Here is a 57,310-nt window from a genome sequence, read left to right on the forward strand (position 1 = left end):
CCGCGTGCGGCGGTGCCAATAGAGGATGACGACGCGGGTGACCGTCACGGCCGTGAACATCGTCGTCAGGACGCCGATCGAGAGCGTGATGGCGAACCCCTTGATGGGGCCCGTACCGAACTCGAAGAGCACGAGGCTGGCGATCAGATGCGTGACGTTGGCATCGATGACGGCGCGCATCGCCTTGTCGAAACCCGCCTGGATCGAGCTGACGGGTCCCCTGCCGTGCTTCATCTCCTCGCGAATACGCTCGAAGATGAGGACGTTGGAATCGACCGCCATACCGATCGTCAGGACGATACCGGCGATGCCCGGCAGCGTCAGCGTCGAGCCCAGGAGCGAGAGACCGGCCAGGATCAAGATGATGTTCACGACCAGCGCCAAATTGGCGAAGACGCCAAAGAGCCCGTAATAGATCATCATGAAAATCACGACGGCGACCACCGCCACACCGCTGGCGATGGCACCGGCACGGATCGAATCGGCACCAAGCTCTGCGCCGACCGAGCGCTCCTCGACGACGGTAAGCGGTGCCGGCAGAGCGCCGGCACGCAGCAGCACCGCCAGTTCGTTGGCGCTTTCGACGGTAAAGCTGCCCGAGATGACGCCCGCCCCGCCCGTGATCGGCTCGCGGATGCGCGGGGCGGAGATCACCTTGTCGTCGAGAACGATCGCAAAGAACTTGCCCACATTGTCCTGGGTGACCTGGGCGAACTTGCGCGAGCCGATGCTGTCCAGGCGGAAGGAGACGACGGCCTCATTGTTCTGGAAGGTCGGCTGCGCGTCGGTGAGATTGTCACCCTGCAACTCCGCGCGACGATTGAGCACATATTGCTGCGGGCCAGGACTGCCCGGCACTCCTGGCAGGACGAAGTCACCCGGCGGGGGTTGAGAAGGATCGGCGTTCATGTCGACCATGTGGAACGACAGGCGTGCCGTCTGGCCGAGCAACCGCTTGATGTTGGCCGGATCCTTTTCACCCGGCACCTGCACCAGGATGCGGTCAGCGCCTTGACGCTGGATCGTCGGCTCGCGCGTACCGAGCTCGTCGATACGCCGGCGGACGACCTCGAGCGACTGGGTCACGGCCGAGCTCACCCGTGCCGTCACGGCGGCGTCGTTCAGCTTCAAGGTAACCCGGTTACCATCGCCGGTGATGTCGAGCTCGGTCGTGCCGACACCGACGAACGCACTGCCGCCCACCGTCTGATTGATGCTCTTTAGCCGCTCAAGCGCTGCCTGGAGCTGGCCTGCATCAGTCAGCGTGGCAACGACCGACTGCCCCTGCAGGCCTATGCCGCTATAGCCGATCCGCGCCTCTCGCAGCTGGCTGCGCGTCTCGTTGGAGAGCGTGTCCAGGCGATCCTTGACGACGGCCGCGGTATCGACCTGGAGCAGCATGTAGGAGCCGCCCTGGAGATCGAGGCCCAGGGTGATACGCTGCTTGGGCACCCAGCCGGGAAGCGCGTCCAACGTCTTCTCGGGGATCAGGTTCGGCACGATGAGCACGATGCCGAACACGACCGCGGCCCAGACGAGTATGACCTTCCAGGTCGGGTTGCGCATCGTCGATTACTTCTTGAAGAGCCGTCCGAACAGGCCGCCAGCTGTCTTCTGGCCGGTCTTGGCGGCATTGTCGTTGCTGGTATTGGCGGGCACCGGCTTGTTGACGATGTCGGATATGGTGGCCCGGGCGACTTTGACGACGACTCCCTGCGCGATCTCCACCATGATTGTCTTTTCGTCCTCGACTCGCGTGACCTTGCCAATGATCCCGCCCGAGGTAAGGACCTGATCGCCCTTCTTCAGGTTGTCGATCAGTTGTCGCTGCTGCTTGGCCTTCGCCTGCTGCGGCCGGATCAGGAGGAAGTAGAAGACCACGAAGATCAGGACGAGCGGCAGAATGGAGACGAACATGTCGCCGCCAGGCGCGGCAGCGGCCTGCGCATAGGCCGGTGAAATCAGCATGATGCCCTCTGGAACGAGACTGCGTTCAACGCAAGCTGGGGCGCGAGCGGGTGCCCGGCCAGTTGGCCGTGGACTATACCGGCCAAGACTTGCATTGCAACAAGCGCCGACTCCAAGGGTGGCGTCGACGAAGGCCAACAGGTATGCGGGGGCCAGCTTCTAACCATCTTTTACCGATGTGACGGCCATGACCCTCGACAGATCGGATCTCGCTCCCCTTCTCACGCGTATCGCCCAGGCCCTGGAGCGCCTGGCTCCGCCACCGCCGCCGCCCTTGCGGCTGGAAGGCGCGGATGCCTTTGTCTGGGAAGCGAAGGAAGGTCGTCTGCGCCCCGTGCCGGCAGTGGCCAGGGTGGAGCTGGAACTGCTGCGCGGCATCGATCGTGTCGCCGATATTCTGCTCGACAATACGCGCCGCTTTGCCAACGGGCTTCCCGCCAACAACGCGCTCCTCTGGGGCTCGCGCGGCATGGGAAAGAGCTCGCTCGTCAAGGCTGCGCACGCCAAGGTCAATACCGAGCGACCGGGCAGCCTGCTCCTGATCGAAATCCACCGGGAGGACCTCGAAAGCCTGCCCCGGCTCCTACACGAGCTCGGCCAGAGCGGCCGGCGCTGTCTGCTCTTTTGCGACGATCTCTCCTTCGACGAGAGCGAGACGTCCTATAAGTCGCTAAAAGCCGTCCTTGAGGGCGGCCTCGAGGGTCGTCCAGCCAACGTCCTGTTCTACGCGACCTCTAACCGCCGCCACCTGATGCCGCGCAAGATGATCGACAATGAACGCGCCGATGGGATCAATCCCGGCGAAGCGGTAGAGGAGAAGGTATCGCTCTCCGATCGCTTCGGTCTCTGGCTGGGCTTTCATCCCTGCAACCAGGACACCTATCTGGCCATGATCGAGGGCTATGCCGCGCATCATGGTCTAGCCGGTACGGCCGAGGAGCGGCGGCGCGAGGCCTTGGAGTGGGCGCAGACGCGCGGCAACCGCTCGGGTCGCGTCGCCTGGCAGTTCGTTCAGGACCTGGCCGGACGCCAGGGCAAAGCGCTGGCCTAGCGCCGCAGACCGGCTAAGTCTCTCTCGATGCGGACCGCTCAAGCCTTTCTGCCAGCGAGGTCGCGCATCCGCGCGTGGCTCCGCCTGCGGCGGCCACGCGGGCTCGACGTCGTCAACACGTTGATCGCCGGCCTCATCGGGGCCGGGATCGGCAGTGTGGTCCTGCTGTTGAGCAGGCTCGCACGGCTGAGCCAGAAGTTGCTCCTCGGCATCGTCTTCCATAACCGCGATGCACTCGACGTCACGCTCGAACTCATGCGTTTCGCCCCGGGATTCCTTGTGGGCGCCTTGGCCTGCGGCGTTGGCTTCTGGCTCGCCTCGCGTTTCGCGCGCGACGTCGTCGACGTCATCGAGGCCAATGCGCTTCATGGTGGCAACATTCCCTTTCGCTCCAGCCTGGCCTTCGCGCTTTTGAGCGCCCTCGCCGTTGGCACTGGCGCCTCGGTTGGCCAAGAGGGCGGCAGCACCCAACTGGCCGGTGCGCTTGCCAGCTGGGTTGCCAATTTGATCAAACTCGACCGGCGCACCCGCCGTGTCTTCGTCGCCGCCGGTGCCGCGGCGGCGATCACCGCCCTCTTCGACGCGCCGATCGCCGGCACGCTCTATGCCCTGGAACTCGTGTTGGGCGGCTATGCAGTGCGTGCGGCACCGATCGTCGGCGCCGCTGCCGCCGGCAGCGCTCTGGCCACCGGCCTGCTGGGGGGCGAAAATCAGCCCTTCGCGGCGATGCCGGCCAGCGTCGGGCCGATCAACTTCATAGCGGCCCTGCCGCTCGGCCTGCTGGCGGCCATAGCCGGCATTGCCATGATGCAGGCAACGCCCCTGGTCGAAAACAGCCTTCGCCGTCTGCGCATTCCCGCCTGGCTGCGCCCGCTGGCGATCTCTGCTTTGCTCATCCCGCTACTCTTCATGGTGCCTGCCGCAGCCGGCAGCGGGCATCGCACGCTGACGTTTCTATTAAACGTGGACCTTCCGGTCTCGGTCGTCCTTGGCCTCTTCCTGGCCAAGAGCATCGCCACCGCGCTCAGCCTAGGGGCTGGATTCAAGGGCGGTATGTTCAGCGCCTCACTCTTCGTCGGCGGCTGCCTCGGCGGCCTCTTTGCACATCTGGCTCCGCATCTCCTGCCGAGCGCCACAGCGCCCGACGGCGTCGCCATGGTGGTGATCGGCATGGCGGCGATGGCGGCCTCGGTCATTGGCGCGCCCTTCGCCATCGTGGCCCTCGCGATCGAAACGACGGGCAATCTCGATCTAGCACCCATGGCGATCATAGGAGTCGCCATAGCCTCGACCGTGACCACCATGTTCTTCGGCTATAATTTCGCCACTTGGCGCTTTCACCTGCGTGGTCTCTCGGTGCGCGGCCCCTACGATGTCGGTCGCCTCGCCGCCCATCACGTGCAGGATATCGTCGATGGCTCGATCACCAGACTTCATGTCGACGCCGATTTGGCGGCGATGACGGAAGCGACCGGTCGCCCGTCAGGGTTGATTGCGGTCCTCGATCGGCAGGGCCGACCCTTGAACCTCATCCATCGCCAGGCACTTCGCATGGCTCTCGAGGCAGCACCCGAGCGACTCGAGGCAACCGGCCTCCTGGCGGGCGAGCCGCCGCCCAGCATCGAGACGACGGCACCACTGAACGCCTTCGTTCGCATGCTGGACCGGACCAATTCCCATCTGGCGATGGTTGTCGATCCGCTCAGCGGGAGCTTCATCGGTCTCGCCCGCGAGGAGGATGCACTCAAGCGCCTCCTCGCCACCATGGAGGCGATCCGCCAGGACGATCTCGGCCCGGCGCCCGCCGCACGTCCCGAGAGAGCGTGACGCGCTTATCTGGCAGCCAGCGTCGTCGGCGAGGGCTGCACGGCCTCGGCGGCCTTGATCTCAGCGGCCTTGTCCAAAAGCTCGGAAAAGGCCTTCTTGGCCTTGCCCATCTGCTTGACCTGCCGGGCCGCCTCGAGATTATGCGTATCCTTGCCGACGACGATCAGGCCCACCATGCCCATGCCATAATGGGGCTCGCATTTATAGCCGTAGATGCCGGGCTTATCGACGACCACGCTGATCTCCTGACTGAGCCTGCCTTTCCATTCGGCGGCCCCCTCGGGCAGCATGCCCTTCATCGACACCGAATCATGCCCCTGGTCCGCTGCGACGAACTTGATGGTGTCGCCAGGGGCCGCCTCGACGAAATTGGGCTCGAAGACCATGTAACCACCGTCGGCGCCTTTGTTCAGCATCTTAATTTCGATCTCGGCCGCCTGCAACGGTGAACCCACGCCCAACATAATGCCGGCCGCGAAAAGCGCATTGCGAATATTGATCATCTAGTACCGTCCATCTTGCCGGCCGGCAATCCAAGTTATCTTAGGAAATACGTCGATATCCAGCGCCGTTTCTTAAGAATTGGATTGTTCTAAGTTAAGCCGGTTCTTATTGTTGACGGCATGACTTAAAGTATTCTTTCGCCATCGGCCACCTGACGATTGGCCGCAGGCAATCCCCTGAAGAGCGTGGGATAGAAAAGACCTCAGCGGCTGGCGATCTGGTCCGGGGGGCGATCGGTCAGTTGCGTCGTGGGATCCAACGCCTTGCGGCCGGCGCGAAGTTCGAAATGCAATTGCGGACTGGTGACCGCCCCCGTAGCACCCGACCGGGCGATGATCTGGCCTCGTTTCACGGATTGGCCGATCGAGACAAGCAAGGTCTCGTTATGGGCGTAGGCTGTCGTAAAGCCACTCGCGTGCTGGATCAGCAACATATTGCCGAAGCCGGCGATGCTGTCGCCGGCAAAGACGACGATGCCATTTTCCGCGGCGACTACCGGCGTTCCTTCCGGTACACCGATATTGATGCCGTCATTGCGCTGCCCGTTTGCCTTCGGCCCGAAGGTCTGCACGATCTTGCCGTTCGCCGGCCACATGAACCCCTCGCCCGAAAGCGGCGGCGGCTTGGTGACGGCCGCCTTGCGCAGGGCTTTGGAGTCAGCCGGCGCCACGGGAACGGGTGTTGGCGCCGCTGCCGTCCTGGTCCTGCCGGTCAAGCGCACGGGAGCAGCCTCGGCACTGGCTACCTGTTCGGACTGCAACCGCGTGAATGCCGGCCGCGAGGCTGGCGGCAACGGGTTCACTGCTGGCGCCGTCGCGGTACTGGCGGTCGTCCTAGGAGTGCTCATCGGCGCAGGACGGCTCGCCGGCTTGAAAGCCGCGGGCACCGCACGCGAGACCGCGGGCCGGGCGGCCACCATGCCGCCAGCACGCCCCGGGATCCGCAACGCCTGCCCAACCAGAATCCGGTCGGGATCGCTCAAAGCGTTGACGGCGATCAATCGTTCGGGCGCTACCCCATGGGCAGCCGCAATCGTTCCGATCGTATCGCCGGCACGGACGAGATAGAGATCGGATGAACCGGCGCCCCCACCGGCGGCAGACCAAGTGCGCGGCTCGTAGGTCGTGCAACCGACTAACAGTGCCAGGAGTTGCACTACCAGGATGAGCCTAGCGGGCTTACCGACCAGCCGGCCGGCCTGCGGCGACGTCGCGTGCCTGGTTCTCATCGCGCTTTCGATGCCTGCCGGTGTGCCATCAGCATAAATTATGACCAGATGGCTTAAGGCTTCAAGGTAAAGAGCGGCAAATCAAGGGTTTTTACGCGTTGTGCGGCGTGGGTGTTGCACACACGCGTCGCCATCGACGCATGCCACTAGCCGCGTAGCGCCTTTTCGACGACCTGCAGGCTCGGATAATGCGTCATGTTGAGGTGGATCGGGGTCACGGAAATCCAGCCTTCATTGACAGCGGCAATGTCAGTACCGTCCCGCCAGGCATCGTCCTCCCGCTGCAAGCCGATCCAGACATAGGGTACGCCGCGCGGGTCCAGCCGCTCGATCAATTCATCGCCGAGCTTGCGCTTGCCCTGCTCCGCGACCTTGACGCCCTTGACCTCACTGGCGGCGCAGTCGGGAAAATTGATGTTAATGAGCACATCGTCAGGCCAGGGCATTGCCGTCAGCCTGGAAATCAGATCTGGGGCGTGTGCCAATGCCAGCGACCAGTCGATCTCCTCCTGCCGGCGCCAGACCTGGCTGAAAGCGATGGCCCTGGTCTTGAAAAGCGTGGCCTCCATGGCAGCTGCGATGGTGCCGGAATAGGTAACGTCCTCACCGATATTGCTGCCGTGATTAACGCCCGAGAGGACGAGATCGACCGGCTTGCCCGGGATGAGATGCTGGAGGCCCAGAAGCACGCAGTCGGTGGGTGTACCGTCGACCGAGAAGCGCTGCTCGCCACGATGCCGATAGCGGAGCGGCCGGCGCAGCGTCAGCGAATGCGCGGCACCGCTATTGTTGAGATCGGGTGCAATCGTCCAGACATCGTCGCTGATGCGGTGCGCGATCTCCTCAAGCGCCTCGATGCCGGGTGCCTCGATGCCGTCATCGTTAGTGACAAGAATGCGTGGATCAGGCATGGGGCACCAGCCGATCGAAGCCCGTATAGGGTCTGAGCGCGTCGGGAATGGTCACGGAACCGTCCGCCTCCTGGTAATTTTCGACAATGGCGACGAGGGTACGGCCGACGGCTAGGCCCGAACCGTTTAGCGTATGCACGAAGCGCGTCTGCTTGCTCGACGCTTGGCGATAACGCGCATTCATCCTGCGCGCCTGGAAATCGCCGCAATTGGAGCAGGAGGAAATCTCGCGATAGCTGTTCTGCCCCGGCAGCCAGACCTCAATGTCATAGGTCTTGCGTGAGGCAAAGCCGGTATCGCCGCCGCAAAGAAGGACGACGCGGTAGGCCAGCCCCAACTTCTTGAGGATCGATTCGGCACTGGCCAGCATACGCTCATGCTCCTCCGCCGATTGCTCCGGCGTCGTGATGCTGACCAGTTCGACCTTGGGGAACTGGTGCACGCGGAACATGCCGCGCGTGTCCTTGCCGGCCGCCCCCGCCTCCGAGCGAAAGCAGGGCGTCAGGCTCGTGAAGCGCAGCGGCAGGAGCGCCTCATCGACGATCTCCTCGCGGACGAGATTGGTAAGCGGCACCTCCGCTGTGGGAATGAGCCAAGGGCCAGCCGTCGTCCTGAACAGGTCCTCGGCGAATTTCGGCAACTGGGCCGTGCCGAAGAGCGCCTCGTCGCGGACGAGGAATGGAACGGAGGTTTCGCTATAGCCGTTTTCAGTGGTCTGCACGTCCAGCATGAGTTGGCCAATGGCGCGCTCAAGCCGTGCCATTTGGCCGCGCAGGACGGCAAAGCGCGCCCCGGAGAGCTTGGCGCCGGCCGCCATGTCGAGGCCCAGCGACTGGCCCAGATCGGCATGGTGGGCGGCCTTGTTGACTAAGAGCGGACTACCCTCACGTCTGAGCTCGACATTGTAGCTATCATCCGGTCCGTCCGGCACCTCATCCATGAGGATGTTGGGATAGGAGGCCAGAGCCTCGTCCAGCCTGGCCTGGGCCTGACGCTGTTCCTCTTCGCCGAGGCGCAGCCCGTCCTTGAGGGAGGCGACTTCCGCCATGAGTGCGCCAGCATCCGCACCCGTCCGCTTCAACTCGCCGATTTCCTTGGAGAGCCGGTTGCGACGCTGCTGCTCGTCCTGCAGGCGGGTCTCGACCTGCCGTCGTTCCTGATCGAGTGCCAGCAGCAACGCGGCCGCCGGCCCCTGCCCCCGACGTGCGAGGGCACGGTCGAAGGCATCGGGGTTCTCGCGCAGCCATTTGAGATCGAACACGGGCTGAAGATCTTTCGTACAGGCGTGGCCAAAAAGCGGGAGCCCTTTTAAAGGGCGCCCCGCCTTGTCGATCAAAACCTCTTCAAGCTCAATCCTTGTAGAGGTCGTCGTCCTTGGGCTCGCCGCCCAGGGCCTCGCCGAGTTCACGCGCGGCCGTCGCCAAGTCACGCTCGCGCTTCTTTTCGAAGCGAGCGACCAGGAGGATCGAAATTTCGTAGAGGAGAAGCAGCGGGATCGCCATGCCACACTGACTGATGACGTCAGGCGGCGTCAGGACGGCGGCGGCGATGAAGACGCCGACCACCGCATAGCGTCGGTTCCGCCTGAGGCCAGCGGCCGTAATGATGCCGACACGGCCCAGTAAGGTCAGTGCCACCGGCAACTCGAAGGCGATGCCGAAGCCGAAGATCAGCTTCATCACCAGATCGAGATATTCGCTAACCCTGGCCTCGAGCTGGATCGGCAGTGAGCCATCGACACCCGCCGTCTCGAAGCTGACGAAAAAATGCCAGGCCATCGGAAAGACGAAATAATAGACAAAGGCGCCGCCCATGAAGAAGAGGATGGGCGTGGCGATCAGGAAAGGTAGGAAGGCCTGCTTTTCGTGCCGGTAGAGGCCGGGCGCAATGAACATCCAGATCTGGATGGCGATGAAAGGAAAGGTAATGAAGGCGCCAGCGAAAAAGGCCACCTTCAGGTAAGTGAAAAAGGCTTCCGTGAGGCCCGTATAGATCATGCGCCGACCGGTTTGGCCCTCGTAGACCACCGCCAGGGGATGCACGAGGAACGCATAGATCTTGTCGGAGAACAGATAGCAGACGACGAAGCCGATCGCGAGGGCGCCCACGGCGTACATCAGTCGATTGCGCAGCTCGAGCAGATGCTCGATCAGCGGCATTTCGCGATCGTCAATGTCCTTGATGATGTTCATCCTGGCTCAGCTCGGCTTCTTGTCTTCGACATGATGCGGGAGCGACACACTCTCCCGCTCAGTGCTGGCCATGATGGTATCCTCCGGTTCCGGCGAGGTTTTGTCCGGTGCCGCCGGCTGATATCGGGGGGCATCGATGGTGGGATCCTTGTCGCTCGCCACGGTTTCGGGCGGCGGCGAACCCGGCAGATGCTCGGGCGGCCCGGCCTCGATCGCCTTCGATGCCTCAGCCTTGGGAGCACCCTCGACCGGCTTGGCCGGTCCCTCCTTGAGGTCGAAAGCCCGCTTGAGCTCGCCGTCCGGATCAACCATGTCGCGGATCGTGTTCTTCAGATTGCTCGGCCTTGCCTTATCGAGCGACTGACGGATCTCGTCCAGTTCGGCCTCCCGCACCATGTCATCGAATGAGCGCTGGAAATCGCGGGCGATGCTGCGCGCCTTGCCCGTCCACTTGCCAACTTCACGAATCACCTTGGGCAGATCCTTGGGGCCGATGACGATGAGCGCCACGACCATGATCACCAGGATTTCCGACCAGGACATATCGAGCATGGATCAGGGCCTCCTTCAGGCCCGGTACCGAAGGTCGTCGCGCACGCGCATCGACCCATTCAGGACGAAAGACCAGGGTTAGACCTCATGTGAAGCAAGAGATGCAAGACCGCCAGACCGACCAACCGCCTTTTGACAAAAATCCCCTGAATCCGCAATGTCACGGCTCTTGCACCTGAGCCTCACGCGGAGGGCTCGGCGGGCGGATTGAACAGCCCCGCGCCCTCCAGTTCCTCGAGCCTTGGCAGGTCCGAGAGCGACTGAAGGTCGAAATGATCGAGAAAGCCCGGCGTCGTCACCCAGGTGACCGGCCGGCCAGGCGCATCGCGTCGCCCTTTGGGCGTCACCCAGCCCGTGTCGACCAGCAGATCCAGCGTGCCGGCGCTTATCGCCACGCCCCTGATCGCCTCGATCTCAGCGCGGGTGACCGGCTGGCGATAGGCGATGATCGAGAGCGTCTCCATGGCGGCCTTGGAAAGCCGCCGCTTCGGCCGTAGGACGCGGGTGAGATGAGGGGCAAGCTCGGGAGCGGTGCGAAAGGCCCAGCGCCCTTCCCGTCCCTCCAGTCTGATTCCGCGACCGACATAATCCGCCCGCAGGCTATGGAGCAGGGTCAAGGCATCGCCCAGGGCGCCCAGTTGAGCTTGAATTTCACGCTCGCTCAGAGGCTCTGGGCTGGCAAACAACAGGGCTTCGACGATCGCCTTGGCGTCGACCTTCGCCGGCTCGCCGGCTGCTTCGGTCTCCACCAGGTGAATGGCGCTCATGGTCGACGGCGCACCAGGATCGGCCCGAAAGCCTGCTGCTGCAAAAGCTCGATCTCGCCCGAGCGGGCCAGTTCGAGCGAAGCCACCAGACTGGTGGCCACCGCCGCCCGCCGTTCCACCGCCGAGGCCAGCTCGGGCGGCAGGAAGGAGCGTAATTCACGCCAATCGCTGCCGGTCAGGAGCTGAGACAGCCGGGCCAGCGCGACGTCGACGGTCATGAAACGGTGGCGCGGCAGGCGGATCCTCGCGACCTCCTGGCGCTTGGCAGTGACCCCATAGGCTCGAAGCAACGCACCGAGCTCAGCCACGAAGACGGGAACGGTCTCCTTCGGCAGCGGCTCCTCCGCCCCGCGCGCGAACCGTGCCGTTCCCAGTGCTGCCCGCTCCTCCAGCCAGAGTGCAGCGTGGCGGATGGCCTCCAGCGCGCGCAGACGGGCCGCCAATGCCTCGGCCATCGTCGCGGCATCGGGATCGGCGTTGGCATCACGAGGCAAGAGCAGTTGCGATTTCAAGTAGGCCAGCCAGGCTGCCATCACGAGATATTCAGCGGCAATTTCGAGCTGCTTGGCCCGGGCTGCCTTCAGGTAATCCAGATATTGATCGGCCAGGGCCACGAGCGAGATCTTCTTCAGATCGAGCTTTTGCGCCCGTGCCAGTTCAAGGAGGAGGTCGAGCGGTCCTTCGAACTCGTCGAGCGCCACTACGAAAGCGCTGACATCGCTCTTGGCCGCCTCGCTCTGGCCCAAGGCTACCATCCAGCGATCCGAAAGATCAGGCTCGATACATAGTCGACGACCGGCAAAAGAACGCTCGCGAGCGGATTGAAGCTGCTGCCCATCTGGCTCGCCAGAAAGGGGATGATGAAGACGAGGCCGATGACGATCGGCAGGCCATAGCGCTCGAGCTGGGCATAGCGCCAAGCATAGACAGGGGGCAGCACACCCACCACGACCCTACCGCCGTCTAGGGGCGGGATCGGAATCATATTGAAGCAGGCAAGGACAACGTTGATCAGGACAGCGTTGGCAAGGTTGCTGGCCACCCAGGCAGCCAGCGTTCCTGGCAGCAGGAACGCCGGATGCAGAAGGATGGCAGCTGCCAGGGCCATGAGGACGTTGATCCCGGGCCCGGCCAGCGCCACCCATATCATGTCGCGCTTGGGCTGCCGAAGACGGCCGAAATTGACCGGCACGGGCTTGGCCCAGCCGAAAGCCACTGTCCCGCCCGAGAGCAAAAGCAACAGGCCCGGCAGGATGAGCGTGCCAAAGGGATCGACGTGGCGGATCGGGTTGAACGTCACCCGCCCCAGTTGCCGCGCCGTGTCGTCGCCGAATTTCTCCGCCATCCAGCCATGCGCTGCCTCATGCAGCGTGATTGCCGTCACCATCGGCAAGAGCCAGACGGAAAGTGCCTGGCCGATCTGCGTTAGCGTCATCATCGCTTGTTCGACCGCTTTCTCGGCTGCCCTAAGCCGTTCATGCAGCGATCGCCAGAAGGGCCTGAAGACGCTCGAAGTCTGCCTCGAGCATTGTGCTCGGCGCTAAAGCGACACTGGGAGCCGGAACCGCTTGTCGCCAGAGGGCAGCACGAGCACTGGGCATGAAGGGAGCCTCGTTCAATATCCGCGTCGATTCCGACAGTCGCCCATGGCAATAGAGGGCAAGGTCGCACCCTGCGGCGACAGCCAGGGAGGCTCGCTCCTCGAGCGACCCGGATAGCGCCTCCATGCTCAGATCGTCGCTGATCAGGATGCCGGCAAAGCCGATCTCGCCCCGGATGATCTCGCTGATGATCGCGGGGGATTGCGTCGCCGGCCGATCGGCGTCCAAGGCCTTGAAGAGCAGATGCGCCGTCATCGCCAGCTTGGCGTCGTGGCACATCTTGAACGGCACGAAATCATGCTCTCGCAATGCTGCCAGGGACGCGGTGACGACCGGCAGCTCCATATGGCTGTCGCTCTCCGCCCGACCATGGCCCGGCAGATGCTTAATGACCGCCGCAACACCAGACGAGCTCAGACCGGTCATCAAGGCCCGGCCAAGCTCGCCGACCAGCACTGGGTCACTGGCGAAGGCGCGATCGCCGATCGCCTTGGTCGTCGTGGGGCCGGAGACATCCAGGACAGGGGCGCAGTCGACCGTGATGCCCGCCATGGAAAGGTCGCCGCCGATCAGGGCGCCTGCAAGGCGTGCTGCCTCCAGGCCAGCCTGCCTGTCGACCGACGCCAGTCGACCGATCGTCCCCATAGCCGGGAGCGGACGCCAGCGGGGCGGACGAAGGCGCATGACCCTGCCGCCTTCCTGATCGATCAGGATCGGCAGATCCGTGTCGCCCGCAGCGATGCGCACGGCGTCGCAGAGTTCGCGCAATTGGCGTGGATCCACGCAATTGCGGCCAAACAGGATCACGCCTGCCGGCTGTCCACGGCCCAAAAGATCATGCTCTTCGGCCAGCAGCCTGGGACCGGCCAATGAGACGACGACCGCCCGCATCGGCCGCGGATTCGCAGGCGATGCCAAGGCTGTCAACGGGTCGCACCAACGACGAAGCAGTCAGAACCGGCGGCGCGCAGGATCTGGCATGTCTGGGCCGCCTCATCTCGCGCTGCAAATGCGCCCGCCTGCACGCGCACGACGTGGGCCGTGCCGATCTGGGCCTCGACATAGTTGACCGGCAATGTCGCGACCGCTGGATTGCGCTGGCGAATGATGCGCCAGGCATCCTCAGCCGCCTGACGACTGCCTACGGCCGCCAGTTGGACACGCCAAGCACCTCCCGCCGGAAGCGGTGCCGGTGCCGGTGCCGAAGGCGCGGGCAAGGCAGCAACCTGCGTCGACGGCGAGGCGGTAGCGGGCGTTGGGGTCCGGCCATTGGATGGAAAGAGGCTGCGCGGTGCGCTGGCACCACCGACCGTCGCCTGCGATGATGGACGGACGGTAAGCGAAGGCGTCGGCGGCGGTGTCGTGGCTTGCGAGGGCGCCGCGGATGCCGTTCCCGAGGACCCGGCGGGAGCCGGTTGCTGCCGCGGGGAGACCGGCATCGCAGAGGTGGTTGTCGCGGGATTGGTGCGCGACGCGCTGATATCGGCGCGCGATGGCGCTGGCGATGCGGGCGTGCTCGCCTGCTGGCTTCCAACTGCGGCGGGCTGCGGCGCAGCGCTCGCGGGTGCAGCCGGGACGGGACCGAGTGGCGGCGGCTCGAGGAGGGCCAGGTCAACCTGGCTGTCGGCCCGCTCGCGCAGCCCGGGATCCGCTTGATCGAGACTCATGGGTGCGGGCCCTCCACGCGGCATGATCTTCTCCACCCGGGCATCGTCGCCACGACCGGAGAAGACCCCCATGACGTTGGAGCCTTCGCTCGCGAGGTCGGCGCCGCCACCCGCATCTGGCGGCTCTTTGTAGGGTTTGTCAGGGGCGCGCACGAGCGGCACCTCGCCGGAGAAGCCCAATGTTTGACGATAGCCCAGATAGACGACGGTGCCGAACAGACCGAACACCAGCGCGGCCAAGACGCCCACGATGATCGTCTTGCGTCCGATGAGCGGCCGCGATCGGTCCTCGGCCATGATGTGACGCACGCCGCTGGCCGTACCTTGCTCGAGGCCGCGCAGGCCTGGATTGCCTGTGAGCTCACTTTGCGCAGCGCCGACCGGCTCGACGGAGCGGCTGCGAGGATCGCGGCCATAGGGCGCAGCACCGGCAGGGCTCCCCATCTCGCGCGGGCCCGTCTCGCCCTCGCCCAGGCGTCCTGGCGCGGCTTGCCCCCTTGCCGCATCTGCCCGGCGCTGTGCGCCCCGGGCGAAGATATTCTGTCGCAAAGCCGGGGATGGTGTCGCGGGACCGGAGAGGCCTGGACGACGCGGGGCGTCGTCGAGCGCTCTGTCCTGGCGAGCAATGTCGCCGGCACCGGGCGGACGCATGTTGGCGGCATGACGCGGGCGAAAGCCGCCGACACCAGGGGCCGGTCCGTCCACGCCCTGAGAGGGCCGGCCGGACGCCTGTCGGAAGCCATCGGCGTGGGAACCTTGATCAGACGGACGACTCTCTTGGCTTGAGGACTCCTCATCCTGCCGACCTGCTTCCCGCCGATAGCGGGCAAAGGCGGGCGGCTTGTTTCTGTTCTCCTCCATCTCGGCCCTCATGCAAGGTCCCGTCGTCCCGCGTGGCAGCGACGACAACGAGACCACATCCTCAACTCCACGCGGCGGCGACCGCTCGGCATCTGCTCCTAGGCGACCTTAGCACAATTCTCGGCCAGGGCATCTTTCGCGGTAGTAGTCGGCCCTACGGCTACCCGGCTGCAGGCTCAGTGCATCTCCTCGACCGGCTCGACGCCAATCAGCTTAAGCCCCGCCGCCAGCACGGTCTGAACAGCAGCCAGCATCGCCAGTCGCGCGGCGGTAAGACCGGCATCCTCCGCCACGATAAAACGCAGTTCCTGCCGTTCCTTGCCCGTCGTCCAAAGAGCATGGAACTGGCCGGCAAGCTCGTGCAGGAAGAAAGCGATGCGATGGGGCTCCCTCGCCTCCGCTGCCTGCGTCACGATCCGCGGAAAGCCCGCCGCCTGTCGGATAAGGGCCAATTCCAGCGGATCACTCAAGCGGTCGAGATCGGCAGCCATGAGGGCGGGCGGCCCGGTCTCGATCCCCTCGCCCGCCGCGTTACGGAAGACGGAGCTGATGCGCGCATGGGCATATTGGACGTAGAAGACGGGATTGTCCTTGGACTGCTCCTTGACCTTGACGAGGTCGAACTCCAGAGCGGCGTCGTTCTTGCGGGTCAGCATGATGAAACGAAAAACGTCCTTGCCGACCTCGTCGACGACATCCTTCAAAGTGACGATACGACCCGCGCGCTTCGACATCTTGAGCGGCTGACCGCCGTCCATCAGCTTGACGAGCTGACAGAGCATCACGTCCAGGCGGGCCTCCTCCTTGGACAAGGCCCGCACACCCGCCTGCATCCGCTTGACGTACCCGCCATGATCGGCCCCTAGGACATCGATCATGGCGTTGAAGCCACGCTCGTACTTGTCGAAGTGATAGGCAAGGTCAGCGGCGAAATAGGTCCAGGCGCCATTCGAGCGCTTGAGCGGGCGGTCGATATCGTCGCCATAGGCAGTGGCGCGGAAAAGCAGTTGCGGCGTTGGCTCCCAGTCCTCGATGGGCTTGCCCTTGGGGGCCGGCAGCACGCCCTCATAGATCAGCCCCTGCTCATCGAGCCTGGCCAGCGCCGCGTCGACCTCGCCACCGCTGCGCAGGCGCCGCTCGGAACTGAACACGTCGTGATGGATGCCCAGAGCCGCGAGATCCCCCTTGATGCGCCGCATCATGGCCTGCACGGCTTCCTGGCCGAAAGCCTCGAGCCATTCTTCTTCTGGCGCCATCACCCAACGATCGCCATCGCGCCTGGCAATGGCCTCGGCGACGGGCACGAGTTCGGCCAGCGGGTAGTAGCCGGCGGGCAACGGGCCGACATCCATGCCCAATGCCTCGCGGTAGCGATGGTGGATCGTGCGCGCCAGGGTGTCGATCTGCGCACCGCCATCGTTGATGTAATATTCGCGCGTGACCTCGTAGCCGACATGCTGAAGGAGGCTGCTCAAGGCATCGCCAAAGACGGCGCCGCGCGCATGGCCGACATGAAGGGGGCCGGTCGGGTTGGCGGAACAAAACTCGACATTGACCTTCTGGCCGCCGCCCTGATCGCTGCGGCCATAAAGTGCACCTGCCGCCAGGATATCCGGCACGCGCCGCAGCCAGAAGCTCCGGCGCATCGAGAGATTGACGAAGCCGGGGGCTGCCGCCACTGCGGCATCCACCTCGGGTGCTCCTTCCAGGGCAACGGCTAGTGCAGCGGCTATGTCCATGGGCTTGGCACCCGCCGCCTTGGCCAGGATGAGAGCCGCATTCGTCGCGGCATCGCCATGCGCGGCGTCACGTGGTGGCTCGACCTGGACGCGCGCCAAGTCCTGTCCTTCCGGCAGGACACCCTGCGCCTGAAGCTGGCCTAGGGCTGCCGTTACCAGAGCCGAAAGATCGTCGAAGGGGTTCATCAGCGGTCGCGCGTGGTTCGAAATAAACGATCGTATTCATCGAAGGCGTAACGGTCCGTCATGCCGGCGATATAGTCGCGCACGGCATCGGCCGTCTGCTGCGGCTCACCACCTTCCGGCTGCCAATGGGTAGGCAAGCAGTCCGGCTCGGCCATGAAGAGCTGGACCAGATTCCGGACGATGGACCTTGCCTTCGACGACATGCGATTGACCTTGTAGTGGCGATACATCCGCTTGCGCAAGAAGGCGCGAAGAGCGGCAATTTCGGCCGCCATGCCGGGCGAGAAGGCAACAACGGGTGATGAGGCCGCGCGTATCGCCGCGAGGTCGGGCGAAGGCGCGCCGCCCAGTGCGGCGAGATTATGTCTTGTCCGCACGATGATGTCGGTCACCATCTGGTCGATCAGGCGGCGTATGACCTCATGATGAAGCCGCCGCTGGTCGATCGGGCCATAGAGGCCCCGAACGGTTGTCGTCGTCTCGGCGACGAGAGCTACGTCTCGCAGGTCGTCAAGGTCGAAAAAGCCGGCGCGCAGCCCGTCGTCCAGGTCGTGATTACAGTAGGCGACATCGTCCGCCAGCGCTGCCGCCTGTGCCTCGACGGGACCTTGCTGCCGCAGCAAGCCCGCGGCGGCAACCGGATGACGCGCTATGGCGCCAGGCAAGGGTTCGGCCAGCGGGCCGTTATGCTTGAGCACCCCTTCCAGGGTCTCGAAGGTCAAGTTCAGCCCGTCGAAGCTCGCGTAACGCTGCTCGAGCCGGGTCAAGACCCTGAAGGTCTGAACATTGTGATCGAACCCGCCATACGCCGCCAATTCCTCCGCCAGCGCCCGCTCGCCTGCGTGGCCAAAAGGCGGATGGCCGAGATCGTGGGCCAGCGCTACGGCTTCGCCGAGATCGGTGTCGCAACCAAGGGCGCTGCAAAGCGTGCGGGTTATCTGCGCGACCTCAAGCGAGTGGGTCAGCCGTGTGCGGAAATGATCGCCCTCACCCGAGACGAAGACCTGGGTCTTGTTCTCGAGGCGGCGAAATGCCGTCGAATGGACGATGCGGTCGCGATCCCGCTGAAAGCAGCTGCGCAGGCCCTGTCCCGGCTCGACCAAGGCGCGTCCGGCACTTGCCTCGGCAAGGCAGGCGAAGCTGGCTAGCGTCAATGGAAGATGCCTTTGCACGGCCTGCGACAGAGCGAGTCTTCAACAGACCGAGGCTTGCGCCTAGATATAGGGTTCAGGCTCATGGGACAGGAACGCATGACGACCACTCTCGAAAGGCCAGCACCGCTGCTCGTCACGGCCAATGCCGCGCGGCGCATCAAGACGATCCTGGAGGCCGAAGGACGGCCGGGGCTCAGGCTGCGCATCGCGGTCTCTGGTGGCGGTTGCTCGGGCTTTCAATATGGGTTCGATCTCGACGACAAGGAGGAGCCCGGCGATATCGTCATCGAAAAGGCGGGTGCCACGGTCGTCGTCGACGGCATGTCGTTGATGTATGTCCTGGGCGCGGAGCTGGATTTCGTCGAGGACATGACCGGCTCTTATTTCCGCATGGCCAATCCCAACGCGGCCTCATCCTGCGGCTGCGGCAATTCGTTTGCAATCTAGGCGTCAACGCGAAGGAATTGCTGACTGCCGCAGGCCCGTTCATCGTTCGGCCCAGAGAGCGGCCGGGACGTTCTGCCCGGCCCGCCTCAAGATCGTCGTGCTCAAGCTTGGCGCTTGAGGTCCGCTCCGGTCACCTTCACGGCCGCCACCACGAGGGCCGCCTTCAGGAGGCCGCCCACGACGAAGGGCACAACGCCGGCAGCAAACGCCCGCGACACGTCGCCCAGCAGGACGGCCAGCCACGCAGCGCCGAGAACCAGGCAAAGCCCCTGGACAGTCGCCATGGCGAAAAACGGCAGCACGATGCCCTTAGTGAAAAGGCCGCGTTCGGCGGCGTAGCCCGAAATCATGGCCATGACCGGGAAGGCCAGCAAATATCCTGCGGTCGGACCCATGAAGTGCGGCAGACCGCCGGTACCGCTCGCCAGGACGGGAAGACCCAAAGCTCCTTCGGCCAACCAGGCCAGAACCGTGACGCCACCCAGCGCCCACCCGCCCAGCGCACCTACCAGCACCACCGCGAAGCTTTGCATCGTGATGGGCACCGGGAACATCGGCACCGAGATCCAGGACGCCGCCGCGAGCAGGGCGGTGCCGAAGAGCACGGCAAAAAACTTCACTGTGTACGAAGCGTCGCTCAAGGCGAACGGATGCGAACGGCCCGCGGGCGACAATGGCTGACCCATCTGCGAAAAATCCCTCTTTAAGCGACGGCCATGTTTAGCTGGCGATGATGGGGCGCAAAATCGAGGATGTCAGGCGCCCGGTCAAGGAGCGATCCGTCGACCCGGCGCCGCATCGCCGTGCTTGCTGTCGTCCCGTGAGCGGGACCTAGGCATTCACAGTTGGAACCATTGATCCCCCGACCTGATTCCAGCAGGTGTGGCGTGTCCGACCGGACCTTGCCGAACGAGCATCGCCCGGTTGAAATCGCACAAATGTGGTCATGCCGACCGCCAACGGAGGGATCACTCCCATGACCGACATGTCGACCCTCCACAGGCTAGCCAGCCGGGCGGGGGTGCAGCTGACATTCTGGGATGCCCGCGGTCAGGAAATGCACGCCACCGATGAAACCCTGCGCGCCTTGCTGGCAGCGATCGGCCTCGATTCACCGGACGAGGCGGCAGCATGTCGGCATCTGGAGGCACTGGATGAGCGGCAAGATGCTGGCCCAATGCCGCCTGTCATCGTTGCGCGCCTCCTGGGCGATCCGCTGAGGATTGGTCCCGTCGCTTTGACCGAGGGGACGGCCTGGCGGCTCGAACTCGAGGACGGCCAGTCACTCGAGGGCGAGCTAGCCGGTGGCATCATCACCCTGCCGCCCGACCTACCGCCCGGCTACCATCAGCTCTTGGTCACCGATGCTCGTACAATGATCATCCTGGCACCGAGCCGATGCTGGCTGCCACCGACGCTCGATAAGGGTGGCAAGACCTGGGGCATCACGGCGCAACTCTATCTGCTACGTAGCCAGGGCAATTGGGGGATCGGCGATTTCAGCGATCTCGTCCGGCTGACCAAGATCGCAGCGGTAGAAAAGGCCGATGCGATCGGCCTCAATCCGCTGCACGCCCTGTTCCTGGATACGCCGGAATCGGCCAGCCCCTACTCGCCTGCGTCGCGGCTCTGGCTGAACCCGCTTTATATCGACATTGAGGGTATTCCCGAATTGCGGGCGGACGAGGCTACGCAAGCGCTGCTGGCAGCGCCGGCATTCAAGGCCAACCTGGCCGAGGCCCGCTCTACCCCGCAAGTGACCTATGCGCGGGTCGCCGCCCTTAAATTGGCCGCTCTCCATTCGCTCCACAGGCATTTCGCCGAGACCGCAACGGAGCAGCGCAAGCATGCCTTTGCCCGTTTCAAGAAGATGCACGGGCAGGACCTGCGCCTTTTCTGCGTCTTCCAGGCGCTCCGACTGCGCAAGGCCGGCCTCGATCCGGCAATGCCCGATTTCAGCAGCATCGATCACGCCGCGGCCCACTGGCGCAACTGGGAGCCCGAATTGCAGGAGGCGCGAAGCGCTGCGGTCGACGACTTTGCGACGGCCCACGCCGAGCTCGTCGATTTTATTGCTTGGCTGCAATGGGTGGCAGACGGCCAGCTTGCGGCCGCCGCTGGTATCGCGCATGACCTCAAGCTCGAGATCGGGCTCTATCGCGATCTGGCCGTGGGCGCCGATGCCGGCGGAGCGGAGACATGGATCGATCCCTCGGTGGTCGTGGCCGGCGCCCATGCCGGCGCCCCGCCCGATATCTTCAACCCGAATGGCCAGGATTGGGGCCTGCCCCCGTTCAATCCCCGCGCACTCCGGCTCGAGGCCTATCGAAGTTTCATTCAATTGGTGAGCGCCAACATGCGCCATGCAGGCGGCCTGCGCATCGATCATGTGCTCGGCCTGCAGCGTCTATGGTGGGTGCCAGCCGGCAAGAGCGCCCGGCATGGAGCCTACATGACCTATCCATTCGACGACCTGGCAGCGATCCTGGCCCTTGAATCGCATCGGCATCGATGTCTGGTCGTCGGCGAAGATCTAGGAACCGTCCCTGAGGGCTTTCGCGCCAAGATGGCCGACTATGGCATTCTTTCCTATAAACTCCTGTTTTTCGAGCAGGATAGCGCCGGCAACTACCTGCCGCCCGCGGCCTATGCTTCGGCCGCCATGGCGACGGTGAGCAGCCACGACCTGCCGACCCTGGCCGGCTGGTGGGCGGCAGAAGACATCAAGATCCGAGAGGATCGGCATCTCTACAGCGATCCCGAAGAGGGTCCGCGGCAGCGTCGCCAGCGGGAAGCGGACAAGGCTGCTCTCCTCGCGGCCCTGAGCCAAGCGGGCCTGATGACAGGCGATCGTCGGACGCGTGGGCTATCCGTCCAGGGTGGGCAGGACGGAGGCAGCACAGCCGGAGCCGAGCTCCAGTCCGGCCAGGATCCGGCCACGCCGGTCGATCCTGACGATCTGTCACTGGCCGTGCACAGCTTCCTGGGTCGCAGTCATTCGGCGATAGCAATGGTGCAAGTCGACGAATTGATGCGGGAGACGGCCCAGGTGAACCTGCCCGCGACAACAGATCAATACCCAAACTGGCGCCGCAAGGCGGCGATGACGCTCGAGGAACTGGAGGAGAGCGGCTGGGCCAGGGAGCTGATGCAGACCCTGGCCCAGGCCCGCCACCATCAGGATTAGCGAGGCTCTAGGCATAGGCCGCTCGGCTCGTGCCTGAAGCGTGAGGACAAGGCTCAGGCGCGCTGCAGCTCCTGCGGCGCCAATTGCTCCGAGATCGCGGCAATGTCCTGCGGCGACGAGACAAGACGGGCCTGGCCGTCCTGGATGCGATAGACGAGATCGGCGACCTCACGCCATTTCGGCTGGTGCGAGACGGCCATCACGGTCAGGCCCGTCTCGCGGCAAAGGTCGCGGATACGCTCGCAGATCTGTGCTTCGGTCGCCGGATCAAGCCCGGTCGTTGCCTCGTCCAGGATGAGCAGACGCGGTTTGTGAAGGATGGCGCGGGCAATCGAGATCCGCTGCCGCTGGCCGCCGGAGAGGAAATTGCCGCGCTCGCCGACAACGGTCATGATGCCGTCGGGCCGAGCGGTGACGAAATCCCAGGCACCCGCCGCCTTCAACGCTTTCTCGACCTCATCCGCGGTGATCCCCTCTTCCCAGAGGGCCACGTTGTTAAAGATGGTATCGTGGAAGAGCGTGATCTCCTGCGGCACATAGCCGACCGACCGGCGCCACAGCCGGACATCCAGTGTCATGAGTTCATCGTCGTCGATCATGACGCGACCAGACTGGGGCTGGTGCAAGGCGACAATCAGATCGACGATCGTCGACTTGCCGATGCCGGAGGGTCCGGAAATCGCCGTGATCTTGCCCGAGGGAATGAAGAGGTCGAGGTTGCGCAAGACAGGCTGCTGACCGTAGCCGAAGGTGATGCCCTCCAGCTTGATAGCGCGCTCGAAATGCGGCTGCTTGGTCCCCAGGGTCTCTTCGGCGTGCGATTCGATCTGCTCCAAGAGGCCGCTTAACGACTTATAGCCGTCGAACGCCTGGTAGAAGCGGGTCAGGTTGCGTTGGATCGGCCCCAGTACCGCCAGCGTCCGCACGAGCAGCAACGACATGATCATGATGGCGGTGGGCGAGAGCGCCATCTTGTGGAGGGCGAAGAAGAAGCCGAAGGCAAGCAGGATGCCGATAACCGGCTCCTGCAGCTCGGCGGCATACTCGCCACTCATCACGCGCGATTTGAGGCTTTTGGCCATCATCCGCGCTTGACGTTCGAAGAGCAACGCGAAGCGATCCGTGCGGCCCATGGCGCGGATCTGCTTGAAGCCGATCATGGCGTCGGTAAACTGTGCCGCATGCGTGTTCATGCGGCTGCGATGTGCCTTGCCTTCCTCGCGCGCGTTCTTCACGAGCCGGCCAAACGACCCAAACATCATGATCGTAATGAAGATGATGAGGACTAGAAGCTGCCAGGAAAGCAGGGCCGCAAGTGTAAGGAAGAGCAAGGAAGTGAGGCTGGCGGCGATAATCGTCGTGACGATCGCAAAGCATTCGCCGATGGCGGCCGCCTCCGAACCGGTCGCGTGGACGAGCCGCCCCAGCGGCTGGCTGATGAAAAAGCCCCAGCGTGCCTCGAGAATGGATTTGGTCAGACGGATCTGGAAATCGCGGCTGATCCTGCCGACCAGATTGGTCACATGCTTCATGATGAGGATGCCGACCACCGCTTTCAGCGTGAGGCCGACCACGACGACGATAAGGATCGCATAGGCGGCAAAGGGCAGGCCCACAGCGGCAAAGAGCTTCTCCACCCCTAGCGAGACGCCCTTGGCCTCCCTGGCACCCGACGCCGTGGCGAGCAGCGGAATGATCATACCCATCCCGCATAGTTCGAGGATGCTCGACAGAAAGAGGCCGCCCACGACGATGAAGCGCTGCATCGGTGAGACGAGCCGCAGCACCTCGAGAAAAGCGCCGAGTCCTGTTAGGAGTCGGCGCAGGCGCCCCACTGGAGCGTTCTGCACAGCGTCGGACATGAGCGGAGCTTGGAAAACCTCGACCTTGAAACCAGACGTCCTTATTGACGTCTCAATGGAACGGGTGGGCTCTATAAAAGGTTTACGAGCGTCTAGGCCAGCGTTCAGTAACGGCAACATAGGGGAACGCCAGCATGGTTCAGTTCCATTCGTAATCATTACGCATAGGTACGCATACCATCGGATGCCCTTAGCCCAGGACCTAAAGGATGCGATGTTTGCGCTAATCAACGGTAGACGTCGCGGAACGATCCCGCTACCCCAACCCTATATCGAATTCTGACAGAGGGGCGATGACCCGGATAGCTGTCGTGACGACGTTCAACGAGGCATCCTACGACGGCTACGCAGGCAGGATGCTCGATACGTTCGATCGCTTTTGGCCGGGCGATATCCGCCTTCTTGCCTATAGCGAGCAGTTCAAACCGCCCGTTAAGAGCGATCGCATCATTTTCCGCGATCTTCTAGATGCGTCCCCCGAACTTGTCGCCTTTCGCGAGCGTCATCGTGACAACCCGCGTGCCAATGGCCGTGCCTCGCGCCGTCTGCGGTTGCGTGTGGAGTGGCGCAAGCCAAAAATTCGCGTCCTTCGGGTCTGCGAGGCAGATTCGTTCATGTGGCAGGCGGTACGCTTCAGCCATAAGAGCTTCGCGATTTTCCATGCGGCGGCGAATTGCGACGCCGATATACTCTATTGGCTCGACTCCGACGTTATCACCCGCCAAGCCATCCCGGACAGCTTCATCGCGCAGATGATGCCGGCCAATGCCATGCTGAGCTACATCGCCCGCCGCAAATTTTCCGATTGCTGCCTGACCGGCTTCAATCTGCGCCATCCCTTGATGACCAGCTTCATGGCATCATTCCGCCACCTCTATGTGGCGGACGCACTCTTCAAATATCCCCAGTATCATGATTCCTACCTCTTCGACGTGATGCGGAAGCGGTATGAGCGCATGGGGGCCGTGAACCATGACTTGGCACGAGGTGTGGGCCAAGCGCACGGCCATGTCTTCGACCATTGCGACCTCGGCATCTATCTCGATCACCTTAAAGGGGCGCGAAAGGATATGAACCCGCCGCCCGAGCCGGTCTTCAAGAGCCTAGCCGGAGCCTCCAGCCTCTAGCCGATCCGGCACGCCCGAACGGTCAATCCAGCGACAGCAGATCGAGGTTGGCGGTCTCGCGCATGCTGCAGACGGCAAGAAAGCTCAAGAGCCCTGCCGCAGTCACGTAATAGCCGACATAGCTGAGCCCGCCCCGGTCGACCAGGATCTGCGCGACATAGGGCGCAAGCGAGCCCCCGAGGATGCCGCCCATATTGTAGGCGATCGAGGCGCCGCTATAGCGCACACGCGTCGGGAAAAGTTCCGGCAGCAAGGCGCCCATAGGTGCAAACGTCACCCCCATGAGGCCCAATTCCAGGACGAGGAAGAGGTAGACGCCAAGTAGGCTGCCGCTACCGAGCAGATACGGCAGCGACAGCCCCGAGAGAGCAGCGGCTAACGAACCCACAAGCAGAATTGGCCGCCGGCCGTAGCGATCCGAAAGATGCCCCGAGATCGGCGTGGCGATGGCCATCGCCGGGATGGCAAAACAGAGAAGCGTGAGAAAGGCGGAACGCGAGATGCCAAGCGCGCCAACGCCATGGCTCAAGGCAAACACGGTCGAAATGTAGAAGAGGGCATAGCAGACGACCATGGCAAGCGAGCCCTGCAGGACCGGCAGCCAATGATGACGAAAGAGACTGACAAAAGGCACGCTCTCCGGCGGCGCGCTCGCGAGGACGCGGCTAAATGCCGGCGTCTCGCTGATCTTCAAACGCACATAGAGGCCGATCGCCACTAAAACGAAACTCGCAAGGAACGGCACGCGCCAGCCCCAGGCACGAAACTGGGCATCGTCGAGAAGAAAGAGAAGGGCTAAAAAGAGCCCGTTTGCCATGATGAAGCCGACCGAGGGCCCAAGCTGGGGAAACATGCCATACCAAGCCTTGCGTCCGGCAGGCGCGCTCTCGGTTGCGAGAAGCGCTGCTCCACCCCATTCGCCGCCAAGCCCAATGCCTTGAAGAAAGCGCAAGAGACAGAGGAGGATAGCGGCCGCGACGCCGATCTGCTCGTAGCTAGGCAGGACGCCGATCAGGGTGGTCGAGAGGCCCATCACCAGAAGCGAAGCGACCAGCGTCGATTTTCGACCGATCCGATCGCCGAAATGCCCGAAAAATGCCGAGCCTAGCGGGCGCGCTAAGAAAGCGATTCCGAATGTCAGGAAGGCGTTCAAGGACTGTGATGCAGAATCGCCAGGCGGAAAGAAGATAGCGCCGACGACAAGCGCGGCCGCGGTTCCATAGATGTAGAAATCGTAGAACTCGATCGCCGTACCGATAAGGCTGGCCGTCGCAATGCGGCCCATGCCGTCAGACGAACTCGACACAGCGGGCAGCGTTTGTGTTGCCATGAAATGGCCTCCCCTCGGACCGCCTGCGGTCACGTCTATTCGTTAGGAGACGCTCGCTAATGTCTTTTGGGTCACAAGAAAAGGGGCGCCATGAGTAGCGCGTCGATTTTCGACCAGCCGACCGGTCCTACGAGACTGTTGCGCGAAGGTACGCTTGACCGATACGCCCGCTTGGCGTTCCTGTCCTCCGGCAACGGAGGTAGCGCATGCTGGATCGCAGCTTGATCGACGAAACCGCGACGTCCCTGGTCGCCAGACTAAGGTCCGGGGAGATAAGGCCGCACGATCTCCTGGATGCCTTGGAGACGCGCATTGCCGAAGTGGATCCGGCCGTCAACGCCTTGCCGACGCTCTGCTTCGCCCGAGCCAGGGCGGCCGCCGACCGGCTGATGCGGTTGCCGGTCGAGGAGCGCGGGCTGCTTGCGGGACTACCCGTTCCCATCAAGGATCTGACGAACGTTGAAGGCGTGCGCTCGACCCAGGGATCGTTGATCTTCAAGGATCATATCCCGGATCACTCCGACATCATGGTCGAGCATCTCGAGGCCGAAGGTGCCATCATCTACGCCAAGTCGAACACGCCTGAATTCGGGGCGGGCGGCAATACCTTCAATGAGGTATTTGGGGTTACGCGCAACCCCTATGATACCAGCCGTTCCGCCGCCGGTTCATCAGGCGGTGCCGCCGTGGCGTTGAAGACCGGCATGGCCTGGCTGGCCCAGGGCTCCGACATGGGCGGCTCGCTACGCAATCCCGCGAGCTTCAATGGCATCGTCGGCATGCGCCCCAGCATGGGCAGGGTGGCGGCGGATCCGGGCGTACTACTCGACAATACGCTCAGCACCGAAGGGCCGATGGCCCGCAACGTAGCCGACCTTGCCCTGTTCCTTGATGCCATGAGCGGTGTTGATATCCGCGATCCCTTGTCCCTGCCGCGGCCACCGGTTTCGTTCAGCGAGGGCATGAAGCTGACGCAGCGGCCAAGACGCGTCGCCTTTTCGCGTGATCTCGGCATCACGCCCGTGGATCCGGAAGTGGCCGCCATCGTCGAAGGCGCGGCAAGGCGTCTTGAGAAGGAAGGCGTTATCGTCGAGGAGGCCCATCCCGATCTTAGCCCCGCGCATGAATGCTTCCAGGTTCTCCGCGCCTTGTCCTATGCGGTCTCGAAGGCGCATCTGCTCGAGCATCATAAAGACCAGCTCAAGCCCGAGGTGATATGGAACATCGAGCAGGGTTTGAAGCTGAGTGCCACGGAGATCGCCCGGGCACAGGCGCTACGCGCCTTGATGTATGAGCGTACGCTCAGCTTCTTCACGCAATACGACCTGCTTTTGACGCCAGCGACGATCGTGGCTGCCTATCCCGCCGAGCAGCGCTATGTGGCTGAATGCAATGGCCATCGATTCGACAATTATGTCGAATGGCTGGCTATCGCCTACGCGATCACCCTCGTTTTCTGCCCGGCCTTGTCGTTGCCTTGCGGCTTCACCACTCTGGGCCTCCCGGTCGGCATGCAGGTCGTCGGGCCGCCGCGGGCCGAGGCTCAGGTCCTGGCCGGCGCCGCTTTTATCGAATCGCTGCTCGGTCTGGACATGACGCCGATCGAGCCGAAAATGCCGCGCTAGCAGTCTACGGGCGTCCAGAGAACCTGATCGATGCGCTGGGCCCCGGTCGCCAGCATGACCAACCGCTCGAAACCCAGAGCGATGCCGGAAGCCTCCGGCATGATGGCCAGAGCGGCCAGGAAATCCTCGTCCAGCGGATAGGTCTCGCCATAGACGGCTTGCTTGGTCGCCATCTCGGCCTCGAAGCGACGCCGCTGCTCGACGGGATCGGTCAGTTCCGCAAAGCCGTTAGCCAACTCCACGCCCAGCGCATAGAGCTCGAAGCGCTGGGCTAGGCGCGGATCGGCGGGGTCTCGCCTAGCCAGGGCCGCCTCGGCAAGCGGATAGGAATGGAGGATTGTCGGCCGGCTCATCCCCAGATGCGGCTCGACCCGGCCCACGATGACCCGACTGAAAATATCCGACCAGGAATCGTCCGGCGCCACCCGCAGCCCAGCCTTTCGGGCTTCGGCCGCCAGCGCCTCCCGGTCGACGCCACCCTCCAGGTCGCAGGTGGCAAGCAGGTCGATCCCCGCATGCCGCGCGAACGCTTCGGCAACGCTTAGGCGCTCGAACTCGCCATCTACCGCCAGCAGCTGGCCCTGATGCGCCAGCCTGTCCGATCCGGCCGCGCAGAGGGTCTCGCGCAAGAGCGCCTCGCAGTCGCTCATCAGCACCGCAAGCGGGGTCTCGCGACGATACCATTCGAGCATGGTGAATTCGGGACTGTGCCTGTAGCCGGCCTCTCGATTGCGAAAGACGTGGGCGAAGGTGAAGAGACGCTGTTCACCAGCAGCGAGCAGCTTTTTGACGGCGAACTCCGGCGAGGTGTGGAGATAAAGGGGCCGGGTCGTCTGGCCATCGGTCGAGACATGGGCAGTCTTAAAAGCGTGCAAATGCGCCTCGTTGCCGGGTGACACCTGAAGGCAGGCCGTGTCCACCTCGACGAACCCTCGGGCCTCGAACCAGGCGCCGAGGGCCCGACGGATGCGGTTGCGGGCCAGGAGAAAGGGACGCCGGTCCTTGTGCCGATCAGGCTGCCACCAGCGGTCCACCTCATCTCGTTGTTGCATGCGAAGCTCCTCCCCATGCAAGGATGGCTGGACCGATCGCCGGAAGGACGGTACTTCGGGGCCCAGTTTGCGACGGCTGCCGGCCGTCGCGCTTCAATCGCGATCGCAGGGCAACTTCGCCGGTCGCCTCGTTCATGCAGTGGATACCATGCCGAAAGTCATCGCCAGCAGCTTGCGCAAGGGCAATGTCGTCGATCTCGACGGCAAGCTCTACGTCATTCTGAGTTCTCAGAACATTCATCCCGGCAAGGGCACGCCAGTGACGCAGATGGATCTGCGGCGGATCAGCGATGGGGTCAAGATCTCGGAACGCTATCGCACGACCGAGCAGGTCGAGCGTGCCTTCGTCGAGGACCGCCCCTTCAACTTCCTCTACGAGGACGGCGACGGGTTCCATTTCATGAATCCCGAGACCTACGATCAGGTCCAGGTCAGCCGCGACGTGGTCGGTGACACGGCCCCCTATCTGCAGGAAAACATGGAGGTTACTCTCTCGACGCACGAGGGTGTGGCCATCGCCATCCAGCTGCCGCAGCGCGTGACGCTCGAGGTCGTCGAGACCGAGCCCACCGTGAAGGGACAGACGGCCTCTTCCTCGTACAAGCCGGCCCTCCTGAACAACGGCGTCAAGACGACCGTGCCCGCGCATATCGGCGTCGGCACCCGGATTGTCGTCATGACCGAGGACGGTTCCTACGTCGAACGGGCGAAAGACTGACCTGTAACGGGCTGCAGTCCAGACGGGCCTCGCTATCGGATCGGCCGGTTGTGCGCGACACCGGCCGAGATCCGGCGAAGCGGTGGCGTCGCAATCGAAATTGTGACGCCACGCAAATCTCACGCAGAATGACGGGCCCGACAGCCCAGATTCCGCTTTGCCGCACCACGAGGTCGACAATGCGCTACCAGCGATAGCCATAGCCATAGCCATAGCCATAGCCATAGCCATAGCCCTCGAGAAGAAATTGATTGCTGCCGCCCCCGTCAACCTCACTGAAGTCGTCCGCCGGCAGATTGATTCCCGCTGCTTGCGGGGCAGTAACGGCGAAGGCATCGGCGATCTTAGAGGCATCGCCAGCAGGCGAGACCGACTGGTCGAGCTCGGCGTCGGCTCTTTCTGGTGTACCCGATCTACCCATCGCCCTGGCTGGGCTCAGGCCCCTTTCGCGCGACGCGATCCCGGCAAGGGTGGGCCGCGATCCAGTACGAACGCCCATGCCCCGGGACTCCAGTGGTGAGGCAGCAGGGTTCGCGCCCCGTTGCCTCCAGCTTCCCACTGACCGAGGATGCAAGGCAGCGCAATGTTGCCACCCAGGCCGGCGAGCCGACCGCGCTCCTCGCCATTAACGTCGCCCATCGCCCCTCGCCGCGCTAGCCCTATGTCCAGGCCATATAGAGGACGTCCGGGCGAGAGGCGGCGGCTCACTAATGCAATGGCTCAGACGTGAACCTGCAGACGTGAAATCAACACCCTCGCCTTTTACCGGCGACGCGAATTGAGTAAACGATTCCGGCACGACCTGTCGCCCGGCCGGCTACGAACCGATGGTGGAGAACAAGATGTCGATGCGACGCTGGCTGCTGGCCGGCTTTTTCCTGTGCAGTCTGCCGCTCTCCGGCTGCACCTACATAAATAATCTCTTTCACCCCGATGACCGTCCTGATGCAGGTGGGCTCGCCACGAACGCGACGCCCTCGGAATTCGCTCAGGCGATCTTTCAAAGCGACGCACCGACAGCATTCGATGCTCTCGAATGGGACTTGAACGTCACCAAGTTCACGCCCGGCGCCAATACGCGCTGGTATTGGGCGCTTTGGGCACAGTTCGAGCACGGGCCGGGCTTCTATGTCGGCCTGCAGCCCGACGGCCAGTTCCTCAACAGCCCGCCCGGCAAGAAAGCTGTCTTCAGCTTCTTCGGCGCTGACACGCAAGGCCTGACCCCGAACTGCACCGCCTATGGCCGCGACAAACGTGCAAGTTGCCGCCTGCCCTTCGATTGGAAGACCGGCGAGACCTATCGCTTTGCGGTCAAGCGTGCCCCTGGCCCTTCGAGCGACACGATCGCATGGACGGCTACCATCACCGCGCGCAGCAGCGGCGTCACGACGCCGATCGGCACGGTCTCGGTGCCGGCCAGCTACGGAAATATCCAGACGACGACGCAAGGCTGGAGCGAATGGACTCCTGGCGTGCCGGCCAATTGCGATGTTCGCAGCAGCTTCGCCGCAACGATGACGTCACCCACGGGCTACGTGGCCGGCAAGAGCTATCCCGAGACCGTCACGCGCGGCCAGCCGACGGGCTGCGTCATCGTCTTCCCCGATGGTCCCGAGACACTGATCATGCAGACGCGTCTGGGCAACGAGGCGACGACCGCCAACACGCCGGTCCCGACCGCGACCAAGAAAACCACCGCCCCGGCCGTCAAGAAGGCGCCAGCGAAGAAGCGCGCCCGGAGCTGAGCGCGCGGACGGGACGGGCGGCGGCGCGCGCCTTCAGACGTCGAGAGCCTCCAGGAACGCGCGCCCGTAGCGCGCGAGCTTGGCGGCGCCGACGCCATTGACCTCGCCCATCTCTGCTAGGCTGCGCGGTCGTAGCCGCGCCATCTCCTTGAGCGTCCGGTCGGGAAAGACGACGTAGGCCGGCACTTCCTCGTCGGTAGCGATCTCGCGGCGCTTTGCGCGCAAACGCTCGAAGAGGAGTTGCTCCTCAACATCGAGATCGTCGGTAACGTGCGGCGATGCCGATTTCCGCAGGGGCTTTCGGTTGGTGAAAATATCGGCCCGCACCTCGAACCGTGTCTCGCCCTTGAGCAACGAGCGAGCATCCGCCTCCATCCGCCAACTCCCGTGACCACCGAGATCGGTGGTGATGAGGCCGGCCCCGTAGAGCTGGCGCACGACGCCCCGCCACGCATCGCGGCTGCGATCCTTGCCGACGCCAAAGGTCGGCAGGCGATCATGGCCGAACCGGCAGACCTTCTCCGTCGCATGGCCGACCAGGATGTCGATCAGATGCTCGGTGCCAAAGCGTTCCTCGGTGCGAAGGATGGCGGACAGCACCATGCGCGCCTCCTGCGTCGCATCGGCGGCGGTAATGCCGTGGCGGCACACGTCACAATGGCCGCATGGCTCCGCCGTCTCACCGAAATAACCGCGAATCGTCTGCCAGCGGCAGCGCGGAGTCTCCATGAGGGCGATCAGTGCCGCCAATCGCTGCTGCTCGACCCTCTTGAATTCGGCGCTCCCTTCGGATTGCTCGATCTGCAGCCGTCGAAGCCGCATGTCGTCTAGTCCGTATAGGCTGAGCGTTTCCGCCGGCAGCCCGTCCCGGCCGGCCCGGCCAATCTCCTGGTAATATGCCTCGACGCTGCGCGGCATGTCGGCATGGGCGACGAAGCGGACATCGGGCTTGTCGATTCCCATACCGAAAGCCACGGTCGCCACCATGACCATGCCGTCCTCGCGTTGGAATCGCTCCTGACGCTGGCCTCGCAGCCTGCTGTCGAGCCCGGCATGATAAGCCTCCGCCCGTATCCCGTCCTGTACCAGGGCCGCCGCCAGTTCCTCGGTCTTGCGCCGACTGGAGGCATAGACGATGCCGCTTTCACCCGCATGCCCGGCGATGAAGGCGCGGATCTGTCGCCGCACCTCGCGCTTGGGCTCCATGGCGACGCTGATATTGGGTCGATCGAAGCCATGGACGACGATCTTGGGCGCCACGGGAAAGAGGCGCCTTGCGATCTCCTCGCGCGTGCCCGGATCGGCAGTCGCGGTAAAAGCCACGAGCTGCATGGAACGCCCGTTGCCGAGCTCGTCCGCCACTTCGCGGATGCGCAGATAATCCGGTCGGAAATCGTGCCCCCACTGGCTTACGCAGTGCGCTTCATCGACAGCAAGGCGAGCCAGAGGCGCACGCCGCAGGAGATCGAGCGTTCCCGGCAGTGCCAGTCGCTCGGGCGCCAAATAGAGCAGCTTCAACGCGCCTGCCTGAAATCGGCTGGCCACTTCACGGTTGCCGGCCGCATCCTGGCCGGATGAGAGCGCTCCTGCCTCAATGCCCAGCCGCTCAAGTCCACTCACCTGATCGCGCATGAGGGCTACCAGTGGCGAGATCACCAGCGTGGTGCCCTCGCTTAAAAGGGCGGGTAGCTGGTAGCAAAGACTCTTGCCGGCCCCCGTCGGCATGACGGCCAAAACATCCTGCCCATCGACGATGGCCTCGACCAATGCCTGCTGTCCCGGTCGAAAAGCAGCATAGCCGAAGGTCGTGCTCAGCACCTCACGCATTCGTGTATTGGGCATTCTTGAACGTCATCCAAGGGGGCGTGGGGCCGTCAAAACCGGGGCTGACGGCCGAAGATGGCCTGTTCTGGCCGCGTCGCCGGCCCTTCGCAAGCCTTCGTGGCCACGCCTTGACCGCGAAAGTCGTGTGACCGTTCAGCAACAACCAGGCGAAAGCCCCGGCGACCCTAGGGAACATTCAAAAGAAAGGCTTATTTAGGGGGCAGTGGCTCGCACGGGCCCAACACGGTCAACCTTGGACGATAAAAATGCGTGTGATTCAAAAACTTCTCCTCGGCTCCGCACTGGCTGTTGTCCTGGCTCCCGCCGCGATGGCACAGGATACGGCAAGCACGACGAATTTCACCCAGCAGGGCAATCAGGTCGAAGCGGCCCAAACCGCGCCTGGTGAATATTACGTGTTCTTCGACTTCGATCGCGCGACCGTGCGTCCTGATGCACGCAGCGTGATCGCGCAGGCCGCCAATGACTGGAAGAACAACGGCAACGCCACGATCAACATCGTGGGCCACGCCGACCGCTCCGGTTCGCCCGCCTACAATCAGCGGCTTTCCGAGCGCCGCGCGGCAGCGGTTCAGTCCGTTCTCGAAACCTCGGGCGTGCCTACCGCTAACATCCTGTCTTCGGGTGTTGGCGAATCGCAGCCAATGATCCCGACGGCTGATGGGGTTCGTGAGCCCAAGAACCGTTTCGTCAGCATTGCCTTCCCGGCCCAGCCCCCGGCGCCGCCCCCGGTCGCCGAGGAGCCGGCAGCCCCTGTCGTCGCCCCAAAGAAGTGGGAACTTGAGGTCGGCGGTCTCTATACCTTCATCGGTCGTGAGGAAGACGGTCATAACACCGGCTCGGCTGCGGGTGGTGAGATCACCCTCGGCTATCGCCCGAAGCCTGGCCTGCGCTTCCGCATCAGCCAGTCGCTTGAGCAGAGCTACAGCGTCGACAATAGCGGCCTGCTCGGCCGGTCGGTCGCCGGTATCGATGCCATCGGCGCCTGGGGTCGCGTGCAGCCCTACGCCGGCTGGAACATCGGCGGCACCTACGGCAATGGCGTCCAGGACGGCGGCATCACGGGTCCGGAAATCGGCCTCCGCGTTAGCGTCTCCCAGAACGTCTACCTCTACACGAAGGCGGCCTACGACTATAACTGGCGCAATCCGATCACCAAGGGTGAGACGAATGCCGGTGCAGGCGTCGGCTTCCGCTTCTAATCCGACGAGATTGCTCTGGTTGTAAGACCGGAGCGACGGCTAAAGAGAACGCGTCCGGTCCCTGATCGGGCGCGTTTTTTTTGCGGTTTGCGCCTACAACTTTACCAAGCCCGTCGTCGCCGGCTAGATCGACGGCGATGAGCTCGAACCTCGAAGCTACCGCCGAACCCACATCGAGCGGACGCCGACCGGAGCGCCTTAGCCTCAGGCAGGCGCGCGCCCTGGCTCTGGCGGCCCAGGGACTGGCCGATGGCCGCCCGATCAGTCCGCCGGCAGGCGCAAGGCTTGCTGGCGCTATCGATCGACTGGGCCTGCTGCAACTCGATTCCGTCTCGGTCGTGGTTCGCGCCCATTACATGCCGCTCTTCTCGCGCCTGGGTGCCTATGCCCGCGACGATCTCGATCGCTTGGCGGCGCATCATCCCAAGCGCCCGCGGCCCCGGGACAGACGGCTCTTCGAATATTGGGCGCACGAGGCCTCGCTCCTGCCCATAGCCCTCCAGCCGCTTTTTCGCTGGCGCATGGACGATGCCGAGGCAGGCCTTGGCATGTGGAAAGGCATCGCGCAATTCGGTCACGAGCAGAGAGAGGTCGTTCGCCGCGTCTTGCTGGAGATCGAAGCGCTAGGCCCCCTTGGCGTTTCCGATCTCGAGGATGCCGGCAGCCGGAGCGGCGCCTGGTGGGGCTGGAACAGCGGCAAGCTGGCACTCGAATTTCTCTTCTGGACGGGGCGGATCACAGCCGCCGGCAGGCGGGGTTTCGAGCGGCTCTACGACCTGCCTTCGCGGGTTCTGCCAGACGCCATCCTGGCGACACCGACGCCTCCTCGCGAAGACGCACAACGCGACCTCCTGGCGCGTGCCGCGGTGGCGCTCGGCGTGGCGACGGCCGCGGATCTTCGCGACTATTACCGGCTGCCGGTCGAGGGAACGGCAGCGCGGCTGGCAGAACTGGTCGAAGCTGGCCACATCTGGCCCGTGGTGGTCGAGGGCTGGCGCCAGCCGGCCTTCATGTCGGCGGGCGCACGCCTGCCGCGACGCCCCAGGGCCCGTGCGCTTCTGGCTCCGTTCGACCCTCTGGTCTTCGAGCGCGGCCGGGTCGAGCGGCTGTTCGGCTTCAATTACCGTATCGAGATCTATGTGCCGGCCGCCAAGCGCCGGCACGGCTATTATGTCCTGCCCTTCTTGATGGGCGACAGGCTGGTGGCCAGGGTCGACCTCAAGACCGAACGCAAGCTCGGCAGGCTGCTGGTGCGCGCCGCCTATCTGGAGCCGGGCCAGGGCGAGGGTCCGGTCGCCGAGGCCCTGGCAGGCGAGCTTTGCCTGATCGCCCGCTGGCTAGGCCTGGAGCGGGTCGAGATAGCGCAACGCGGCGATCTGGCAGCAGCACTGGGCCAAGCACCGGGCATGAATATCCAGCATGCCGAGGAGATTATGGATGAAGCGGCAGCGTCTACGTGACCTCGGTTATCGGATCGGGGATCTGCCTACGGGCCCGTTGAATGCCATTACCGACATTGCGGGCGTCAGGGTCGGCATGACGACGCTGATCACGGATGAGCCATACGTCCTGCGCACGGGTGTCACGGTGATAGCCCCGCAGGAGGGAGAGGTCTGGCGGCGCAATCTATTCGCGGCGGTCGACGTGCTGAACGGCAATGGCGAGATCACTGGCCGCAGCTGGATTGACGAGTTCGGTCTGTTGATGGGCCCGATCGCGCTTTGCTCGACCTTTTCCGTGGGGGCCGTGCAGGAGGGAATGGTGGCGGCGGAAGCCGAGGCCGACGTCGATGCCGATTTCAAGCTGCCGGTCGTCAGCGAAACCTATGACGGTTGGCTCTCGATGAGCGAGACCTTCGCCGTCAGGCCACATCACGCGAGAGCGGCCCTCGATGCTGCGCGCGGCGGCCCTGTCCCGGAGGGAAACGTCGGCGGTGGTACGGGAACCAACGCGCACGAGTTCAAGGCCGGAACAGGAACCGCCTCGCGCATGATCGAGATCGGCGGCGAGCACTTCATGCTGGGTGCGCTTGTCCAGGCGAATTATGGTCGGCGCGAGGATCTGCGGCTGGATGGCGTCCCTGTGGGCCGTCTCCTGCCGGTCAGCCGCATTCCCGGTCTGTTCGAAGATGCGGGTCGCAAGGACGGCTCGATCGTCGTCATCCTCGCCACGGATGCGCCGCTCCTACCGCATCAGCTGAAGCGACTGGCTCGGCGGGCAGCGCTTGGACTTGGCCGGACCGGCGGGTTCGGCTACCCGACGAGCGGCGACATTTTCCTGGCCTTTTCGACCGGCAATGACTTGGGCAGAGCCAGCGGCAAAGGGCTGGACGTCGCCATGAGCGGGCTTCGAGCGCTCCGCGAGATGAGTCTGGCCCCCCTCCTGAAAGCCGCTGTCGAAGCCACCGAGGAGGCGATCTGGAACAGTCTCACCATGGCGGAGACCATGGTGGGCCGCAGGGGGCGGACGAGCCATGCCTTGCCGCTGGATCTTCTGCTCGAGGTGGCACCGCCACCCGGCCGAGCCTGAAGAGAGCGACGTCAGTGACCGACTGGAAGAGTGCTCTCAGCTGATAATATTAGAGCCTGCCCCCGTTCGGCGGGCACGAGGACAGCAAAGGGAGGTCTGCAAGCCGCGATCGACAGGCCCTGAGTGGCGAACACAAGCAGCAGCCATCGTCTAGCCCCACTCACGGCCGTCGATTGTCTTCGCTCCAATCCTCCCCGTCCTAGAGCCGATAGCCGGTCTCAGGATCGAAGAGCAGCGCCTTGTCGAGGTTGAAGGCGAACGGCACGAGATCGCCGACTTTCAAGGAAGCCTCCGCACGCATACGGGCAATGACCTCCTTGCCGCCCAATTGAGTGACGACATAAGTGTCGGACCCCGCGGGCTCGATGACATCCACCCTTCCCTCGATCGTCTGGAGCTGGCTGGCGTGGCGGTCCGCCCCGTCAATGTCGGTGATGGCCTCCGGGCGAATGCCGAAGATCACCTTCTTTTCCGGCGGCAGGTCGCGGGCGGTGACCGAGGGCGGTATCTGCAACGCGATACTGCCCTCGCGCTGGGCCAGCTGGATCATGGCCCCATTGCCGCTTGCCCGGACGGTCCCGGCCATGAGGTTCATTGAAGGCGACCCCATGAAATCGGCAACGAAAAGATTATCGGGGCGGTTATAGATCTCGGCCGGGGTGCCGACCTGCTGTAGCTTGCCATCCTTCAGGACTGCGATCTTGGTGGCGAGCGTCATCGCCTCGATCTGGTCATGGGTCACGTAGACGATCGTCGTGCCGGTCTGCTGATGCAAGCGCTTGATCTCGGTGCGCATGTCGACCCGCAGTTTGGCATCCAGGTTCGACAAGGGCTCGTCGAAAAGGAAGAGCCGGGGATTGCGCACGAGCGCGCGGCCCATGGCAACACGTTGGCGCTGACCACCCGAGAGCTGCGAGGGACGTCGCTGCAAGAGATGCTCGATCTGCAGCGTCTTGGCGACGCGAGCAATCGCCGCCTCGCGCTCGGCCTTGGGCACTTTACGCATCTCAAGGCCGAAGCCGATATTGTCCTTGATCGACATGGTCGGATAGAGCGCATAGCTTTGAAAGACCATCGCGATGTCGCGGCGGGAGGGATGAAGATCGTTGATCTTGCGCCCTTCCAGGCGGATCTCGCCCCCGGTGATCTGCTCGAGCCCGGCGATCGTGTTTAAGAGCGTGGACTTGCCGCAGCCCGAGGGGCCGACCAGGACGAGAAAGCCGCCTTGGTCGAGATCGAGATCGATCCCCTTGAGGATCTCGGTGGCGCCATAGCGCTTATGGAGCCGGTCGATTTCAAGAAATGCCATGCGATCAGCCTTTGACAGCGCCAGCCATCAGGCCGCGCACGAAATATCTGCCGGCCACGACGTAGACGAGCAGCGTCGGCAAGGCGGCGATGAGGGCCGCTGCCATATCCACGTTGTATTCCTTAACGCCGGTCGAGCTTGAGACGAGGTTATTGAGAGCAACGGTCATCGGTGCGGCGTCGCCGGATGTAAACGAGGCGCCGAAGAGGAAGTCGTTCCAGATATTTGTGAACTGGTAGATCACCGTAACGACGATGATGGGCAGGCTGGCTGGCAGGAGTATCCGCCAGAAGATCCGAAAGAAACCAGCGCCATCCATCATGGCGGCCCGCACGAGCTCGTCCGGAAAGGCAACGTAGAAATTCCTGAAGAAGAGCGTGGTGAAGCCCAGGCCATAGACGATGTGGACGAGGACCAGGCCCGGAGTCGAGCTTGCAAGGCCGAGCCTGCCCAGGACCTGTGCCATCGGTACCAGGACAACCTGGAACGGGATGAAGCAGCCAAAGAGCATGAGGCCGAAAATAAGCTTGTGGCCGCGAAACTTCCATTTCGTCAGCACGTAACCGTTGAGTGCGCCCAGGATCGTCGAGATCGTGACCGCTGGCACGACCATCCGGATCGAATTCCAGAAGAATCCCTTCAAGCCTTCGCAGGTGACGCCGATACAGGCTGCCCCCCAGGCCTTCTCCCACGCATAGAAGGAAGGCGCTTGCGGCAGTTGCAGCATGTTGCCGCTTTGGATCTCGCTCAGCGGCTTCAGGCTGGTCACCAGCATCACATAGAGCGGCAGGAGGTAGAAGACGGCGAACAGGATGAGCAGCCCGTAGATGATGATCCTCGGGCCACGCGCGGATATGGCGGCACTGCCGGCATCGACGCTCACGTACGACGCTCCCTGAGCTCCGAATAAAGATAGGGCACGATGACGGCAGCGATGGTCATGAGCATCATGACGGCACTGGCGGCACCGACGCCCATGGCATTGCGCGTGAAGGTATAGGAATACATGAAAGTTGAAGGCAGTTCGGTGGCGTTGCCCGGACCGCCACCGGTCAGGGCGATGACAAGATCGTAGGATTTGATCGCCATGTGCAGGAGGATGATCAGGGCGGAGAGGAAGACCGGCCTCAATTGCGGGATAATGATCCGCCAGTAGATCTGTAAGGTCGGTGCGCCATCGATCTGGGCCGCCTTGATCACCTCGTTGTCGATACCGCGTAGACCGGCCAGGAACATGGCCATGATGAAGCCGGAAGTCTGCCACACGCCAGCGATCACCACCGTGTAGATGGCCATGTCCGGATTGATCAACCAGTCGAATGTGAAGCTCGTCCAGCCCCAGCTGTGCATGACGCGATCAAGGCCGAGGCCGGGATTGAGGAACCACTTCCAGGCCGTGCCGGTAACGATGAAGGAGATCGCCATCGGATAGAGAAAGATCGGGCGAAGACCGCCCTCGCCGCGAATCCGCTGATCCAGAAGGATCGCGATGAAGAGGCCGAGAAACAGCGAAATGGCGATATAGAGGCCGCCATAGATGCCGAGATTCTTGATCGCCACATACCAGTTCGGCGTGGCCCAGAGCCGGGCATATTGCTCCAAGCCGGCCCACTTATAGATGGGCAGGAGGCGTGAGGTGCTGAACGAGAGCACCACGGTCCAGACGATGAAGCCGTAGACAAAGACCAGGGTGACCGCGAGCGACGGGGATAGCACGAGCTTGGCCATGTTGGCCTGCAACCATCCCACCCCGCCGGAGCCTGGACCCGGTGGCGCCTGCTTGACGAGATCGTCCCGCGAGGGGCTAGCCGGCAGGCCCATGGGCGCAGCGCGCGCCCCGGCCGGCTGCATGCCCACATCCTTGCTACTCATCGCTCCATCATCCTTTGAGCCTCGTCACGACGCCTATTTGGCGCCGGCGACCGCGTCGACGAGAGCCTTGGGGGCGGCATCGGCCGTGAGCTGGCCGTTCAACTCTTGGGTCACCACGTCGAAAAAGGCCTGCTTGATGCCGGCGGGGGCACCATAGCCGTGCGCCAAGGATCCCATGAGCGTTCCTTTCTCCGTGGCCTCCTTGAGATCCTTCATGCCTTTCTTGCCGCAGGCATCGAAATTGGTGTCCGGCACATCGAGCCTGGCCGGCACGGCACCCTTGATGAGGTTGAACTTGGCTTGGAGATCCGGGTCCATGACGTCGGCTGCCAGCTGCATCGCGGCGTCGCCTTGCGCCTTGCCCGCCTCGAAGGCCGCGAACATGTCGGAATTGAACGTCACGCTACCCTGCGTGCCGGGGAAGCGGATGCAGACGAAATCCTGGCCGGGCTTCATGCCGGCATTCACGAACTCGCCCTTGGCCCAGTCGCCCATGACTTGCGCGGCAGCGTCGCCCTTGATCACCATGGCCGTCGCCAGGTTCCAATCCCGGCCCGAAAAATTCGGATCGAAATAGGTCCTAAGCTTGCTCATGCGCTCGAACACCGTCTTCATCGTGTCCGAGCCCAATGCGGCTGGATCCTGCTCGATGATCGCCTTGCGATAGAAGTCCGGACCGCCGGTCGAGAGCAGCACATTTTCAAAGACAGTCCCGTCCTGCCAGGGCTGGCCGCCATGCGCCAAGGGCGTGATCCCGGCCGCCTTGAACTTGTCGAAGAGGGCTATCAGCTCGTCGAAGGTCGCAGGCTCCTTGCCACCCACCCGGTCCAGAAGCTTCTTGTTGATCCATAGCCAGTTGGTCGAATGCACATCGATGGGCGCGGCGATCCACTTGCCGTCCTGCATGGCGAAAGCCTGAAGCGGCTTGGGGAGCGCCTGGCCCCATCCGCCCTTCTCGGCGACACTTGAAATGTCGGCCAGCATGCCCTGATCCGACCAGTCGACGATGTCGAAGCCCAAAAGCTGGCCGGCTCCAGGCGGATTGCCGGCGGCGATCCTGGCGCGCAGCACGGTCATGGCCTGCACGCCGCTGCCGCCCGCCACCGGCACGTCCTTCCAGGTCACGCCCTGAGTCTGCAGCTTGTCCTTGACGAGCCCGAGCGCCTTGGCCTCGCCGCCCGAGGTCCACCAGTGGATGACCTCGAGATCCTCAGCGGCGCGAACGCCATTGGAGGCGCCAAGCGCGATGGCGCAAGCCGTTGAAACAAGGATCGACCAGCGACGGATCATGGAGTTTCTGCCTTTTAATTATCTAGATCGGGACGCCTATTAATTAAATGGTAACGTTACAGAGTGGACTGTCAACATGACACCACCCTGAATTTCGCAAACGTCGCGCCTCTTATACTGTATCATAGTGTCAACTTTTGCTTCTCGCAGGTAGATCGACAATCGAGATTCGTCACTTGTCCAGTCTGCAACGATACTGTTAAGGCTGCTCCACAAAAGGGGGTTGGCGTTTTCAAGATGGCGAAGCAGAAGGCGACCCTGCGAACGATCGCCGAGGCGTCCGGGTTCGCGGTGACCACGGTCTCCCGCGCCCTCAAGGACGCCCCGGAACTCAGCCAAGCCACCAAGGCGAGGATCAGGACGATTGCCCTGGCGCAAGGCTATGCGCCCGACCGGGCCGCATTGCGGCTGCGAACGGGCCAGACCTACATCCTAGCTTTCATCCTCAGCCAGGAGGACGAGATCAACCGGATCGCCCGCAACATGATCATCGGGCTCAGCCAGGGATTGCGCGGGACGCCTTATCAACTGATCGTCGTGCCGCAATTTCCGGACGAGGATCCCCTGCAGGCGGTGCGCTATGTGGTCGAAACAGGTGCCGCGGACGGGCTCATTATCAGCCACACGATGCCGCAGGACGAAAGGGTCCGCTATCTGCTCGAGCGCGACATTCCGTTCGTCACCCATGGTCGAACCGAGTTGCAGACACCGCATGCCTACTACGATTACGACAATTTTCGCTTCGCGCTCGAAGCTACTCGCCTCCTGCTGCGGCGCGGGCGACAGCGAATCATTCTCGTCCCGCCGATAACACGCTTTACCTATGCGGGCCTGCAGATTGATGGCTATCGGCGTGCGATGATCGAGGCAGGCCTCGAGCCCAACGTTGCGACAGCGCTTTCCATCGAATCGTCGCCGATGGAACTCAAGCGCTTTGCCTCGTCGATGGCGCGAGAGGCTGCACCGCCCGACGCTTATGTGTGCGGCAGCGAGGAGGCCTGCATCGCTTTGATCGGCGGCATTGAAGCATCCGGCATGCGCCTTGGCTGCCAAGTCGACCTTGTGGGCAAGCAGACCTCTGATCTAGTCGACGTCCTCTCCGCCGTCTTCGACACGGCTTCGGAGGATTTCAGCCATACGGGACGAATATTGGCCGAACTCCTGCTTCGCCGCCTGGCGGGGGAATCAGCCGGCGACCTGCAGCGCCTGGAGACACCCATCTGGACCCTGAGGACGCCGGCTTCAGAGAGGTGACGATCGGCCGCCCGCTTTTGCCGATGGAAGAAGACAGCAATCGATACAACTTATTGTTTTATGCTCGACAGTCTGACGCTAGGTTCAAAAGCCTGCACGAGACTGGATGGCAAGGCTAACGCTCGCGAAGCGTGAGCTTTATGCTCATCGCGGCCGATGCGGCGGAAATGGCGGAGGGATCTCTGAACGCTTGGTCGCTCAACGGGCCGGCTGTCGATATAGTGTGGATTGGCCTGCTCGCCACACTGAGCCTTGCCTGCGCTGCAGCCGCAGTTGGCATTCTCTACGAATGGCGGCGGCGACGACAACTTCAGCTTTATCTTGACGAGATTCGCGAGCACCAACGCGATGCCATCCTGGTCATCGACACAGATGGGCGGATAAAGCGGTTCAACAACGCCGCCAGGGCAATCTTCGAGATCCCCCGAGAAGAGACGCTGACTGGACGCTTGATAGCCGACGTTCTGGCTAGCAAGGGCTTGAACGGCAAGTTGGAAATGCTCTTTGCAACACCCCCCGCTCCGCCCGACGACGTGCATCTCGAGCTGGCGGGCAGACGTCACGATGGCAGCGGGCTGTTCCTGGACGTGATGGTGGCGGATTTCCGACAGCGCGAACGCGTCATCGTGTTTCGCGATATTTCGACGCGACGAGCGATGGAATGGGAACTTGGCGCCAGCGCGTCGATCCTGCGCACGCTGGCCGATCATGCGCCAGTCATCATCTGGCAGCGCGACGATACCTCACGTTCAATCTATTTGAACCGGCATTGGGAAACATTCACCGGCGTCGACGTCGCCGTGGGCCAGGCAAATGGCTGGTATCATTACGTCCATCCCGAAGATCGTGCGCGTGTCGAGGCGGCGACCCACGAAGCTATAAGGGCCATGCGGCCGCTGGAAATTGAATATCGGCTTTTTAGCCGATCGGGCTGGCGCTGGGTGCTGGACACGGCGGCGGCGCGTTTTTGTGACGACGGGATGTTCGCTGGATATGTGGGCGTGGTCATCGACATTGATGATCGGCGACGCAGCGTAGCACGCCTGCAGGAGAGCGAAGCGCGGTTTCGCGACGTTGCCATGACAGCATCCGATATGCTCTGGGAAACCGACGAAGAAGGACGGTTCACCTATCTCTCCGATCGCGCGGAGGCGATTATCGGCCTGCCGCCGGAAATGGCGCTGGGTCGCACACCCTGGTCGCTCGGGCTTCAAGGCGCCCCGACGGCCGACGGCGAGATGAACGCGTCGTGGCGCCTCGATACACCCGCGCCTTTCCGCAACGTCACCTTTCGCTGGAGCGATTCCGCGCAGGGCACGGGTCGTTGGATTGCGATCGGCGGCAAGCCTGTCTTTACGGCCGAGAATCGCTTCGCCGGCTATCGCGGCAGCGCCACCGATGTCACCAGCGAGGTGGAGGCCGGCGCTCAGCTTCGTCATCAGGCAACGCATGACGGCCTGACCGGACTGCCGAATCGCGGGGCCATGCTGGAGCATCTGACACGCGCGCTGGCCAGCGGCGATAAGCAGGGGCGGCAGGTCGGTGTGGTCTGCCTGGATCTAGACCGGTTCAAGGACGTCAACGACACATTCGGCCATGCGGCGGGCGACGATCTTCTCAAGATGGTGAGCGAGCGCCTGACACGACTCGCAGCCGATGCCGGCATCGTGGGCCGGATCGGTGGCGATGAATTCACCATCCTTCTTTCCAATATCGGGGATCAGACACAGCTGGAGGAATTCTGTCAGCAGGTGATCGAGCTCGCGGCAGAGCCTTATGAGATGGACGGCCTGCGCGTGCATGTGGGCATCAGCGTCGGCGGCGCCTTGGCAGAGGGGCAAGAGCGCGCCGAAGAGACTTTGAAGCGCGCCGATTTTGCCCTCTACGCCGCCAAGCGAGAGGGACGCGAGACTTGGCGGGCCTATACGCGGGAACTCGAGGGCGGTCGTCGATCACGTAAAAAGCTTGAGGTCGAGCTCCGAGCGGCCATCGAGGAAAATAGTCTTTCAGTCTACTATCAGCCTCAGGTCGATCTCGTGACTCATCGCATGATCGCCGTCGAGGCATTGACGCGCTGGCGCCGGCCCGAGGGTGACATCGTCTCGCCGCTCGATTTCATTCCCCTGGCCGAAGAGACGAGGCTCATCGTCCAACTCGGCGAGTTCGTGCTACGTCGCGCTGCAACCGACATCGTGCCTTTCAGCGAACTGGCGCTAGCCGTCAATCTTTCACCGGTGCAGCTTTTGCGTACCGACCTTGTGCAGATGATCGAAGAGGTACTGGCGCAAAGCGGCTTCGCCCCGGATCGCCTCGAGCTCGAGATTACAGAAAGCGCTCTTCTCAAGGACGACCACACAGTGCGCAAAATGATGCTCGAGCTTAAGCAATTGGGTGTTAAGCTGGCGCTGGACGATTTCGGCACGGGCTTTTCCAGCCTCAGCTATCTTCAGCGTCTGCCGTTCGACACGATCAAGCTGGATCGCTCCTTCATCAACAGCCTCGATCGCGACCCCGGCGCCGTTTCGATCGTCCATGCGGTCATCGGCCTGGGGGCCAGCCTCGGCATGAAGGTCGTGGCCGAAGGGGTTGAGACCACGGCTCAGGCTCGCTTTCTTCGCGACGAAGGCTGCAGGATCGCGCAAGGGTTTCTCTTTGCCCCGGCATTGCCTGCCGAGGAGGTCGATCGACTGCGTGGCATCGATCTAAGCCGCCATCGCGTCGCCGCCGCCTGAGCGCCGCTTGCGAATCAGCCCTCCCTTTTCCAGACATTCGATATTCACAGTCGTCCCACCAGGCTCAGGCCCCTTATGTCCGCTCATGGTTCGAAGTCCGTCGTTCTTGCGGCCCTCGCCGGCAATCTAGCGATCGCCGTCACCAAATTCGTCGCCGCCGCTTTGACCGGCAGCTCCGCGATGCTGAGCGAGGCAGTGCATTCTCTCGTCGATTCCGGAAACCAGGGATTGTTGCTCCTGGGTATGAAGCGGGCAGCCCGGCCACCCTCACCCGACCATCCGTTCGGTCACGGTCTAGAACTCTATTTTTGGAGTTTCGTCGTCGCCATCCTCATCTTCGGCGCTGGAGCCGGCGTCTCCCTCTATGAGGGCGTCGTGAAGATCCTGGAGCCGCTGCCGATCGAGAGCGCCTGGATCAGCTATCTGGTCCTCGGCCTTTCCATTCTCTTCGAGGGCTATAGCTGGACGGTGGCGTTCAGGGCCTTTCGCCAGGGCACGCAGGGTCGCTCACTTTGGCAATCCCTGCGTCGCAGTAAGGATCCCACGGTCTTCACCGTCCTTTTGGAGGATAGTGCCGCCCTATTGGGCCTCCTCATCGCGATCGTCGGCATCTATCTCAGCCAGCGATTCGATCTGCCGGTCTTAGATGGCGTCACGTCCGTGCTGATCGGGCTTCTGCTCGCCGCCGTCGCCGCCTTCCTGGCTTCCGAGACCATGAGCCTGATCACGGGCGAGGCCATGGAGCGCGAGGCGCGCGAGCAGATCGCGGCACTCGTCAGGGCCGACCCTGCCGTCCTTCATCTGAACGAGCAGCTCAGCATGCATTTCGGCCCCAACGACGTGCTGCTCAACCTATCCATCGACTTCAGGCAGGAGCTTGGCGCCGACGATGTGGAACAGGCGGTGACGCGGTTGGAGCGCCAGATCAGGTTAGCTCAGCCGGCCGTCAAGCGGGTCTTTCTCGAAGCCCAGAACTTTCAGGCCCACCAACGCAGCATCGCGGCCGACCTCAGCCCTTGAAGCGGGCAGCCAGCGACTCGGATGCGCCAACCAAAAGGCCGGTATCGGAGCCAACGGCTGTGAAGAGGCAACCAGCCTCGATGACCTGCCGTGCCAGCGTCTCGTTCCCGGTCAGAAACCCTGGCGCCTTCCCGGCCGCCCGGATACGCCGCATCGCGTCGAGCGCCACCTTCATGACCTCTGGATGCCCCGGCTGCCCAAGGTAGCCCATATCAGCCGAAAGATCGCCCGGGCCGATAAAAATGCCGTCCACGCCCTCGACCGCGGCTATGGCCTCCAACTCGCGCATCGCGGCGACCGTCTCGATCTGCACGATAACGCAAATCTCGCCTTCACAGCGTGTATGGTAGTCCTTGATCCGGCCGAAACGGGACGAGCGCGATGCCGAAGCAAAGCCGCGAACGCCCCTGGGCGGATAGCGCGTCGCGGCCACGGCTCGGCGGGCTTCCGCCGCATCCTGCACCATGGGCACCAAAAAGCTTTGCACGCCCGCATCCAGATAGCGTTTGAAGAGGACGGTATCGTTCCATGGAACGCGCACGATCGGATGGGTCGGACCCGCTGCTGCCGCATGGAGTTGCTGCAGCACCATGGGCAGTTCGTTGGGCGAATGCTCCGTATCCAAGAGCAGCCAGTCGAAGCCGGAAAATGACAGCATCTCGATAGCGTTGGCGGAAGCCAAACTGCACCAGAGGCCAATCTGCTGGCGGCCCGCGAGGATCGCCTGCTTGAACGCGTTCCGAGGTAGCTCGACACTGGCCATATCCGCTTCCCTGATCTCTGCTGGTTGGTGGCTGATCCTGTTCCGTCAGCTTGGTGGACGCGAGCCCTTTGCGGGCTTTGCGCCTAGTGATGCTCCTCCCAGGCGACTACTTCCTGGCGTTGCTGGCCAAGCTTCTCAATCCCGAGCGTCATGACGTCGCCGGACTTGAGAAAGACCGGGTCCGGCTTGATCCCCATGCCGACGCCAGGCGGGGTGCCGGTCGTGATCACGTCGCCCGGCAACAGGGTCATGAACTCGGAGACGTAAGAGACGATCGTCTTGACGTCGAAGATCATCTTGGCCGTGTTACCGGTCTGCATGCGCTTGCCATTCAGGTCCAGCCACATGTCCAGATTTTGCACGTCGCCTACGTCATCGGCCGTCAACAGCCAAGGGCCGATGGGGCCGAAGGTATCGCAGCCCTTGCCCTTGTCCCACGTGCCGCCGCGCTCGATCTGATATTCCCGCTCCGAGACGTCGTTCACCAGGACGTAACCGGCCACATGCGCGAGGGCTTCATCCTTGCTCACATAGGATGCTTTCTTGCCGATAACGATGCCGAGCTCGACCTCCCAGTCACTCTTCTTCGAGCCGCGCGGCAGGACCACCCGGTCGTTCGGTCCCTGAATGCAGGAGATCGCCTTGGTGAAGACGATAGGCTCCTTCGGGATGGGCAGGTTCGATTCTGCGGCGTGGTCGGAAAAATTCAGGCCGATGGCGATGAACTTGCCGACATGCGCAATCGGACAGCCCAGCCGGACATCCGGGTCGACGACCGGCATGTTGGTAAAGTCGTGCGTCGCCAGCATGCCCAGGCCATCCGGCGTCAATACGGCGCCCGAGATGTCGGGCACCACGCCTGAGAGGTCTCGGATCTTGCCCTGAGCGTCGATGATCCCGGGACGCTCCGACCCCTTCTCTCCGAAACGCACCAGCCTCATGACGTTACTCCTTCCTCAGACCAATCGCGCACCACCCATACGCCGGTGCCCGCGCCCGGCAAAGCACAGCCGGGCGCTTTTTCCGCTGGACGGGACGGACGAGACGACACCGGCCCGGATGCCTAAGGCTACGCTTCTTCGGCCACGAACCCTGCTCCATCACGCCTGAAGCGATTGAAGCCCTTGATGTGGCTGCCGGCCACGACCCAGTCGTTGCGCGCGGCCTGCTCCACGACGAGCTTGCGGGTGGCGGCAGCTCGAGCAAGGTCGATGTCGAAGGCGAGGCCAAGCTCGGTATCGGCCGCCTGGCGATCGTCAAGATGCATGACATCGCCCCAGATCAGAAGCGATTCGTCCTGGCCGTCGAGGAGATAGCCGGTATGACCCGGCGTGTGGCCCGGCAAGGGCATGGACTTGAATCCGAGGCTCACGATGCCGGCATCGATCGGCGCCATGCGGCCCGCATAGGCTGCCACCACGCGCGCGGCCACCGCAAACGCTGCCCGGCGGGCCTCGGGCAGCTTGTCGCGTTCTTCGGGATTGGTGAAATAGGCAAGATCGACAGGCGGATAGTGGACGAGGGCGCGCGGGAAATAGGACCGGTCCTCGTAGAGGAGTCCCTCGGCGTGGTCAGTATGAAAATGGGTGAGGAGAATATGGTCGACGTCATCGGGTCCGATCCCTTTCTCCTTCAGCAACAAGCGGGCCTTGCCGAAATCGGGCCCCTGGGCTCCACCAAGGCCACTGTCGATGAGGATAACGCCGCCTGGACCCTGGATGAGGAACATGTTGACGACGATCGGGATATTGCCCTCTCCCAGCTTTTGCAGGTGCGGGGCAAGCCCGTTCTCGCCTTCCACGTGGCTGAGAAGCGTCGGCGATGCGAAAAGGATGCCGTCCTCGAGGATCATGATTTCATGATCGCCGATGCGGCGGTACTGCTCTCTCACGGCTTCTCTATCCTTACACTCGAAGCCAAAGTGACGATTTCCTGCCCAGTGGCCTCATGATGACGATGCGAGGCACGAATAGCCTTTTCCTTATCATGGACAAGGATCGTGGGCGGGCGGGGGACTTGGCAAAGCCCGCCGGGACTATCGTCGCTCTCAGCAGACATGGAGAACCAAATTGAGGGTCCCCGCGATAGCAACCTGGCCACGTGGCGCGCGTTGGGCTGCCCTTCTCGTTGTCTCACTTTTGCTGGCCTACGGGCTGGAACAAGCGGGTCTGCCGGCGGCACTGCTCCTCGGGCCGATGTTCGCCGGCATCCTTTTGGCCGTCCGTGGCGGTGCCGTGGCCGTGCCGCGCGTGCCCTATTTCATGTCGCAGGGGGTGATCGGCTGCCTGATCGCCTCCTCCATCACCCGCGGTATCCTTTTGACCTTCTATGCCGACTGGCCGCTCTTTACGGGCGTGGTGGTGACGACGCTCCTCCTGAGCGCCCTTTCAGGCTGGCTGATCAGCCGCCTCCGCATCCTACCTGGCACGACGGCCGTCTGGGGTTCCACGCCCGGCGGGGCCACCGCCATGGTGCTGATGTCGGCATCCTACGGTGCCGACCCGCAACTGGTCGCCTTCATGCAGTATAGCCGGGTCTTACTAGTCGCCCTGACGGCCTCGCTGGTGGCACGGCTCTGGGTCGATCCCCATGCAATGACGGCGGCACCGATCGTCTGGTTTCCGCCGATCGAATGGCGAAGCGGGCTGGAATTGCTCTTGCTGGTCGTCGTGGGCGCCTGGCTCGGGCGGGTGCTGCGCCTGCCTGCTGGACCGATGCTCGTGCCCTTGGTCGTCGGCTCATGCCTGAACGTTCTCGGGCTGGTGATGCTGGATCTGCCCGAGTGGCTTTTGGCCTGCAGCTACATGCTCGTCGGCTGGACGATCGGGCTCCGCTTTACGGGCAAAAGCCTTCGCCATGCGGCACATGCCATGCCTCAGACTCTGGCGGCAACCCTTATCCTGATCGCCTTTTGCGGTGCCCTGTCCTGGGTGCTGGTGCAGACGGTGGGTCTGGACCCGCTCACCGCCTATCTGGCAACCAGCCCGGGCGGCATGGACTCGGTGGCGATCATTGCTGCTTCCAGCAATGTCGATATGTCCTTCGTCATGGCATTCCAGACGGTGCGCTTCGTCCTCGTCTTGATGACCGGCCCGGCGTTGGCGCGCCTGATCGCCCGGCTGGTGCCGCCTCTGCCGCAACCCGACGAAGGGCCGGTCCACTGAAGGACGATGCGGCTAGATCTTACCGTCGAGCCCCATCTGATAGTATTTATGGACGATCTTCTCCTGGTTCTCGAGGAGCCAGTCGATGTCGGGCTCGTTGCTCATCGCCTTACGGATGGCTTCGGTCATCCCCCGGCGCTGAACATCGAAGAGGGCTTTGTGGTCGAGATTGTCCATGTCGACGACGGTGGGGGCCAGCCAGACCGAGCAGATGATGCCGATTTCATTGGCGCGATCCTTGGGAATATAGCCCGCGCGCACCGCGTCCAGGACGCCATTGGCGATCGCGTATTGGACGGTACCCATCAGGATATTGGTATAACGCGGGTTCTCGACGGTGACCTTGGAGACGCAAAGAGTCACCGGCCGGACCTGGACACCGGTATTGAGAATTGCGAAGACCCGGCTATGGCCCTTGACCTGGTCGCCGGTCAGGGTGGCGAGCGCGGTGCCGACCGGCCCGTCGAGGTCACCGATCACGACTTCCGGCTCGGCGGCGGTGCCTGGAGGGCCGTCAGCGACGAGGGCCTCGCCGGTTCGCAGGACGATGCGGTTGCTCATGGGGGCCTATCCAATCGCTCGTTTGTCGTTGTGGGCGCCAGCGTTAGCTCATGGACCGGCGGCGTGTCCATCGAGGATGTCCGGTCCTTTTTTGTAGCGAGGAAAATTGCATGGCGGCACCAGGGTGCCTTCTCATCGTCTTGCTGCCGCTCCTGGGCGGCCTGATCGGCCATTGGGCCGGCGGTAATGCGGGCATGGTATGGGGCCTCGGCCTGGGTGCCATAGCCGGCGTGGCCATCGGCGCCGGCATGGTCTGGATGCTGGCCAAGATGAAGCATTCCTAAGGGTTAACGCTGTTTGTCGCGCCCTTGGATCGGCAAGGCCATTTCCGGGGTTGGCTCGACCCTGCTGTTCTTGACACTATCGGCAACGCGCCAGCCTTCCATGGCTTCAGCCGGGTGGACCTGGAGTATGTCGGCCGGCAGCGGCCCTGACCCCAGCCATCGCCTGGCCGCTTCATTGGTCAGGATGACCGGCATGCGGTCATGGATGCGCATGATCTGATTGGCGTCGCCGATGATCAATGTGTAGCTGTCCCTCACCTCGCCCGTCTCCGGGTCAGGCGGTTCTTCCGACCATAGACCTGCCATCCAGAACGGCTCTCGATCCTTCATCGTGTAGTAGGACCAGGGCGCAGTGCCTTTTTCCCGGGCCAGTTTCTCGGGCTCCCAAAACCCCGTCGCCGGGATCAGGCATCGCTGCCGGCTCAAAGCACGCCAGGGCCAAGCAAGGAGCTTGTCGGACCTGGCATTGTTCATCGGATAAGGCGGCTGTTCCTTGACACCGGGAATGTAGAGACTCCAGCGCGCCCATTTCCAGGTCAGGCCACGCGTCGTCGGCCGCAGGATCAATCCGCGCTGCTTGATACCGATACGATAGCGGGGGGAGAATTCTTGCACTTCCCCGAGAAGCGGCATCTGGAGCGCGCGAGCTATCTCGTTGATGGCCTTGGATCGATGCGTGAGATTGTAGGCGTTGCACATTGGACGATCTTGGGATGCAACGTCTTGGCCGGCAAGATAAGTCGCAGCCGGATGCCTAGAGCCAGCCTTTTCGCTTGAAGAACAAGTAGGGGCAGATCGCCGAGGCGATCATGAGGATGATGGCCAGGGGATAGCCCAGATGCCAGGAGAGTTCGGGCATCTCCTGGAAATTCATGCCGTAGATGCTGGCGATCAGTGTGGGCGGCAGGAAGACGATCGCCAGCACCGAGAATATCTTGATGATGTTGGTCTGCTCGATATTGATGAGGCCCAGGGTCGCATCCAGGAGCAGGTTGACGTTGCCGGTGACGAAGCCCGTATGCTCGATGAGGCTGGCGACGTCGCGATTGATGACCTTGGCGCGTGCCCGGGCGTCCTTGCGCATCGATGGCGGAATGACGTCGGTGGCGCTCACCGCCAAGAGGATGCGCTGCAGGGCGTGCAGGCACTCCCTGACCTTGGCTGTGGTGTCGCCGTTGCGGCCAATGCGTGCGAGAGCTTCGACGAGGTCGATCCGCTCCTCCTTCTTCTCGCTTTTCCTGGCGGCGGCGAAAATCTCCGAGGACATGTTCTCAAGGTCGTTGGAACCCCGCTCAAGCACGTCGGCCACACGCGCCACGGTCTGCTCCTGAATCCAGAAGAAAGCGGCCAGGCCCGAGTTAAGCGTGGGACCGATGCGATCCAGCCTGCCCGACATGGTGCGGAACGGCTGCGGGTCGGCGTAGCGCAGGGTGACCAGCATCTCGCCCTTGATAATGAAGGTAATCTCGACCGTGTCGGGCGGCGGGCTATCGGCATTGATGAGGACGGTGGCGGTGAGCACGATGGCCCCGCCTTCCTCATAAACCCGCGAGGAAGCCTCGATCTCCTGCATCTCTTCGCGGGTAGGCAATTCAACGCCCAGCCATCGCTCGACGCGACGGATTTCTTCCTGGCTCGGCGTCCAGGCATCGATCCAGACAGTATCGGCATCGATCGGGAGAGCCGGATCTCTCTCTTCCCAATCGAGCCGGCGTGCCTGGCGCTTGTAGAATCCGAGCATCAAGATCTCCAAAGGGGGCCGCGGCTCGACGCCGGGCCGCTTTAGACCGGCGTGAGATTGAAAGGAAGGTTCGAGAGCGTCACGATTTCATGGGGCCCTTGGTCACTGGCCGATCAGCGAATGCAGCGGGCGCGCAGCCGGTTGGAGTTCTGGTTGCGCGGATCATCGTACTCGGCGTGACGGGTGCGTGCCGCGTCGACCCCCTCGGTGAGGGCCTGGGCCACGATGTCGCTAATTCTTTTGGCCAGGGCTTCGGCCAGCTTTTGTGTGTCGTTGCCATGGACGATGCCGGAGATCGTGCGCAAGCGGGGCGGCAGGATGCCCGCCGCCTGGCGGACGACTTGGTTGTTGTAGCCCACATGCTTCATTTCGTGCTCGAGAATGGCCGCATCCCAGCAACTGCCGGCGTCGCTGGTCTTGACGATGAGCACCTCCTGCGCTGCCTGCAGCTGAACCTTGATGTCGCTCGGATGCAGGCAAAGCGTGCTGCCATCCATGGCAGCGGCAAAGCGTATCGGCCCGACGCGATAGCTAAAGCGCACCTTGGTTAGGCCCAGAACGCGGCCGGCACGTGAATGCTGGCTGCCGAGCTGGCGGGCTACATAGGTAAGTTGCTGCGCGTTCAACGAGCGGTCGATGGGCGGCTTCGTCGTCGGTCGCACGTCGATCTCGATGAGTGGTTTCGGCAGAACCTGGACATTGCAGCCGAGCGGCGTGTCCGTTGGTGGGACCAGCTGGCTGGTGGCCGACGGCAGGCTTGGTGGTGCCTGCGTCGCCTCGTTCGCCGCCGCCATGGGCGCGAACGAGGCCAGCAGCGCCAGGCGGCCAGCCAAGTTGAACGCGCGCAAGGCTCGTCTCACCGAAAATTCCTTCCTTCAGGAATGACATCCCGCACGGCCAGGGCTGCGGCACGCTCCCGGCCCTCGGATCCGTCCGAGCGATCGGACGGCTCGGGCGACAGGTCCGCGTCCTTCAGCCGGGCCAAAGCGGGTGTCAAGTCGACGGGCCGCCTGGCGATGACATGAATGACTTTCCCCACCCGCTGCAACCGGCCGGCCACGCCCATGAAGCGACTGCCGAGGAGGATGCGGCGATAGCGGGCAAAGACATCCGGCCAGACGATGACATTGACCGGGCCGGTCTCATCCTCGAGCGTCATGAAGATGACCCCCTTGGCGCTCCCGGGCCGCTGGCGCAGGAGAACGAGGCCCGCGACCTTCACGATCTCCGGCGCTCCCGGCTCCGCCAGGGTGCAGGCGGCAACATAGCTCCTGTCCGTCAGCCAGTCGCGCAGGAAGGCTATCGGATGGCCCTTCAAGGAAAGGCCGAGGCGGCCATAATCGGCGATGACCTCCTCGCCTCTTCCGAGCGGCGGCAAATCCTCCGCGCCCGCGTCGAGCAGTTCCGCCGGGGGCCGGTTCGAGCCTTCCTTGGCTGGCATCTCGAGGAGCGGCAGACGAGGATCCAAAATCGCCTCGACGATCCAAAGGGCCAGGTGCCTGCCGATGCCGAGCGAGCGGAACGCGTCGGCATCGGCCAGAAGAATGAGGACCTCGCGTCCCATCTGGACGCGGGCCCAAAGATCCTCGATCGACCGATAGGCACCTCCTTCGGCCCGGACCCGGACGATCGCCGCCGCCGCCGCCAGACGCATTCCCTTGATCTGACGAAAGCCGAGCCGCACGCGATCCTTTCGCTTGAAGGAGGGAGTGCAGGCTTCCAGGACCGTATCCCAAAAACTGTGATTGACGTCCGGCGCCTCGACCTCGACCTCGTGCCTTCTCGCATCCCCTACGAGCTGAGCTGGCGCATAGAATCCCATCGGCTGGGCATTCAAGATGGCGGCCAGAAAAATGTCGGGATGATGGCGCTTCAGCCAGGCTGAGACATAGACGAGGAGCGCGAAGCTGGCCGCATGACTCTCGGGAAAGCCGTAATAGCCAAACCCCTCGATCTGGCGAAAGCAGCGCTCGGCGAACTCCCGCTCATAGCCCCTCGCGATCATCCCTTCGATCAGCCGGTTCTCGTAATATTCGAGGCGGCCTTTGTGCTTGAAGGTCGCCATGGCGCGCCTGAGGCCATCCGCTTCGGCGGCCGTGAACCCCGCGGCGACGATGGCGATCTGCATCGCCTGCTCCTGGAACAAAGGCACGCCCTTGGTCTTGCCCAGCACCGCCTCGAGTTCGGGCTTGGGATAGATGATGGGCTCCAGGCCGTCGCGGCGACGCAGATAAGGATGAACCATGTCACCCTGAATCGGCCCCGGCCGCACGATCGCCACCTCGATCACGAGATCGTAATATTCCATGGGCCGCAGGCGCGGCAGCATCGACATCTGCGCCCGGCTCTCGACCTGGAAGACGCCGATCGAATCCGCCTCGCAGAGCATCTCATAGGTCTCAAGATCCTCCTCGGGCAGCGTGGCGAGATCGAGATCCAGCCCCCGATGTGCCCGCAAAAGATCGAAGGCGCGGCGAATGCAGGAGAGCATACCCAGAGCCAAAACGTCGATCTTGAGCATGCCCAAAGCTTCGATATCGTCCTTGTCCCACTCGACGACGGTGCGATCCTCCATGGCGGCATTATGGATCGGCACCAGGTCGCGCAACGGGCTTCGGGCTATGACGAAGCCACCCGTGTGCTGCGAGAGATGACGGGGGAAATCGATCAGCGTGGCAGCAAGCTCGAGCGTCATGAGAATGCGCCCGTCGGTCAGGGGAATGCCCGCCTCCCGCATCGCCTCCGGTGATACGCCGTCGCGTCCCCAGCCCCAGATCGTGCGGCTGAGGGCTGCCTGCATGTCGGCTCCGATCCCCATCACCTTGGCGACCTCGCGAAGGGCACTCTTGGCGCGATAGCGGATCACCGTGGCGACGATGCCCGCATGGTCGCGGCCATAGCGCTCGAAGATCCACTGCATGACCTCCTCGCGCCGCTCATGCTCGAAATCGACGTCGATGTCGGGTGGCTCGTTGCGCTCGCCCGAGAGGAAGCGCTCGAAGAGCAGATTGATCTTCGCCGGATCGACCGAGGTAATGCCAAGGACATAGCAGACGGCGGAATTGGCGGCCGAACCCCGCCCCTGGCAGAGAATACCCTTCTCCCTGGCATGGCGGACGATATCGTCGACGGTCAGGAAATAGGGCGCGTAGTTCAGGCTCTCGATCAGCGCCAGCTCGTGCGCCACCGCCTTTACCACCTTGTCGGGAGTACCGCCCGGATAGCGCCAGGGCAGCCTTGCCGCCACGCGATGCGCCAGTTCTCCCTGGGGCGTGCGCCCCTCATAGGTGGGCTCGATCGGATAATCATAAGCCAGATCGTCGAGCGAGAAACGGATGCGGCCCAAAATCTCGTGCCCGGCTGCCAGGGCATCGGGGTAATCAGCGAAGAGCATGGCCATCGCGGCTGGCGAGCGCAAATGGCGCTCGGCATGGGCAAAGAGGCGATAACCTGCCGTCGCGATCGTGCAATGCTCGCGAATGCAGGTCAGCACATCCTGCAAGGGCCGCCGCTCGGCCAGATGATAATGGACGTCGCCCGTCGCTAGAAGCGGCAGGCCGGCCTCCCGCGCCAGCGCGGCCAGGGCGGCCAGGCGATGATCGTCGCAGCCATCCATCCGGTGCTGGAGGACGAGCCAGAAGGATCCCCGCCAACGCCGCCCGAGATCGGCTAGAAGCCTCCTGAAGGCCTGACCCTGCGCCTCGTCCTCGAGCAGGGTCTCGGGCGGCAGCACCGCCAGGAGCTGGCCGGCCCCCAGGGCGGTCAGATCGCCGAGACGCAAGACGCAGCGTCCCTTGGTGGTGCGCCGATTGCCCGTGGTCAAAAGCGAGGTCAAGCGCGCATAGGCGGGTCGATCGGTGGGCCAGCAAAGGAAGGAAGGCCCGTCCTCGATATCAAGCCGCACACCGACGACGAAGCGAATGGCCGGCTTCGCCGCTTCCTGCCCCGTAAGCCCGGCCGCTTCCATCTCCCTGGCCTTTGCCGCCTGCAGTTCCTTGGCCTTTACATGCGCGCGGACCACGCCGGCCAAGGAATTACGGTCGGTCAATGCCATGCCGGCAAGGCCGAGCTCGGCCGCCCGCACGATCAGCTCCTCGGGATGCGAGGCGCCGCGCAGGAAGCTGAAATTGCTGGTGACCTGCAGCTCGACATAAGAACACATAGAGAACAAATGGCGCGGCCGGGCCGATTTGGCAAATGCCGGACGGACCAACCGGCACGCTGCCCGGCCGGTCGCCAGGAGGCAGCAAAAGTCTCGTCATGCCGCAATAAATTGCGGCCGCGAGGCTGCCGCGGCCAGCCTCGGGCTACTCCTTCCAGGTCGGATTCGCGGCGAAAAGCGGCACCGTCGAGATGGCCATCTTGGCGCTACCGTCCTTGATCTGGCGGGAATAAGCGACGTAGATCAACGAGTTGTCCTTCTCGTCATAGATCCGCCGGACG

General features: G+C 63.3%; 50 protein-coding genes (2 of these 50 running past the window's edge). 16 read left to right on the top strand and 34 right to left on the bottom strand.

Features of this window, described 5'->3' with window-relative positions:
• Positions 1-1,566: the 5' portion of a protein translocase subunit SecD gene (gene secD, locus CFB17_RS19435; protein WP_207761926.1), read on the bottom strand. It extends 21 nt beyond the left edge of the window; only the first 1,566 of its 1,587 coding nucleotides appear in the window; it begins with the start codon at positions 1,564-1,566; its stop codon lies beyond the left edge, outside the window.
• A 6-nt stretch (positions 1,567-1,572) separates the two neighbouring features.
• Positions 1,573-1,968, bottom strand: a complete 396-nt coding sequence (gene yajC, locus CFB17_RS04110) for a preprotein translocase subunit YajC (RefSeq protein ID WP_088560117.1) — start codon at positions 1,966-1,968, stop codon at positions 1,573-1,575.
• Between the two features lie 187 nt (positions 1,969-2,155).
• On the opposite strand from yajC, the gene CFB17_RS04115 reads away from it, so the two are divergent.
• Both CFB17_RS04115 and CFB17_RS04120 read left to right on the top strand, forming a co-directional pair.
• The gene (locus CFB17_RS04115; protein WP_088560118.1) at positions 2,156-3,019 is read left to right on the top strand and encodes an ATP-binding protein; all 864 of its coding nucleotides are present in this window, start codon (positions 2,156-2,158) and stop codon (positions 3,017-3,019) included.
• 27 nt (positions 3,020-3,046) lie between these two features.
• Positions 3,047-4,846 (top strand): chloride channel protein, encoded by a 1,800-nt coding sequence (locus CFB17_RS04120; RefSeq protein ID WP_088560119.1) that lies wholly within the window; start codon positions 3,047-3,049, stop codon positions 4,844-4,846.
• A gap of 5 nt (positions 4,847-4,851) precedes the next feature.
• On the opposite strand, the gene CFB17_RS04125 is transcribed toward CFB17_RS04120, so the two are convergent.
• The 13 genes from CFB17_RS04125 to CFB17_RS04185 all read right to left on the bottom strand — a co-directional run bounded on the left by CFB17_RS04125 (position 4,852) and on the right by CFB17_RS04185 (position 18,208).
• Complete coding sequence (locus CFB17_RS04125; protein ID WP_088560120.1) at positions 4,852-5,349, bottom strand: pseudoazurin; 498 nt, start codon at positions 5,347-5,349, stop codon at positions 4,852-4,854.
• A gap of 203 nt (positions 5,350-5,552) precedes the next feature.
• Positions 5,553-6,578 carry a LysM peptidoglycan-binding domain-containing M23 family metallopeptidase gene (locus CFB17_RS04130; RefSeq protein ID WP_088560121.1) on the bottom strand — a complete coding sequence of 342 codons (1,026 nt, stop codon included), beginning with the start codon at positions 6,576-6,578 and terminating at the stop codon, positions 5,553-5,555.
• A gap of 146 nt (positions 6,579-6,724) precedes the next feature.
• Positions 6,725-7,489, bottom strand: a complete 765-nt coding sequence (gene surE / locus CFB17_RS04135) for a 5'/3'-nucleotidase SurE (RefSeq protein ID WP_088560122.1) — start codon at positions 7,487-7,489, stop codon at positions 6,725-6,727.
• The gene (gene serS / locus CFB17_RS04140; RefSeq protein WP_088560249.1) at positions 7,482-8,750 is read right to left on the bottom strand and encodes a serine--tRNA ligase; all 1,269 of its coding nucleotides are present in this window, start codon (positions 8,748-8,750) and stop codon (positions 7,482-7,484) included. The genes surE and serS overlap by 8 nt, the downstream gene beginning before the upstream one ends.
• Positions 8,751-8,838: 88 nt before the next feature.
• Positions 8,839-9,681, bottom strand: coding sequence for a twin-arginine translocase subunit TatC (gene tatC, locus CFB17_RS04145; RefSeq protein ID WP_088560123.1), 843 nt, complete (start codon positions 9,679-9,681; stop codon positions 8,839-8,841).
• A gap of 6 nt (positions 9,682-9,687) precedes the next feature.
• The gene (gene tatB, locus CFB17_RS04150) at positions 9,688-10,233 is read right to left on the bottom strand and encodes a Sec-independent protein translocase protein TatB (RefSeq protein ID WP_088560124.1); all 546 of its coding nucleotides are present in this window, start codon (positions 10,231-10,233) and stop codon (positions 9,688-9,690) included.
• Between the two features lie 182 nt (positions 10,234-10,415).
• The gene (gene scpB / locus CFB17_RS04155) at positions 10,416-11,000 is read right to left on the bottom strand and encodes an SMC-Scp complex subunit ScpB (RefSeq protein ID WP_088560125.1); all 585 of its coding nucleotides are present in this window, start codon (positions 10,998-11,000) and stop codon (positions 10,416-10,418) included.
• The gene (locus CFB17_RS04160; RefSeq protein ID WP_088560126.1) at positions 10,997-11,755 is read right to left on the bottom strand and encodes a segregation and condensation protein A; all 759 of its coding nucleotides are present in this window, start codon (positions 11,753-11,755) and stop codon (positions 10,997-10,999) included. Before CFB17_RS04160 ends, scpB begins: the two co-directional genes overlap by 4 nt.
• Positions 11,749-12,438 carry a site-2 protease family protein gene (locus CFB17_RS18890; RefSeq protein WP_165769414.1) on the bottom strand — a complete coding sequence of 230 codons (690 nt, stop codon included), beginning with the start codon at positions 12,436-12,438 and terminating at the stop codon, positions 11,749-11,751. Before CFB17_RS18890 ends, CFB17_RS04160 begins: the two co-directional genes overlap by 7 nt.
• Before the next feature lie 37 nt (positions 12,439-12,475).
• A complete protein-coding gene (nagZ, locus tag CFB17_RS04170) occupies positions 12,476-13,492 on the bottom strand; it encodes a beta-N-acetylhexosaminidase (RefSeq protein WP_088560127.1) in 1,017 nt (338 codons plus the stop codon).
• A gap of 32 nt (positions 13,493-13,524) precedes the next feature.
• Entirely contained in the window at positions 13,525-15,141 is a 1,617-nt protein-coding gene (locus CFB17_RS04175; protein ID WP_088560128.1) for an SPOR domain-containing protein, read from the bottom strand.
• Between the two features lie 164 nt (positions 15,142-15,305).
• Complete coding sequence (gene argS, locus CFB17_RS04180) at positions 15,306-17,054, bottom strand: arginine--tRNA ligase (RefSeq protein ID WP_088560129.1); 1,749 nt, start codon at positions 17,052-17,054, stop codon at positions 15,306-15,308.
• Positions 17,054-18,208 (bottom strand): deoxyguanosinetriphosphate triphosphohydrolase, encoded by a 1,155-nt coding sequence (locus CFB17_RS04185; protein WP_243389718.1) that lies wholly within the window; start codon positions 18,206-18,208, stop codon positions 17,054-17,056. Before CFB17_RS04185 ends, argS begins: the two co-directional genes overlap by 1 nt.
• 96 nt (positions 18,209-18,304) lie before the next feature.
• Between CFB17_RS04185 and erpA the strand changes: the two genes are divergently transcribed.
• Positions 18,305-18,655, top strand: coding sequence for an iron-sulfur cluster insertion protein ErpA (erpA, locus tag CFB17_RS04190; protein WP_088560131.1), 351 nt, complete (start codon positions 18,305-18,307; stop codon positions 18,653-18,655).
• A 101-nt stretch (positions 18,656-18,756) separates the two neighbouring features.
• Here the strand turns inward: erpA and CFB17_RS04195 are convergent, their stop codons facing one another.
• Entirely contained in the window at positions 18,757-19,341 is a 585-nt protein-coding gene (locus CFB17_RS04195) for a biotin transporter BioY (protein ID WP_088560132.1), read from the bottom strand.
• 290 nt (positions 19,342-19,631) lie between these two features.
• Here CFB17_RS04195 and malQ point away from each other — a divergent pair, with 290 nt between their 5' ends.
• On the top strand, positions 19,632-21,842 hold the full coding sequence (gene malQ, locus CFB17_RS04200; protein ID WP_165769415.1) for a 4-alpha-glucanotransferase: 2,211 nt from the start codon (positions 19,632-19,634) through the stop codon (positions 21,840-21,842).
• Positions 21,843-21,895: 53 nt separating this feature from the next.
• Here malQ and CFB17_RS04205 read toward each other — a convergent pair whose 3' ends face one another.
• On the bottom strand, positions 21,896-23,704 hold the full coding sequence (locus tag CFB17_RS04205; protein WP_165769416.1) for an ABC transporter ATP-binding protein: 1,809 nt from the start codon (positions 23,702-23,704) through the stop codon (positions 21,896-21,898).
• Between the two features lie 293 nt (positions 23,705-23,997).
• Between CFB17_RS04205 and CFB17_RS04210 the strand changes: the two genes are divergently transcribed.
• Positions 23,998-24,831: a hypothetical protein gene (locus tag CFB17_RS04210; RefSeq protein WP_088560135.1), complete on the top strand. Its 834-nt coding sequence runs from the start codon at positions 23,998-24,000 to the stop codon at positions 24,829-24,831.
• A 22-nt stretch (positions 24,832-24,853) separates the two neighbouring features.
• Here the strand turns inward: CFB17_RS04210 and CFB17_RS04215 are convergent, their stop codons facing one another.
• A complete protein-coding gene (locus tag CFB17_RS04215; RefSeq protein WP_088560136.1) occupies positions 24,854-26,161 on the bottom strand; it encodes an MFS transporter in 1,308 nt (435 codons plus the stop codon).
• A gap of 206 nt (positions 26,162-26,367) precedes the next feature.
• On the opposite strand from CFB17_RS04215, the gene CFB17_RS04220 reads away from it, so the two are divergent.
• A complete protein-coding gene (locus CFB17_RS04220) occupies positions 26,368-27,786 on the top strand; it encodes an amidase (protein ID WP_088560137.1) in 1,419 nt (472 codons plus the stop codon).
• Here CFB17_RS04220 and epmA read toward each other — a convergent pair.
• Positions 27,783-28,838, bottom strand: a complete 1,056-nt coding sequence (gene epmA / locus CFB17_RS04225) for an EF-P lysine aminoacylase EpmA (protein ID WP_088560138.1) — start codon at positions 28,836-28,838, stop codon at positions 27,783-27,785. The genes CFB17_RS04220 and epmA overlap by 4 nt on opposite strands.
• A gap of 148 nt (positions 28,839-28,986) precedes the next feature.
• On the opposite strand from epmA, the gene efp reads away from it, so the two are divergent.
• On the top strand, positions 28,987-29,556 hold the full coding sequence (efp, locus tag CFB17_RS04230; protein WP_088560251.1) for an elongation factor P: 570 nt from the start codon (positions 28,987-28,989) through the stop codon (positions 29,554-29,556).
• 184 nt (positions 29,557-29,740) lie between these two features.
• On the opposite strand, the gene CFB17_RS04235 is transcribed toward efp, so the two are convergent.
• Positions 29,741-30,055 carry a hypothetical protein gene (locus tag CFB17_RS04235; RefSeq protein ID WP_133063830.1) on the bottom strand — a complete coding sequence of 105 codons (315 nt, stop codon included), beginning with the start codon at positions 30,053-30,055 and terminating at the stop codon, positions 29,741-29,743.
• Positions 30,056-30,398: 343 nt separating this feature from the next.
• Between CFB17_RS04235 and CFB17_RS04240 the strand changes: the two genes are divergently transcribed.
• Complete coding sequence (locus tag CFB17_RS04240) at positions 30,399-31,301, top strand: hypothetical protein (RefSeq protein ID WP_088560140.1); 903 nt, start codon at positions 30,399-30,401, stop codon at positions 31,299-31,301.
• Positions 31,302-31,334: 33 nt separating this feature from the next.
• Here the strand turns inward: CFB17_RS04240 and recQ are convergent, their stop codons facing one another.
• Positions 31,335-33,143, bottom strand: coding sequence for a DNA helicase RecQ (gene recQ / locus CFB17_RS04245; RefSeq protein ID WP_088560141.1), 1,809 nt, complete (start codon positions 33,141-33,143; stop codon positions 31,335-31,337).
• Between the two features lie 248 nt (positions 33,144-33,391).
• On the opposite strand from recQ, the gene CFB17_RS04250 reads away from it, so the two are divergent.
• The 3 genes from CFB17_RS04250 to CFB17_RS04260 all read left to right on the top strand — a co-directional run bounded on the left by CFB17_RS04250 (position 33,392) and on the right by CFB17_RS04260 (position 36,877).
• Entirely contained in the window at positions 33,392-34,348 is a 957-nt protein-coding gene (locus CFB17_RS04250) for an OmpA family protein (protein WP_088560142.1), read from the top strand.
• A 137-nt stretch (positions 34,349-34,485) separates the two neighbouring features.
• Positions 34,486-35,808, top strand: coding sequence for a winged helix-turn-helix domain-containing protein (locus CFB17_RS04255; RefSeq protein ID WP_088560143.1), 1,323 nt, complete (start codon positions 34,486-34,488; stop codon positions 35,806-35,808).
• Positions 35,786-36,877, top strand: a complete 1,092-nt coding sequence (locus tag CFB17_RS04260) for a P1 family peptidase (protein ID WP_088560144.1) — start codon at positions 35,786-35,788, stop codon at positions 36,875-36,877. Before CFB17_RS04255 ends, CFB17_RS04260 begins: the two co-directional genes overlap by 23 nt.
• A gap of 199 nt (positions 36,878-37,076) precedes the next feature.
• Here the strand turns inward: CFB17_RS04260 and CFB17_RS04265 are convergent, their stop codons facing one another.
• From CFB17_RS04265 to CFB17_RS04280, 4 genes are all read right to left on the bottom strand, one after another.
• Positions 37,077-38,186: an ABC transporter ATP-binding protein gene (locus tag CFB17_RS04265; protein WP_088560145.1), complete on the bottom strand. Its 1,110-nt coding sequence runs from the start codon at positions 38,184-38,186 to the stop codon at positions 37,077-37,079.
• Between the two features lie 4 nt (positions 38,187-38,190).
• Positions 38,191-39,069 (bottom strand): carbohydrate ABC transporter permease, encoded by an 879-nt coding sequence (locus tag CFB17_RS04270; protein WP_243389719.1) that lies wholly within the window; start codon positions 39,067-39,069, stop codon positions 38,191-38,193.
• Positions 39,066-39,914, bottom strand: a complete 849-nt coding sequence (locus tag CFB17_RS04275; protein ID WP_243389731.1) for a carbohydrate ABC transporter permease — start codon at positions 39,912-39,914, stop codon at positions 39,066-39,068. The genes CFB17_RS04270 and CFB17_RS04275 overlap by 4 nt, the downstream gene beginning before the upstream one ends.
• Before the next feature lie 177 nt (positions 39,915-40,091).
• Positions 40,092-41,348, bottom strand: a complete 1,257-nt coding sequence (locus CFB17_RS04280) for an ABC transporter substrate-binding protein (RefSeq protein ID WP_088560146.1) — start codon at positions 41,346-41,348, stop codon at positions 40,092-40,094.
• A gap of 237 nt (positions 41,349-41,585) precedes the next feature.
• On the opposite strand from CFB17_RS04280, the gene CFB17_RS04285 reads away from it, so the two are divergent.
• The 3 genes from CFB17_RS04285 to CFB17_RS04295 all read left to right on the top strand — a co-directional run bounded on the left by CFB17_RS04285 (position 41,586) and on the right by CFB17_RS04295 (position 46,354).
• Positions 41,586-42,602, top strand: coding sequence for a LacI family transcriptional regulator (locus CFB17_RS04285; RefSeq protein ID WP_088560147.1), 1,017 nt, complete (start codon positions 41,586-41,588; stop codon positions 42,600-42,602).
• A gap of 140 nt (positions 42,603-42,742) precedes the next feature.
• Positions 42,743-45,334 carry a sensor domain-containing protein gene (locus tag CFB17_RS04290; RefSeq protein WP_088560148.1) on the top strand — a complete coding sequence of 864 codons (2,592 nt, stop codon included), beginning with the start codon at positions 42,743-42,745 and terminating at the stop codon, positions 45,332-45,334.
• Between the two features lie 75 nt (positions 45,335-45,409).
• A complete protein-coding gene (locus CFB17_RS04295; protein WP_088560149.1) occupies positions 45,410-46,354 on the top strand; it encodes a cation diffusion facilitator family transporter in 945 nt (314 codons plus the stop codon).
• Here CFB17_RS04295 and CFB17_RS04300 read toward each other — a convergent pair.
• From CFB17_RS04300 to CFB17_RS04310, 3 genes are all read right to left on the bottom strand, one after another.
• Complete coding sequence (locus CFB17_RS04300; protein WP_088560150.1) at positions 46,344-47,117, bottom strand: aldolase/citrate lyase family protein; 774 nt, start codon at positions 47,115-47,117, stop codon at positions 46,344-46,346. The two genes, CFB17_RS04295 and CFB17_RS04300, sit on opposite strands and share 11 nt — an antisense overlap.
• An 83-nt stretch (positions 47,118-47,200) precedes the next feature.
• Entirely contained in the window at positions 47,201-48,058 is an 858-nt protein-coding gene (locus CFB17_RS04305; RefSeq protein WP_088560151.1) for a fumarylacetoacetate hydrolase family protein, read from the bottom strand.
• Positions 48,059-48,186: 128 nt separating this feature from the next.
• Complete coding sequence (locus tag CFB17_RS04310) at positions 48,187-49,008, bottom strand: MBL fold metallo-hydrolase (RefSeq protein ID WP_133063832.1); 822 nt, start codon at positions 49,006-49,008, stop codon at positions 48,187-48,189.
• Positions 49,009-49,186: 178 nt separating this feature from the next.
• On the opposite strand from CFB17_RS04310, the gene CFB17_RS04315 reads away from it, so the two are divergent.
• The gene (locus CFB17_RS04315; RefSeq protein ID WP_088560153.1) at positions 49,187-50,281 is read left to right on the top strand and encodes an AbrB family transcriptional regulator; all 1,095 of its coding nucleotides are present in this window, start codon (positions 49,187-49,189) and stop codon (positions 50,279-50,281) included.
• A gap of 12 nt (positions 50,282-50,293) precedes the next feature.
• On the opposite strand, the gene CFB17_RS04320 is transcribed toward CFB17_RS04315, so the two are convergent.
• Positions 50,294-50,842 (bottom strand): formaldehyde-activating enzyme, encoded by a 549-nt coding sequence (locus tag CFB17_RS04320; protein ID WP_088560154.1) that lies wholly within the window; start codon positions 50,840-50,842, stop codon positions 50,294-50,296.
• 110 nt (positions 50,843-50,952) lie between these two features.
• On the opposite strand from CFB17_RS04320, the gene CFB17_RS19105 reads away from it, so the two are divergent.
• Positions 50,953-51,126, top strand: a complete 174-nt coding sequence (locus tag CFB17_RS19105; RefSeq protein WP_165769417.1) for a hypothetical protein — start codon at positions 50,953-50,955, stop codon at positions 51,124-51,126.
• A gap of 3 nt (positions 51,127-51,129) precedes the next feature.
• On the opposite strand, the gene CFB17_RS04325 is transcribed toward CFB17_RS19105, so the two are convergent.
• From CFB17_RS04325 to CFB17_RS04345, 5 genes are all read right to left on the bottom strand, one after another.
• Positions 51,130-51,825: an SOS response-associated peptidase gene (locus CFB17_RS04325; protein ID WP_088560155.1), complete on the bottom strand. Its 696-nt coding sequence runs from the start codon at positions 51,823-51,825 to the stop codon at positions 51,130-51,132.
• A gap of 55 nt (positions 51,826-51,880) precedes the next feature.
• Positions 51,881-52,867: a magnesium transporter CorA family protein gene (locus tag CFB17_RS04330; RefSeq protein ID WP_133063833.1), complete on the bottom strand. Its 987-nt coding sequence runs from the start codon at positions 52,865-52,867 to the stop codon at positions 51,881-51,883.
• Positions 52,868-52,980: 113 nt separating this feature from the next.
• Positions 52,981-53,727, bottom strand: coding sequence for a hypothetical protein (locus CFB17_RS04335; protein ID WP_133063834.1), 747 nt, complete (start codon positions 53,725-53,727; stop codon positions 52,981-52,983).
• Complete coding sequence (locus CFB17_RS04340; protein ID WP_088560158.1) at positions 53,724-57,029, bottom strand: error-prone DNA polymerase; 3,306 nt, start codon at positions 57,027-57,029, stop codon at positions 53,724-53,726. The genes CFB17_RS04335 and CFB17_RS04340 overlap by 4 nt, the downstream gene beginning before the upstream one ends.
• A 145-nt stretch (positions 57,030-57,174) precedes the next feature.
• Positions 57,175-57,310: the 3' portion of a CreA family protein gene (locus tag CFB17_RS04345; protein ID WP_243389720.1), read on the bottom strand. It continues 341 nt past the right edge of the window; only the last 136 of its 477 coding nucleotides appear in the window; its start codon lies off the right edge, out of view; it ends in the stop codon at positions 57,175-57,177.

This window comes from Arboricoccus pini, from assembly GCF_900187945.1.
GTDB classification, from domain to species: domain Bacteria; phylum Pseudomonadota; class Alphaproteobacteria; order Geminicoccales; family Geminicoccaceae; genus Arboricoccus; species Arboricoccus pini.

Excerpts from the sequence above, each read along its gene's own strand:
- argS (WP_088560129.1), bottom strand. The coding sequence starts at position 17,054 with ATGAACCCCTTCGACGATCTTTCGGCTCTGGTAACGGCAGCCCTAGGC.
- CFB17_RS04275 (WP_243389731.1), bottom strand. The coding sequence starts at position 39,914 with ATGGCCAAGCTCGTGCTATCCCCGTCGCTCGCGGTCACCCTGGTCTTT.
- CFB17_RS04300 (WP_088560150.1), bottom strand. The coding sequence starts at position 47,117 with ATGGCCAGTGTCGAGCTACCTCGGAACGCGTTCAAGCAGGCGATCCTC.
- CFB17_RS04115 (WP_088560118.1), top strand. The coding sequence starts at position 2,156 with ATGACCCTCGACAGATCGGATCTCGCTCCCCTTCTCACGCGTATCGCC.
- CFB17_RS04285 (WP_088560147.1), top strand. The coding sequence starts at position 41,586 with ATGGCGAAGCAGAAGGCGACCCTGCGAACGATCGCCGAGGCGTCCGGG.
- CFB17_RS19105 (WP_165769417.1), top strand. The coding sequence starts at position 50,953 with ATGGCGGCACCAGGGTGCCTTCTCATCGTCTTGCTGCCGCTCCTGGGC.
- CFB17_RS04320 (WP_088560154.1), bottom strand. The coding sequence starts at position 50,842 with ATGAGCAACCGCATCGTCCTGCGAACCGGCGAGGCCCTCGTCGCTGAC.
- CFB17_RS04205 (WP_165769416.1), bottom strand. The coding sequence starts at position 23,704 with ATGTCCGACGCTGTGCAGAACGCTCCAGTGGGGCGCCTGCGCCGACTC.
- malQ (WP_165769415.1), top strand. The coding sequence starts at position 19,632 with ATGACCGACATGTCGACCCTCCACAGGCTAGCCAGCCGGGCGGGGGTG.
- CFB17_RS04195 (WP_088560132.1), bottom strand. The coding sequence starts at position 19,341 with ATGGGTCAGCCATTGTCGCCCGCGGGCCGTTCGCATCCGTTCGCCTTG.
- epmA (WP_088560138.1), bottom strand. The coding sequence starts at position 28,838 with ATGCAACAACGAGATGAGGTGGACCGCTGGTGGCAGCCTGATCGGCAC.
- CFB17_RS04280 (WP_088560146.1), bottom strand. The coding sequence starts at position 41,348 with ATGATCCGTCGCTGGTCGATCCTTGTTTCAACGGCTTGCGCCATCGCG.
- scpB (WP_088560125.1), bottom strand. The coding sequence starts at position 11,000 with ATGAGCGCCATTCACCTGGTGGAGACCGAAGCAGCCGGCGAGCCGGCG.
- CFB17_RS18890 (WP_165769414.1), bottom strand. The coding sequence starts at position 12,438 with ATGATGACGCTAACGCAGATCGGCCAGGCACTTTCCGTCTGGCTCTTG.
- CFB17_RS04340 (WP_088560158.1), bottom strand. The coding sequence starts at position 57,029 with ATGTGTTCTTATGTCGAGCTGCAGGTCACCAGCAATTTCAGCTTCCTG.
- recQ (WP_088560141.1), bottom strand. The coding sequence starts at position 33,143 with ATGCCCAATACACGAATGCGTGAGGTGCTGAGCACGACCTTCGGCTAT.
- CFB17_RS04255 (WP_088560143.1), top strand. The coding sequence starts at position 34,486 with ATGAGCTCGAACCTCGAAGCTACCGCCGAACCCACATCGAGCGGACGC.
- CFB17_RS04125 (WP_088560120.1), bottom strand. The coding sequence starts at position 5,349 with ATGATCAATATTCGCAATGCGCTTTTCGCGGCCGGCATTATGTTGGGC.
- tatB (WP_088560124.1), bottom strand. The coding sequence starts at position 10,233 with ATGCTCGATATGTCCTGGTCGGAAATCCTGGTGATCATGGTCGTGGCG.
- efp (WP_088560251.1), top strand. The coding sequence starts at position 28,987 with ATGCCGAAAGTCATCGCCAGCAGCTTGCGCAAGGGCAATGTCGTCGAT.
- CFB17_RS04330 (WP_133063833.1), bottom strand. The coding sequence starts at position 52,867 with ATGCTCGGATTCTACAAGCGCCAGGCACGCCGGCTCGATTGGGAAGAG.
- erpA (WP_088560131.1), top strand. The coding sequence starts at position 18,305 with ATGACGACCACTCTCGAAAGGCCAGCACCGCTGCTCGTCACGGCCAAT.
- CFB17_RS04260 (WP_088560144.1), top strand. The coding sequence starts at position 35,786 with ATGAAGCGGCAGCGTCTACGTGACCTCGGTTATCGGATCGGGGATCTG.
- CFB17_RS04240 (WP_088560140.1), top strand. The coding sequence starts at position 30,399 with ATGTCGATGCGACGCTGGCTGCTGGCCGGCTTTTTCCTGTGCAGTCTG.
- CFB17_RS04215 (WP_088560136.1), bottom strand. The coding sequence starts at position 26,161 with ATGGCAACACAAACGCTGCCCGCTGTGTCGAGTTCGTCTGACGGCATG.
- CFB17_RS04220 (WP_088560137.1), top strand. The coding sequence starts at position 26,368 with ATGCTGGATCGCAGCTTGATCGACGAAACCGCGACGTCCCTGGTCGCC.
- CFB17_RS04235 (WP_133063830.1), bottom strand. The coding sequence starts at position 30,055 with ATGGGCGTTCGTACTGGATCGCGGCCCACCCTTGCCGGGATCGCGTCG.
- yajC (WP_088560117.1), bottom strand. The coding sequence starts at position 1,968 with ATGCTGATTTCACCGGCCTATGCGCAGGCCGCTGCCGCGCCTGGCGGC.
- CFB17_RS04250 (WP_088560142.1), top strand. The coding sequence starts at position 33,392 with ATGCGTGTGATTCAAAAACTTCTCCTCGGCTCCGCACTGGCTGTTGTC.
- surE (WP_088560122.1), bottom strand. The coding sequence starts at position 7,489 with ATGCCTGATCCACGCATTCTTGTCACTAACGATGACGGCATCGAGGCA.
- CFB17_RS04325 (WP_088560155.1), bottom strand. The coding sequence starts at position 51,825 with ATGTGCAACGCCTACAATCTCACGCATCGATCCAAGGCCATCAACGAG.
- CFB17_RS04290 (WP_088560148.1), top strand. The coding sequence starts at position 42,743 with ATGCTCATCGCGGCCGATGCGGCGGAAATGGCGGAGGGATCTCTGAAC.
- CFB17_RS04120 (WP_088560119.1), top strand. The coding sequence starts at position 3,047 with ATGCGGACCGCTCAAGCCTTTCTGCCAGCGAGGTCGCGCATCCGCGCG.
- CFB17_RS04160 (WP_088560126.1), bottom strand. The coding sequence starts at position 11,755 with ATGGTAGCCTTGGGCCAGAGCGAGGCGGCCAAGAGCGATGTCAGCGCT.
- CFB17_RS04305 (WP_088560151.1), bottom strand. The coding sequence starts at position 48,058 with ATGAGGCTGGTGCGTTTCGGAGAGAAGGGGTCGGAGCGTCCCGGGATC.
- CFB17_RS04130 (WP_088560121.1), bottom strand. The coding sequence starts at position 6,578 with ATGAGAACCAGGCACGCGACGTCGCCGCAGGCCGGCCGGCTGGTCGGT.
- CFB17_RS04210 (WP_088560135.1), top strand. The coding sequence starts at position 23,998 with ATGACCCGGATAGCTGTCGTGACGACGTTCAACGAGGCATCCTACGAC.
- nagZ (WP_088560127.1), bottom strand. The coding sequence starts at position 13,492 with ATGCGGGCGGTCGTCGTCTCATTGGCCGGTCCCAGGCTGCTGGCCGAA.
- CFB17_RS04175 (WP_088560128.1), bottom strand. The coding sequence starts at position 15,141 with ATGAGGGCCGAGATGGAGGAGAACAGAAACAAGCCGCCCGCCTTTGCC.
- tatC (WP_088560123.1), bottom strand. The coding sequence starts at position 9,681 with ATGAACATCATCAAGGACATTGACGATCGCGAAATGCCGCTGATCGAG.
- CFB17_RS04295 (WP_088560149.1), top strand. The coding sequence starts at position 45,410 with ATGTCCGCTCATGGTTCGAAGTCCGTCGTTCTTGCGGCCCTCGCCGGC.
- CFB17_RS04265 (WP_088560145.1), bottom strand. The coding sequence starts at position 38,186 with ATGGCATTTCTTGAAATCGACCGGCTCCATAAGCGCTATGGCGCCACC.